This window comes from Roseofilum sp. SBFL, assembly GCF_017746885.1.
Lineage (GTDB): Bacteria > Cyanobacteriota > Cyanobacteriia > Cyanobacteriales > Desertifilaceae > Roseofilum.
The window spans coordinates 1-57,671 of sequence record NZ_JAGHZH010000016.1 but is presented as its reverse complement, the minus strand read 5'-3'; the positions used below and the strand labels follow the sequence as shown (position 1 = coordinate 57,671).

The 57,671-nt window shown below is 44.5% G+C and carries 56 protein-coding genes, 2 pseudogenes and 1 CRISPR repeat array; of the genes and pseudogenes, 29 read left to right on the top strand and 29 right to left on the bottom strand.

All coding sequences use genetic code 11. From position 1 onward, the window contains the following. Positions 1-199 precede the first annotated feature (199 nt). The 3 genes from J7545_RS01440 to J7545_RS01430 all read right to left on the bottom strand — a co-directional run bounded on the left by J7545_RS01440 (position 200) and on the right by J7545_RS01430 (position 1,149). Complete coding sequence (locus J7545_RS01440; protein WP_318719022.1) at positions 200-439, bottom strand: hypothetical protein; 240 nt, start codon at positions 437-439, stop codon at positions 200-202. Positions 440-589: 150 nt separating this feature from the next. Further along, on the bottom strand, positions 590-922 hold the full coding sequence (locus J7545_RS01435; RefSeq protein ID WP_318701759.1) for a DUF5615 family PIN-like protein: 333 nt from the start codon (positions 920-922) through the stop codon (positions 590-592). Further along, positions 919-1,149 carry a DUF433 domain-containing protein gene (locus tag J7545_RS01430; RefSeq protein ID WP_318701760.1) on the bottom strand — a complete coding sequence of 77 codons (231 nt, stop codon included), beginning with the start codon at positions 1,147-1,149 and terminating at the stop codon, positions 919-921. The genes J7545_RS01435 and J7545_RS01430 overlap by 4 nt, the downstream gene beginning before the upstream one ends. A 41-nt stretch (positions 1,150-1,190) precedes the next feature. Here J7545_RS01430 and J7545_RS23860 point away from each other — a divergent pair. Together J7545_RS23860 and J7545_RS23855 are read left to right on the top strand one after the other, a co-directional pair. Further along, positions 1,191-1,373, top strand: a pseudogene (locus J7545_RS23860) (DNA-binding protein); the annotation flags it as partial. A 3-nt stretch (positions 1,374-1,376) separates the two neighbouring features. Then, positions 1,377-1,589 (top strand): hypothetical protein, encoded by a 213-nt coding sequence (locus J7545_RS23855; protein WP_413038673.1) that lies wholly within the window; start codon positions 1,377-1,379, stop codon positions 1,587-1,589. Here J7545_RS23855 and J7545_RS01425 read toward each other — a convergent pair. Next, positions 1,546-1,752: a DUF433 domain-containing protein gene (locus J7545_RS01425; RefSeq protein ID WP_413038674.1), complete on the bottom strand. Its 207-nt coding sequence runs from the start codon at positions 1,750-1,752 to the stop codon at positions 1,546-1,548. The genes J7545_RS23855 and J7545_RS01425 overlap by 44 nt on opposite strands. Positions 1,753-1,780: 28 nt before the next feature. On the opposite strand from J7545_RS01425, the pseudogene J7545_RS01420 reads away from it, so the two are divergent. Further along, a pseudogene (locus J7545_RS01420) lies at positions 1,781-2,004 on the top strand (hypothetical protein). A 78-nt stretch (positions 2,005-2,082) separates the two neighbouring features. Continuing rightward, entirely contained in the window at positions 2,083-2,751 is a 669-nt protein-coding gene (locus J7545_RS01415) for a Uma2 family endonuclease (RefSeq protein WP_318701763.1), read from the top strand. Between the two features lie 116 nt (positions 2,752-2,867). Here the strand turns inward: J7545_RS01415 and J7545_RS01410 are convergent, their stop codons facing one another. The 17 genes from J7545_RS01410 to J7545_RS01330 form a co-directional block, all read right to left on the bottom strand. Continuing rightward, positions 2,868-3,809 carry a glycosyltransferase family 2 protein gene (locus tag J7545_RS01410; protein ID WP_318701764.1) on the bottom strand — a complete coding sequence of 314 codons (942 nt, stop codon included), beginning with the start codon at positions 3,807-3,809 and terminating at the stop codon, positions 2,868-2,870. Between the two features lie 70 nt (positions 3,810-3,879). Further along, positions 3,880-5,736: a precorrin-3B C(17)-methyltransferase gene (cobJ, locus tag J7545_RS01405; RefSeq protein WP_318701765.1), complete on the bottom strand. Its 1,857-nt coding sequence runs from the start codon at positions 5,734-5,736 to the stop codon at positions 3,880-3,882. A 149-nt stretch (positions 5,737-5,885) separates the two neighbouring features. Further along, a complete protein-coding gene (locus J7545_RS01400) occupies positions 5,886-6,449 on the bottom strand; it encodes a DUF697 domain-containing protein (protein ID WP_318732912.1) in 564 nt (187 codons plus the stop codon). 269 nt (positions 6,450-6,718) lie between these two features. Then, positions 6,719-6,835: a photosystem II reaction center protein J gene (locus tag J7545_RS01395; RefSeq protein ID WP_271942770.1), complete on the bottom strand. Its 117-nt coding sequence runs from the start codon at positions 6,833-6,835 to the stop codon at positions 6,719-6,721. Between the two features lie 88 nt (positions 6,836-6,923). Next, positions 6,924-7,046, bottom strand: coding sequence for a photosystem II reaction center protein L (locus J7545_RS01390; RefSeq protein WP_271942773.1), 123 nt, complete (start codon positions 7,044-7,046; stop codon positions 6,924-6,926). Positions 7,047-7,054: 8 nt separating this feature from the next. Then, positions 7,055-7,189 carry a cytochrome b559 subunit beta gene (psbF, locus tag J7545_RS01385; protein WP_271942776.1) on the bottom strand — a complete coding sequence of 45 codons (135 nt, stop codon included), beginning with the start codon at positions 7,187-7,189 and terminating at the stop codon, positions 7,055-7,057. A 24-nt stretch (positions 7,190-7,213) separates the two neighbouring features. Beyond that, complete coding sequence (psbE, locus tag J7545_RS01380) at positions 7,214-7,465, bottom strand: cytochrome b559 subunit alpha (protein WP_271942779.1); 252 nt, start codon at positions 7,463-7,465, stop codon at positions 7,214-7,216. A 60-nt stretch (positions 7,466-7,525) separates the two neighbouring features. Continuing rightward, entirely contained in the window at positions 7,526-8,542 is a 1,017-nt protein-coding gene (locus J7545_RS01375; RefSeq protein ID WP_318701806.1) for a photosynthesis system II assembly factor Ycf48, read from the bottom strand. 29 nt (positions 8,543-8,571) lie between these two features. Continuing rightward, entirely contained in the window at positions 8,572-8,934 is a 363-nt protein-coding gene (locus J7545_RS01370; protein WP_318701767.1) for a rubredoxin, read from the bottom strand. Positions 8,935-9,212: 278 nt separating this feature from the next. After that, positions 9,213-10,355 (bottom strand): citrate synthase, encoded by a 1,143-nt coding sequence (locus tag J7545_RS01365; protein WP_318701768.1) that lies wholly within the window; start codon positions 10,353-10,355, stop codon positions 9,213-9,215. A 171-nt stretch (positions 10,356-10,526) separates the two neighbouring features. Next, complete coding sequence (locus J7545_RS01360) at positions 10,527-11,099, bottom strand: Tfp pilus assembly protein FimT/FimU (RefSeq protein WP_318701769.1); 573 nt, start codon at positions 11,097-11,099, stop codon at positions 10,527-10,529. A gap of 36 nt (positions 11,100-11,135) precedes the next feature. Then, positions 11,136-11,879 carry a Tfp pilus assembly protein FimT/FimU gene (locus tag J7545_RS01355; protein ID WP_318701770.1) on the bottom strand — a complete coding sequence of 248 codons (744 nt, stop codon included), beginning with the start codon at positions 11,877-11,879 and terminating at the stop codon, positions 11,136-11,138. A 36-nt stretch (positions 11,880-11,915) separates the two neighbouring features. Then, a complete protein-coding gene (hpsC, locus tag J7545_RS01350) occupies positions 11,916-13,085 on the bottom strand; it encodes a hormogonium polysaccharide secretion pseudopilin HpsC (RefSeq protein WP_318701771.1) in 1,170 nt (389 codons plus the stop codon). A gap of 80 nt (positions 13,086-13,165) precedes the next feature. Continuing rightward, positions 13,166-13,954 carry a hormogonium polysaccharide secretion pseudopilin HpsB gene (hpsB, locus tag J7545_RS01345; protein ID WP_318701772.1) on the bottom strand — a complete coding sequence of 263 codons (789 nt, stop codon included), beginning with the start codon at positions 13,952-13,954 and terminating at the stop codon, positions 13,166-13,168. A gap of 32 nt (positions 13,955-13,986) precedes the next feature. Then, positions 13,987-19,767, bottom strand: coding sequence for a hormogonium polysaccharide biosynthesis protein HpsA (gene hpsA, locus J7545_RS01340; RefSeq protein ID WP_318719021.1), 5,781 nt, complete (start codon positions 19,765-19,767; stop codon positions 13,987-13,989). 425 nt (positions 19,768-20,192) lie between these two features. Next, complete coding sequence (rpmB, locus tag J7545_RS01335) at positions 20,193-20,429, bottom strand: 50S ribosomal protein L28 (RefSeq protein ID WP_271942798.1); 237 nt, start codon at positions 20,427-20,429, stop codon at positions 20,193-20,195. A gap of 82 nt (positions 20,430-20,511) precedes the next feature. Next, positions 20,512-21,378 carry a tetratricopeptide repeat protein gene (locus tag J7545_RS01330; protein ID WP_318719020.1) on the bottom strand — a complete coding sequence of 289 codons (867 nt, stop codon included), beginning with the start codon at positions 21,376-21,378 and terminating at the stop codon, positions 20,512-20,514. A 202-nt stretch (positions 21,379-21,580) separates the two neighbouring features. Between J7545_RS01330 and J7545_RS01325 the strand changes: the two genes are divergently transcribed. Together J7545_RS01325 and J7545_RS01320 are read left to right on the top strand one after the other, a co-directional pair. Continuing rightward, the gene (locus J7545_RS01325) at positions 21,581-22,357 is read left to right on the top strand and encodes a hypothetical protein (protein ID WP_318701775.1); all 777 of its coding nucleotides are present in this window, start codon (positions 21,581-21,583) and stop codon (positions 22,355-22,357) included. A 4-nt stretch (positions 22,358-22,361) separates the two neighbouring features. Further along, on the top strand, positions 22,362-22,880 hold the full coding sequence (locus tag J7545_RS01320) for a hypothetical protein (protein ID WP_318701776.1): 519 nt from the start codon (positions 22,362-22,364) through the stop codon (positions 22,878-22,880). A gap of 111 nt (positions 22,881-22,991) precedes the next feature. On the opposite strand, the gene J7545_RS01315 is transcribed toward J7545_RS01320, so the two are convergent. Next, positions 22,992-23,366 (bottom strand): hypothetical protein, encoded by a 375-nt coding sequence (locus J7545_RS01315; RefSeq protein WP_318701777.1) that lies wholly within the window; start codon positions 23,364-23,366, stop codon positions 22,992-22,994. Between the two features lie 186 nt (positions 23,367-23,552). On the opposite strand from J7545_RS01315, the gene J7545_RS01310 reads away from it, so the two are divergent. Continuing rightward, positions 23,553-25,199 (top strand): glycosyltransferase family 39 protein, encoded by a 1,647-nt coding sequence (locus tag J7545_RS01310; protein ID WP_318701778.1) that lies wholly within the window; start codon positions 23,553-23,555, stop codon positions 25,197-25,199. Here the strand turns inward: J7545_RS01310 and J7545_RS01305 are convergent. Further along, positions 25,196-25,612 carry a hypothetical protein gene (locus J7545_RS01305; RefSeq protein WP_318701779.1) on the bottom strand — a complete coding sequence of 139 codons (417 nt, stop codon included), beginning with the start codon at positions 25,610-25,612 and terminating at the stop codon, positions 25,196-25,198. The genes J7545_RS01310 and J7545_RS01305 overlap by 4 nt on opposite strands. Positions 25,613-25,817: 205 nt before the next feature. Continuing rightward, positions 25,818-26,210, bottom strand: coding sequence for an AbrB family transcriptional regulator (locus tag J7545_RS01300; RefSeq protein WP_271942818.1), 393 nt, complete (start codon positions 26,208-26,210; stop codon positions 25,818-25,820). A 229-nt stretch (positions 26,211-26,439) separates the two neighbouring features. Here J7545_RS01300 and J7545_RS01295 point away from each other — a divergent pair, with 229 nt between their 5' ends. From J7545_RS01295 to pyrR, 3 genes are all read left to right on the top strand, one after another. Further along, the gene (locus tag J7545_RS01295) at positions 26,440-26,883 is read left to right on the top strand and encodes an Rrf2 family transcriptional regulator (protein WP_271942821.1); all 444 of its coding nucleotides are present in this window, start codon (positions 26,440-26,442) and stop codon (positions 26,881-26,883) included. An 11-nt stretch (positions 26,884-26,894) separates the two neighbouring features. Continuing rightward, positions 26,895-27,887, top strand: coding sequence for an adenosylcobinamide-phosphate synthase CbiB (gene cbiB, locus J7545_RS01290; RefSeq protein ID WP_318701780.1), 993 nt, complete (start codon positions 26,895-26,897; stop codon positions 27,885-27,887). Between the two features lie 102 nt (positions 27,888-27,989). Then, positions 27,990-28,532 carry a bifunctional pyr operon transcriptional regulator/uracil phosphoribosyltransferase PyrR gene (gene pyrR / locus J7545_RS01285; protein WP_318701781.1) on the top strand — a complete coding sequence of 181 codons (543 nt, stop codon included), beginning with the start codon at positions 27,990-27,992 and terminating at the stop codon, positions 28,530-28,532. Positions 28,533-28,571: 39 nt separating this feature from the next. Here pyrR and dapB read toward each other — a convergent pair whose 3' ends face one another. After that, positions 28,572-29,396 carry a 4-hydroxy-tetrahydrodipicolinate reductase gene (gene dapB / locus J7545_RS01280; protein WP_413038675.1) on the bottom strand — a complete coding sequence of 275 codons (825 nt, stop codon included), beginning with the start codon at positions 29,394-29,396 and terminating at the stop codon, positions 28,572-28,574. Between the two features lie 445 nt (positions 29,397-29,841). Here dapB and J7545_RS01275 point away from each other — a divergent pair, with 445 nt between their 5' ends. Both J7545_RS01275 and J7545_RS01270 read left to right on the top strand, forming a co-directional pair. Then, on the top strand, positions 29,842-32,439 hold the full coding sequence (locus J7545_RS01275) for an adenylate/guanylate cyclase domain-containing protein (RefSeq protein WP_318701783.1): 2,598 nt from the start codon (positions 29,842-29,844) through the stop codon (positions 32,437-32,439). Beyond that, positions 32,436-33,632: a DegT/DnrJ/EryC1/StrS family aminotransferase gene (locus tag J7545_RS01270; protein ID WP_318719019.1), complete on the top strand. Its 1,197-nt coding sequence runs from the start codon at positions 32,436-32,438 to the stop codon at positions 33,630-33,632. The genes J7545_RS01275 and J7545_RS01270 overlap by 4 nt, the downstream gene beginning before the upstream one ends. Positions 33,633-33,763: 131 nt before the next feature. On the opposite strand, the gene J7545_RS01265 is transcribed toward J7545_RS01270, so the two are convergent. The 3 genes from J7545_RS01265 to J7545_RS01255 form a co-directional block, all read right to left on the bottom strand. Further along, positions 33,764-33,955, bottom strand: coding sequence for a hypothetical protein (locus J7545_RS01265; RefSeq protein WP_318719018.1), 192 nt, complete (start codon positions 33,953-33,955; stop codon positions 33,764-33,766). Positions 33,956-34,162: 207 nt separating this feature from the next. Continuing rightward, the gene (locus J7545_RS01260; RefSeq protein ID WP_318701786.1) at positions 34,163-34,531 is read right to left on the bottom strand and encodes a YccF domain-containing protein; all 369 of its coding nucleotides are present in this window, start codon (positions 34,529-34,531) and stop codon (positions 34,163-34,165) included. A 91-nt stretch (positions 34,532-34,622) separates the two neighbouring features. Next, positions 34,623-35,504, bottom strand: coding sequence for a WYL domain-containing protein (locus tag J7545_RS01255; RefSeq protein WP_318701787.1), 882 nt, complete (start codon positions 35,502-35,504; stop codon positions 34,623-34,625). 217 nt (positions 35,505-35,721) lie between these two features. Between J7545_RS01255 and cas3 (J7545_RS01250) the strand changes: the two genes are divergently transcribed. The 7 genes from cas3 (J7545_RS01250) to cas5d (J7545_RS01220) all read left to right on the top strand — a co-directional run bounded on the left by cas3 (J7545_RS01250) (position 35,722) and on the right by cas5d (J7545_RS01220) (position 45,037). Further along, complete coding sequence (gene cas3 / locus J7545_RS01250; RefSeq protein WP_318719017.1) at positions 35,722-37,905, top strand: type I-D CRISPR-associated helicase Cas3'; 2,184 nt, start codon at positions 35,722-35,724, stop codon at positions 37,903-37,905. 281 nt (positions 37,906-38,186) lie between these two features. Next, positions 38,187-38,381, top strand: coding sequence for a hypothetical protein (locus J7545_RS01245; RefSeq protein WP_318701789.1), 195 nt, complete (start codon positions 38,187-38,189; stop codon positions 38,379-38,381). Between the two features lie 262 nt (positions 38,382-38,643). Continuing rightward, the gene (gene mntA / locus J7545_RS01240; RefSeq protein ID WP_318719016.1) at positions 38,644-39,099 is read left to right on the top strand and encodes a type VII toxin-antitoxin system MntA family adenylyltransferase antitoxin; all 456 of its coding nucleotides are present in this window, start codon (positions 38,644-38,646) and stop codon (positions 39,097-39,099) included. Then, a complete protein-coding gene (gene hepT / locus J7545_RS01235) occupies positions 39,096-39,482 on the top strand; it encodes a type VII toxin-antitoxin system HepT family RNase toxin (protein ID WP_318719015.1) in 387 nt (128 codons plus the stop codon). Before mntA ends, hepT begins: the two co-directional genes overlap by 4 nt. 46 nt (positions 39,483-39,528) lie before the next feature. Next, a complete protein-coding gene (gene cas10d / locus J7545_RS01230) occupies positions 39,529-42,924 on the top strand; it encodes a type I-D CRISPR-associated protein Cas10d/Csc3 (RefSeq protein ID WP_318701792.1) in 3,396 nt (1,131 codons plus the stop codon). A 197-nt stretch (positions 42,925-43,121) separates the two neighbouring features. Beyond that, complete coding sequence (gene cas7d, locus J7545_RS01225) at positions 43,122-44,132, top strand: type I-D CRISPR-associated protein Cas7/Csc2 (RefSeq protein WP_318701793.1); 1,011 nt, start codon at positions 43,122-43,124, stop codon at positions 44,130-44,132. 191 nt (positions 44,133-44,323) lie between these two features. Next, positions 44,324-45,037: a type I-D CRISPR-associated protein Cas5/Csc1 gene (gene cas5d / locus J7545_RS01220; RefSeq protein ID WP_318701794.1), complete on the top strand. Its 714-nt coding sequence runs from the start codon at positions 44,324-44,326 to the stop codon at positions 45,035-45,037. 36 nt (positions 45,038-45,073) lie between these two features. Here the strand turns inward: cas5d (J7545_RS01220) and J7545_RS01215 are convergent, their stop codons facing one another. Continuing rightward, a complete protein-coding gene (locus J7545_RS01215) occupies positions 45,074-45,940 on the bottom strand; it encodes a helix-turn-helix transcriptional regulator (RefSeq protein WP_318701795.1) in 867 nt (288 codons plus the stop codon). 84 nt (positions 45,941-46,024) lie between these two features. Between J7545_RS01215 and J7545_RS01210 the strand changes: the two genes are divergently transcribed. From J7545_RS01210 to cas2, 10 genes are all read left to right on the top strand, one after another. Continuing rightward, positions 46,025-46,213 (top strand): hypothetical protein, encoded by a 189-nt coding sequence (locus tag J7545_RS01210; RefSeq protein WP_318701796.1) that lies wholly within the window; start codon positions 46,025-46,027, stop codon positions 46,211-46,213. A 54-nt stretch (positions 46,214-46,267) separates the two neighbouring features. Continuing rightward, the gene (gene cas10d / locus J7545_RS01205; protein ID WP_318719014.1) at positions 46,268-49,432 is read left to right on the top strand and encodes a type I-D CRISPR-associated protein Cas10d/Csc3; all 3,165 of its coding nucleotides are present in this window, start codon (positions 46,268-46,270) and stop codon (positions 49,430-49,432) included. 42 nt (positions 49,433-49,474) lie between these two features. Beyond that, positions 49,475-50,566 carry a type I-D CRISPR-associated protein Cas7/Csc2 gene (gene cas7d / locus J7545_RS01200; RefSeq protein ID WP_318701798.1) on the top strand — a complete coding sequence of 364 codons (1,092 nt, stop codon included), beginning with the start codon at positions 49,475-49,477 and terminating at the stop codon, positions 50,564-50,566. Positions 50,567-50,573: 7 nt separating this feature from the next. Continuing rightward, positions 50,574-51,338, top strand: a complete 765-nt coding sequence (gene cas5d / locus J7545_RS01195) for a type I-D CRISPR-associated protein Cas5/Csc1 (protein WP_318701799.1) — start codon at positions 50,574-50,576, stop codon at positions 51,336-51,338. Continuing rightward, entirely contained in the window at positions 51,335-53,431 is a 2,097-nt protein-coding gene (gene cas3 / locus J7545_RS01190; protein ID WP_318719013.1) for a type I-D CRISPR-associated helicase Cas3', read from the top strand. Before cas5d (J7545_RS01195) ends, cas3 (J7545_RS01190) begins: the two co-directional genes overlap by 4 nt. A gap of 89 nt (positions 53,432-53,520) precedes the next feature. Further along, positions 53,521-54,126 carry a hypothetical protein gene (locus J7545_RS01185; protein ID WP_318701801.1) on the top strand — a complete coding sequence of 202 codons (606 nt, stop codon included), beginning with the start codon at positions 53,521-53,523 and terminating at the stop codon, positions 54,124-54,126. A gap of 19 nt (positions 54,127-54,145) precedes the next feature. Continuing rightward, complete coding sequence (gene cas6 / locus J7545_RS01180; protein ID WP_318701802.1) at positions 54,146-54,967, top strand: CRISPR-associated endoribonuclease Cas6; 822 nt, start codon at positions 54,146-54,148, stop codon at positions 54,965-54,967. Between the two features lie 53 nt (positions 54,968-55,020). Next, positions 55,021-55,608, top strand: coding sequence for a CRISPR-associated protein Cas4 (gene cas4, locus J7545_RS01175; RefSeq protein ID WP_318701803.1), 588 nt, complete (start codon positions 55,021-55,023; stop codon positions 55,606-55,608). Positions 55,609-55,748: 140 nt separating this feature from the next. Continuing rightward, positions 55,749-56,750, top strand: a complete 1,002-nt coding sequence (cas1d, locus tag J7545_RS01170) for a type I-D CRISPR-associated endonuclease Cas1d (protein ID WP_318701804.1) — start codon at positions 55,749-55,751, stop codon at positions 56,748-56,750. 8 nt (positions 56,751-56,758) lie between these two features. Beyond that, entirely contained in the window at positions 56,759-57,031 is a 273-nt protein-coding gene (cas2, locus tag J7545_RS01165; RefSeq protein WP_318701805.1) for a CRISPR-associated endonuclease Cas2, read from the top strand. A gap of 228 nt (positions 57,032-57,259) precedes the next feature. Next, a CRISPR array of direct repeats spans positions 57,260-57,663; the repeat unit is 38 nt; unit sequence GTTGAAACCAACATAAATCCCTATGAGGGATTGAAACT. Positions 57,664-57,671: the final 8 nt, after the last annotated feature.

The window sequence follows — 57,671 nt, the reverse complement described above, 5'->3', positions numbered from 1 at the left end:
GGTTAAGATGTCCTCGATAATGGTATCAAATTTTTCTAAGTTTAAGTCAATCCAGCGCTTGACGAGGGTTGTTTTACCAATCCCGGCGATGCCAACTACGGAAATGAGGGGAATGTTTTGGTTACAGAGCCAATGAGAGAGTGTGCTGAGTTCGGTGGCGCGATCGCAGAATGTCCTGATTTTTGGAGCAAGGTTTAAATCATGATTGGATTGGGGGGCAGTGGGTTTGGGTGCTTCGGTGCTGGTTGTTTGGCGATCGGGATGAGGACACCAAGGGGGAATTAACCGCTCGCTCTAACGTCCAGCAAAAATTGGCTTTCTTAACTTCGTCACCTAACGCATCAGATAAGACCTTGAATAGCTTGCGGCTCTCGTCTCCGATATAGTTTTCACTGTAGCGACCGGGAATGTCTTCAGCCACCTGCGGCCTTAATTGCAAAAGAAATAGTTGGCATTCTGCCGAGCTTTATCCCAGTCGTTAATTCCTATGTTCACTTAATATCTAATGTGGCAAGGAAGTCTCTACCAGGTCGTTAAGCCCTTATGTCTTCTATTCCTAGATTTATGTCCTGGCTAATTCCTATTGAGCTTAGTGAAGTTCCAAGCAGTGAAGAGCAGGATTTGCTAAAAGTTCTTCAATGGCTTCTTGCCCAGAGCGAATGAGAGTTTCAACCTGTTGAGTGGGTGCATTTCCACATCTTAGCCATACCACTTTTGGCGGAGAACTGTATAGTCGGCTTCTTTCGGCAAAATCTGCATCTTGAGTCACAATGCAGAAATCGTTGAGCTTGGCAAATTCCCAAATCTCTGTATCTGTCTTCTCTGCTAACCCATGAAATTGTATATGGCTAGAATTGGGAAAAATATCAGCCAAGCGAGGGATAAGTTTTCGGCTCAGGTTTTGATCGAAAAGGAGTTTCAAGCGACACTCACCGAAGCAACTAAACGATGTTCGCGATCGGCTGCAAATTCTAAGCAAGCTCTAATATCTGTCTCTGTTAGCTCCGGGAAATCCTCAATAATTTCAGCCATAGATATTCCAGCAGCAAGCCAGCCAAGAACGTCGTAAACCGTAATTCGCATCTGACGAATACAGGGTTTGCCTCCCCGTTTATCCGGCTCAATGGTAATGATGTCGCGATAGCTCATAACAATACAGAGAATGCTTCCATCTACACTTATACCACAGCAAAGCTGCTGGCGATGCCTTGCGTATGGCGATCGCTACAATCTATGGCTTAGACTATTTACTAACATGGAACTGTAAACATATTGCCAACGCTCAAATTCAGAAAAAGCTGGTTCAGATTAGTTGTGATGTTGGGTATGAGCTACCCCCAATTTGTACACCCTACGAGTTAATGGGAATTTAAACAATGTGGAGAGATGAAATTTTAGAAGAAATCTATAGAATTCGGGAGGAACACGCTAGAGCATTCAATTATGACTTGAAAGCGATTTGTGATGACTTGAGGAAATGGCAAGCAACCAGGGACAGAACAATTATTTCTAAACCTCTTCGAGAACCTCGATCGCGAAAGCAACTCAACGATGTTCGCGATCGCCCGCAAACTCTAAGCAAGCCGTAACATCTGTCTCTGTCAGCTCCGGGAAATCCTCAATAATCTCAGCCATAGACATGCCAGCAGCAAACCAGCCAAGAACGTCGTAAACTGTAATTCGCATCCGACGAATACAGGGTTTACCTCCCCGTTTATCCGGCTCATCAGATCCACTGAACCGCCTTACAATGCCCAGATCCCAAGTGAACAGTGATACTATGCCAGTCAACCTTCAAGAACAGCTTTCTCGTGCTGATGCTGAAATCATTTTAGGAAAATTGCCCGATCGCATTCGTGCAGCATTAGTCGCTCGTGCGGTGGAAATGGCGATAATGCTCCGCATCGCTGGCGCGATAAAACTCCGTTTCGCTTCGCGATCGCCAGTTTCCTCGATAGTGAAGCATTAGGCTTTGTCGATTGTCAACCAGGGCGCGGGCAGTAAGATGAGATCAACTGTCAAGTCCTGGCGATCGCCCCAGTCTATGCTACAGTGATGCGTAACCGATACATTGCCCTCCCTATGCGATTACCCACAATTACAGAAGATATCATTGCTCTTGAACCTGGAGATGAATTAATTCTACGCTTTCGGACTTGGCAAGATTATGAGGAGTTACTCGCTCGTCGGGAAGATAAGGCTGGACTAAGAATCCGCTATAACAGCAACACTCAAGAAATTAGAATGATGTCACCCTTGCCCAGACATGGTAAAGATGTTGATTTACTTGCAGACTTTGTTAAAATTTTATTAAGACAGCAAGGTAAAGACTGGGATTCATTTCAACCCATCACCTTAAAACGGATCAGCCAACAGGGTATTGAACCGGATCATTGTTTTTATATTGATAATCGATTAGCGGTTTTGGGTAAAGAACGAATTGATTTAGAAACCGATCCGGCTCCCGATTTAGCGATCGAGGTTGATTTAACGTCCATGACGCAACCGGAGAATTATCAGGCGATCGCCCCCTCAGAACTGTGGATTTATAGAGGACAGAAGCTAAATTTGTATCACTTTAGTGCTGAAGGTTATCAAGAAGTGTCAAACAGTCGCTGGTTTCCCGATCTCGACCTGAACGCTCTGATTCCCCGGTATATTGAGCGCGGCTGGGAAATGGGTTCGAGTGTGGCAATGCGAGAATTTGAAGATGCCGTGCGATCGCTCTTTAAACCTGGAGGTAGTGGTTGATATCAAGTCTGATTAAACTGCTATGATTGCAAATCATCGTAGAGGGGCAGGAGGAGATGAAATCCTTAGATGTTTGCTCCAGATGATTAACACAGAGACACGGAGAATCCTAATCATTAAGCGGTTTCTGTAACCGCTTCTGCATAAGCGGTATAAACTCCCTGGACATTGTACCAATTGAGAAAAATACGGGCAAATTCCAAGGCTAATTGGGGTTTTCCGCGATCGATTAGCCATTGCAAAAGCGGAGCCATTGTCCGTTCATTCAACCTTCCACCTAACGACAAAACGCCCCATAAAATCCGATGTATCCAGGTCATTTGAATCATCATTCGCACGTCCCAAGTGGGATGTTTTTGATAGAATAAAACGCCCATTCGTCCGCGCTGGATTTCTTGGTCAATCATGCGGGGAATTTGCTCTAGGCTAAAGGGAGGATGCCAATGGTAACCCACTGCTTGGGGACATTTAATTAACTTCAATCCTAGGTTTTTTAGGCGGACTCCTAATTCTAAATCTTCCCAACCATAGAGTTGAAATTGGGTATCAAAAAGTCCCGCTTCTTCTAACCAATGGCGGGCGATCGCCACATTCCCCGTCGCAAAATAAGCCGCAGAGAAGTCTGTGAGCTTATAGGGTTCTGCTGTTGGCTCGTCAAAATTGCAGGTATTAATCACTGCACCATAGGTAAACAGGCGATCGCTCCCTAACTGTTCTTCTCCTTCCCGCAACACCTGAGCATGGCAGCTTAAGAAGGTTTCTGTCACCACCAGATCGCTGTCGATAAAGATAATGGTATCGCCCTGAGCCTCCTTGACCCCCAAATTCCGGGCAGCAGCCGGTCCTTGATGCTCTTGCTCAAACCACCGTACATGGGGCACTTGCGCCCGTTCTGCGGCTAACCAGGCTAACGTTCCATCCGTAGAACCATCATCAACCACCACCACCTCATAACCTTCGATGTCTGGATCGCTTAACTGCTGCTTCTCCAGCGCTCTCAGGCACTTTTGCAGAATCGGTAAACGGTTGTAGGTGGGAATCACAACACTGAAGAACATAGGCAATTAAGAATTAACAATTAACAATTTTCAGGTTGGCAATAATAGCCGAAACCATTAACACGAACCGCTAGGGAAAATAACCTCTGGGGGTAATCATCCATTGGCCTTGAGTTCGGGTAGTGGGATTACCAATTAAGACGGTCGTTAACATATCAATATCGAGTTGGGCAAATTCGGCTAATGTGGTTAGGGTAATTTCCTCATTTTCTCGATAAGCGCAGCGCACCAGGGCGACGGGGGTTTGGGGATGACGATATTGCAGGAAAATTTCTTGCGATCGCCGAATTCCTTCTGTACGCTTCTGAGATTTTGGGTTATAGATCGCAGTCACGAAATCCCCCTGAGCAGCAGCAACTAGGCGCTTTTCGATCGTTGGCCAAGGGGTTAACAAGTCGCTTAAACTAATGGCACAAAAGTCATGCATTAAGGGCGCTCCCACCCGTGCAGCCGCCGCTTGTAGGGCAGTAATTCCGGGGAACACTTGTACACCAGGACTCTTGCCATCCCAACCTTGGTTTTGCAACTCTTCTAAGACTAATCCAGCCATGCCATAAATGCCACAATCTCCGGAAGAAATCATCGCTACGGTTAACCCCCATTGGGCTAATTCTATGGCCCGTTCGGCCCGTTGGCGCTCTTGGGTGAGGGGAAAACTCTCAATGATTTGACCGGGACGACGCAGGGGCACGATCAGGTCTAAATACAACCCATAGCCCAGCACTGCATCGGTCTGAGTGACCGCTGTTTGTGCCGCTGGGGTCATCTGTTGTAGCTCTCCGGGTCCCATCCCGACTAACCAGAGTTGACCGGTTCTAGCGGTGTATTCTTGAGGGGATTGGGCGATCGCCACGGTAACCGCTCCGGATAAGTCGGGAAAGCGATAGATTTGTTTGCTCACCAACAGTTGAGAGACTCCAGCCGCTGTTAAGGCTGCCGCTTCTGCGACGCTGGGTGTGCCCACGGTTTCGGCAACCAGCGCCGAGGGATTGGGCACAGAAACCTCCTGTAACGCCTGGGATGTATAGGGGATCAGGGGCCAGCCCTTGGTCTCGCACAGAGCCAATAAACCGAGCTCATCGGCTTTGCGGTCGAGGGTGGCGATACCGGCGATCGCCCCTTCTGCCAGATGTGCAGCCGCTAAAACCTGCTCCAGCGCTTGGGAAATCACCCGTTCATCGGTTCCCCGTTCGCACCCGATCCCCACCCACAGTACTCTAGGATGCCATTGCACCTTGGGGAATGTGCCCTTGGCGGTAAACTGGCGTTGGGTGGCGCTAATCCAAACCCGTGCTTGGGCGCTGCTAGAGTCTAATTCAAATTCAAAGGGATGATCGTTGGGAAGATGCTGTTGCCACAGGGTTGAGCCAGCATCTTGAATGACTTGTATCGAATGCTGTTGGGCGATCGCCGCGCTCACGCCTGTCCAATCTCCACTTCCTCTGTTCCATCCGAAGGGCAATCCCAACGTATCAATAGCGGGTAAGTTCAGGCTATCGCAAGCCCCGGTAACGATCGGTACTGCTGCCAATTGAGTCGCGATTAAGCGCGTCAGGCGATCGGCTCCTCCCTGATGTCCTCCACAGACACTGATCGCATGATTTCCGGTTTCATCGACCACCACAACCGCCGGATCGGTAGTTTTGTCGTTCAATAGGGGAGCAATGAGGCGTACCACTGCACCAAGTGCTAACCCAAAAATCAAGCCTTGATGCTTCGACCACAAGGTGGGTAAGAATTCCGATAACGTTCCCGGATAGACTGTATAGACGAGGGAGCTATCCCCGGATAAGGCTTGAGCGCAAGAGGGAGAAATGACTAGCTCCACTCCTAGGGACTCCGTGAGGGGAAACAGACGATAGGCACAGCGGGGTGTCGTGGCGATCGCAACTAAAGACCCTACCTGAAAATTCCCGGATTGAACCATCGTTTTTTCTCCTATCCCTGCACCCTGTAGGGGCAAGTTCACTCAGATCCTCGCGGGAAAAAGAAAAGATTCGTGAACTTGCCCCTACTTTAGAACGATTCAAATGTACTATATCCTGTCTCCGCAGGGTGCGTTTACATCCTACTAGACTAGAGTCGAGAGAGCAGTTCCTGTTTTTTCGTTTCAAACTCTGCTTCAGTGAGAATACCCTTATCTCTTAAGTTTCCTAATTCCTGTAGGGACTGATAGATGTTGGCTGCATCATCTCCTTTATCCTTTTCTAAGTCAGAAACGTAACTTTTGCCCCGCTCAAAGGCTTCATCATAGGCCGATTTTACCTGGTCTTCGACAAAGTTACTCAGAGAACCACCGCTCGAAAAATGGTTAATGGCAACCTGTCCGACAGCATAGGTAGAAGCCCCAGAAGTCAAGGCCATTGAAGCACCACCAAGGGCCGTTCCCACACCCGGAATCGCTTTGAGAAAACTGGCTCCCAAACGGGCGATCGTTGTTCCTGTCAAAGCGGAAACAAAGGTTTTCCCTGTACTGCGGGAATAGTCAACCTTGTACACTTGGGCGAGTTGTTGCAGCATTTCCAGTTGAATCGCCGTTACAGCAGCGAAATCAACCAGTGGAATAGGAATTAGCCCACCCCCTATAGCCCACAGAACATGGGAACGGACAATAGCATTAGCTTCAGTTCTTTGGCTCATCATTTGCACCAAATGCTCTATCCTTTAATTATAGCAAAATACAACTGTGTCGAAGTAAAGTTAGGTACACCAAGTTGGCGATAATGCTGGGTCGCACTGAGGCGATCGCCACTGAAAAACAATTAACCCACACCTCCTGATGTTCAGTCCAGCGTGGGTTAAGTATGGATAGGTCACTCTAGCAATACATTAGCTAGAAATGAGCAGACTCGGATGATGGGCTTGTTAACCTCCCATTACCCATTACCAGCGCATAGCGCTCAAATGGGTTACATAGAAGACCCAAGACCAGCATAGGCTCCATAAAAGAATAAGCCAACCACAACTAATACACCAGTTCCGGCTACAGTTGCGACAATCCAAAGGGGAATTCTAAAATCTGACATTGATGTTTCTTCCTGATTTAAACAACACAACAATTAAGCAGTTCTCCACCCTAAATGAGCGGGTAGAGAACTGTTCAGAGCAACCCAATTAATTAAAGAAGTAACTGGAAAATAAGATCCCCAATACAAAAATCAGCAACAAGCCCAAATAAAGGGATGTCCGATTGAGTTCAACAGGTTGCTTATTTGGATTTTGATTACGGGTGGGCATTTTTTTTCCTATCTCTGAATGAATTGCATTGCTGTGATCGCACCTAAAAAGAAGACAGAAGGCACTGCCAAAGTATGAACGGCCAACCATCTAACGGTAAAAATGGGATAAGAAACAGGTTGATTTTGGTTACTGCTTGTCATAATTTCAGATCGCTCGCTTCAAAACTACTTACCGATAAATTCCTCGATTTGTTTATTCCCTTCATAACGATCGGTTACGATAGGAATCTCCTGACGCTCCTGAGTAAAATACTCATTCGGACGGGGAGTACCGAAGGCATCATAAGCCAAGCCGGTACTGACAAAAAACCAACCCGAAATAAACAACATGGGAATTGTGAGGGCATGGATTAACCAATAGCGAACACTGGTAATAATATCCCCAAAGGGACGTTCTCCGGTGGAACCACCTGCCATGATTTTTTCTCCTCTTTAGAACACGACAATTGGAATCATTAGTTTATATCATACGCAAAATCAGGCCGATTGCGTGGAGTTGTCATATTTTAAAAGCGTGCCTCCATTGCCAATCACAAATCCGATTTCGGGGGATTCAAAATCAATCTGGTAGAAGTTAGAGGGCACATTTTCCACGCTTTGGTCTTTTTGCCAAGTTTCTCCTCCATCAAAGCTGACAATCAGATTTCCACTACCACCAGATACCCAGATTTCTTCTGGAGTACGATAGGCTAAATCCAGGAAGCCAATGCTACTGGCAAACTCTGGATTTTGGGTTTCTTGCCAATCTTCAGGGGTTTCTGGAACTTCCACATTACTAAACTGGAGAGCGCCTCCCCGAGCCAGTAGCCACAACCGATTGTCGGTGGTGAAGCCCATTTTTTGCAAGCGTTTGGAGTTATTGCGGTTATGCTGAACCCAGGCAGAATCCCCCGGTTCCCAGGTAGAATAGAAGTTACCATTAGCGGAAACTGTGACATACTTCCCATCCGGTGATCGCGAAATATTGCGATACACCCCTACCGCAGACTCAACCAAACCCTTCCAGGTTTTACCCCCATCTTCAGTCCGATAAATCGCCCCTAAATCTGTGGTCATTTCGGCAGAGTTTGGCCCTAAAGCCAAAATCGTTTTTGTGGTTCCTGGCAACTTAGCACTGAGGGGAATCGTAGACCAAGAAGCCCCCCCATCAGTAGAATGAATTAGAATGGAAGGCATTCCTACAATCCATCCTTCATCCCCACTGAAACTGACCGAGGTCAACCGAGTCCTCGTATCGAGATCTAAAGGTTTCGGTTGCCAAGTTTCCCCACCATCGTTGGTTTCTAATAAGGTTGCATTACTGCCGACTAGCCACCCATGGCTGGGATCGCCTGTAAATCCAACATCCTGAATCGTTTCTTCAGTCGGTAACTGAATCACGTGCCAAGGACTAGACTCTACAGAAGGTAAATAAGCATTTTTACAACTAGCGCACAGCAGAACAACCGCGATTAATGTTACAACTCGTTGCAGAATTTTCACAATTGATTGCATCACTCCGGATTTTACCGCCAGTTCGGGTTTTACTGTAAACCGTAAAGACTCAGAAGAAACAATAATCCCAGTCCTAACCCCCCAAAAATCAGGAGATTCTTTTGGCTGGGGGTTAAGGCATTGACCCCAAACCCATAACCCATATTTTCAGCAAAGCCTGATGTTCCAACGCCTGCACCGATGTTTTCAAACTTACGGCGTTGCGCCCCACAAATGGGACAGCGCCAGCCTTCAGGTAATTCCTCAAAAGGGGTTCCTGGGGGAACTTGGCGTTTTCCATCCCCTTTGCTTGGCTCATAGACATAGCCACACGCTCGACACTCATAGCGATCGCTTGCCGTCTCTGGAGTTGACTTAGATGTTTCTGGGGTCTCAGACGATCCGGTACTCATTGCCCTACAAGAACTTTGGGAGTTTTTATCGAAATCTTAAAATTTCTGTTAAATATTATGACATATAGCGCTACGCCCTGGTAATAGGTCATTGGTAATTGGTAATGGATACACTCAGTTTTTCCTATGCCCTATTCTCTAAGCCCCTATTCCCCAGCCTGTAGTGCTATGACACAAAAATCGGGTTAACCCGCCGAATCTGGAAAGGCCAGATCCAAGTCAACCCGCGCCGATAGAGAGGATAGAAAGAACGTCCAATGACTGGATTACCCTGTAAATTACCGTTGATCTATGGGCATAAACTGAGTCTCGTGATTCCCCACATAGACTTGTGTGGGTCGGAAAATCCGGTTTTCTCCCAATTGTTCTTTCCAATGAGCCAACCAACCCGCCACCCGCGCCATGGCAAAAATGGGGGTGAATAGATCGGTAGGGATACCCAGTTTGCGATACACTAGTCCGGAATAGAAGTCTACATTGGCATAAATGCCTTTATGGGCTAATTTATCTTCTACGACTTTTTCCACTTCAACAGCGATATCGTAATAGCGATCGCGACCTCTTTGCTTAAATAGCTGCTGGGCTGCATCTTGCAAAATATTGGCTCTGGGGTCTTTGACTTTATAAACGCGGTGTCCAAAGCCCATGATTTTTTTCTTGTTGGTAATACAGTCTTCAATGTAAGGCACTACATTTTCCACTGTCCCGATCTCCTCCAACATGACCAAGACTTCCTCATTTGCTCCCCCATGGAGCGGTCCAGCCAAAGTTCCGACTGCCGAAGCAACCACCGCATAGGGATCGGTGAGCGTCGAAGCAGTGACTCGCGCTGAAAATGTTGAGGCATTCATCGTATGTTCCGCATGAAGGATCATACTGGCATCAAATACCCTGGCGGCGATCGGATCGGGCACCTCTTCCGTCAACATATATAAGAAGTTGGTCGCATAATCAAAATCATCACGCGGTTGAATCGGATCGTGACCCTTACGCATCAACTTAAATGCCGCTACCATAGTCGGGACTTTCGCAATTAAGCGAATCACCGCATCCCGGATATATTTAGGGTCATCCAAAGCACGACGGGAATAAAATAAGCCTAATGCTGCTGCTGAAGCTTGCAGAGCATCCATCGGATGTCCCGTTTCGGGAAAGCACTTCATCATATCCCGAATCCGATATTTAATGCGTCGATGATGACGAATTTCAGCTTCAAACTCTGCCAATTCATCTTTGGTGGGTAGTTTTCCCCAGATTAGGAGATAGGCCGTTTCGATAAAGTTGCTTTTCTCGGCTAGTTCGGTAATGGAAATACCTCGATATTCCAAAAGCCCTTTTTCCCCATCAACATAGCTAATGCTTGATTGACTAGCGGGAATGCCTTCTAAGCCTGGCTTATACTCACAAGCGATTGTCGCCATAGTTTTCTTACCATGCCTGTGAAATGTACCGTCCCAGATTACCAGAAGCATTTAGAAAATGTATGCCCATTTACACAAAATTCCAATTCTGGAAAAAATTATGATCGCACAACCCCACATAGGAATAGAAGCTTACGAGCTGGAACCCTTGTAGCTCAAGACTATTTTTGGCTAATAACAATATTTCCCATTCTGCTGGGTTGGTTGTTCACTGGACGTTCGCATCCCTCCCAACAACGTAGATACAATCACACACCGTAAAGGCCGATTATCATCCTGTGGGTCGCTATCTTTCAACCCAACAGTAATTCTACCTAACTGCCCATTGGGATGACCATGATGATTAAACTGTTTCCGCCAAATCCCCTGATTGACTCCACGAGTGTACTGATAGAATGTAGTTTCATTTTGATTTGCCCCATCAATAATCAGGATATTGCTATTTAAATTTTGCCAATTTAAACCCGTCAAATCGGAGCCACTCGGTAACTCTTTATGCACTACATATTGCGGATGGGGGTTATTCCGAAAACTGGCTTGCCAAACCGATTTATCCCGTTTAGCATTGCTCTGAGCCTCTCTGAGGGCGAGGTGAAGCTCTTCCCTTCCTAACTTCAACTCTTGCCGCCGCAAAAACCCAAGATAACCAGGCAGAGCAATAACTATTAAAATACCCATCAGGGCAATAACCCCCAACAACTCAGTTAGGGTAAAGCCCCCTTCTCTTCCCCGATAGTTCAGCATTTGCCCCCGTAATAAACAAACTAATTTTTACCTCAATCAACTTTGCCAAGGCTGACAATTGTTGCCAGACTCCAGTTTCATCGATCCTAACAACGTTCTCACAATTATACAGCGTCGCGTATTATCCACAGGCAGTGCTGGATTACTCCCACGAGGAGCAGCCACACCAATAATTAACCCTTTATCTTCCTGATTAGGAGGAGAACCAATCGTTAGCTTAGGAGCAGTTAAAGGATCTAAGTTCCCCTCTCGGTCAAAAATAATTGTAACTGGGCCTTGATTCCCCTTGGGTTGAGGATAAGTATCTTGAGCTATGCTGTCATCGAGCTTATTCTTATTATTTTTGTTATTAGCCGGATCGTTAACCAAAAGATTCGTAAATAAAATCACCTGGTCTCCAGAAACTCCCCGATCTGACCCCAAATTTTCCCAAATATTGCCATTATCCAACGTGTCCACACCAACCGTCTTTGGATGAATAGCAACTTGGGGAATACCCTCATTCGTCACCCGCACCGTCACACTCTGGGCAAGTTTGGTACTTCTGGCCTTCTGTTGGGCTTCCTGGAGCGCCAAAGATACATCATCATTGACTGCACTCACCCGTTGTTGTTGCAAAAAACCCAGCCAACTGGGTGCTGCAATAGCACTTAAAATTCCCATTATGGCTACCACAACCATCAACTCAATTAACGTAAACCCTTCTTCATCTCTAAAGGCATTTGTCGCCCTGCTGAAGGATCTCCAGTTTCGTTGATTTTGTAGAATGTTGCTCTTCATATCCCTTCCCCTTAAAATTCTTTAATAACCCGTAACTTACTGAACTCTTCCCCTAATTTTTGTCTGAATACTTGTTGTGGGGAAAAAGAGTGCTGTCCGATTATTATCAGGATCGTATTTATCAGGATTCGCTGGATTAATCCTCGCTAAAGCATTCCCGCGAATATAAACCTGAGCCACCCCCGCCTCCGAATCGACACAAGTAAAAAAGCTATCTGTCTTAAACGCATTAAATGCAGCCGGAAAACCACTCGCTCCATAATTCGGACTTTGCCAAGGTTCATCAGTACCTGTAGGAGCTGGACTAGGAGTATCTTTATTGGGGAAAGCATCCTGACAATTGACTGCATTCGGAAAAGATTGACCCGAAGCCAGATCGCTTAATGCAGTATGATCAATATTATCGACTAATACTTGTATAGGTGTTTCACTCAAATTATAGGCTTTAGATGCTTTCTGCCATTTATTCATCTTCTCTTGCACGCTATCCCCCGATATCGACAGGTCAAAATTGGCATACCCATCACTAGGATCGAGATCGTATTTGACCCCACTAATCGTATTATCTTGAGGATTGTTACCCGTATCCACAATCCCATCCTGAATTTCAACTCGCCTAATCTGCATTGCATTTGACCAAGTGCCACTATTAGCATTGGTAAGATAATAAACCACTAAAGCATACACTTGATAATCTTGGTCATTACAGGGATTACCACTAACAGGCAACTTCACCAAGCATCCAACTGTTGTATCGCCTGACCTAGGCTTAACGTTCAAATCTTTATCTAAAAACTTGCGTTTCCAAAATGCCAATACAGGAATTCCTTCTCCACTTGCACTGTCCATAACTGGAATTTGGCTACAACTTGCTGGAGGGGTATAGGAACCTGGAGACACCGGACTACTACATTCTGTTGTACTATAATTACCAGAAATCGCCCTTAGTCCCTCTCCATCATAGATATACACCGCCGTCTCCAAATCTCGGCGGATATAATCGGCTGCTGCTTGAATATCCTGCTGAGTTGCCGATTGCACTTGTTCATTGCGGTCTTTTCTTAGGATATCCACCATAAAGCCTAGCAGGCTACTAATTATAATCGAGGCAACCACTAAAGCCACCAACAATTCAATCAATGTAAATCCCTGGTTTTTTTGTCTCTTATGGTAGCTTTTTAAGAAAGCCTTCAGTAACATAAACATCAATATTACCCCTAAACCTATTTAACCCTTGCTATTGCATCTGGTAGGGGCGAAAAAATTTTCGCCCCTACTTGATATTATTAACCTCCTTTAAAGCGATTATTAAAGTTAGTGATATTATCATTCTTTCCTTGGATTTCTGTCGTCATCTCCAATAAGGGGGCTTTCACATTTAAGGTTGCTCCAGAAGAGCGTTGTTGGACACCATCAGCGTGCAGGGTTAACAGTGTGCCTGTATCCTTGAAGGCATCCGCGCGGTAAACCCGAATCCCCAACAAATAACCTTGATCGAGTTGCCCTTGGGCTGTAGCTTGGGCTGTAGCTTTAGTCTTATCCGTCACGCTACGATAAGCTTGGACAATAAAATCATTGGGACTACTTGCTTGACATCCTGACTGATCATCTCCATCAAAGCAATATAAACTGACATCTGTTGCTGAAGCTTCTTTTGCACTAGCAAGGGTTTGATTTTTACAATACCCCCCCTTCTCGTAGTCATTGGGACTAGCTGGAGGACAAGTGGCGGGCAAAGAAGATTGTGCAGGCGCAACTGTTTTCGCAAAATCTTCCCGTTTAGATATAAATTTCCGAGTTGCTGGATCGACTTTTTCTTTCAGTTCAACCACGGAATTAGGAGCCGGTAAACTGCCTGCTCGGACTCCATCGATGTAGAATCGAGCGGCTTGCGTTGCCAGCTCCACCCGCCGAGCTTGAATGCGGGTAGCGGTTGCCAGCACAATCACTGGCGCTATCCCCACCAACATAATCGTCAGGATAACCACTGCTACGAGCGATTCAATCAAGGTAAAGCCAGACTCACCTTTAGGTGGGAAGGAATGATTCTTCGGTTCTCGGAATATGGGTTTCATAGGTTTGCCTTGTAAGGATTAGGGTGAGTGAACTATTGACATGTACTAGGGCGTTGATCTTTAGAGATAGCGTATTGATAGGAGACACTAGCGTTGTTAGCAATCTTGACATCTTTATCATACGGATCTCCAGCGTTGTCATACCCACCTTGTTGTGCAACGGTTTTAGTTGAATCTGCCAGATCGAGGCGCTTGTCCGGTTGACCAGCACAGAGCAAGGTTTCCACCCATTGATCATCTCGCCTCACTTCTCGATAGAATTCATTGGGAGGAGTATCATCTTTGATGGCAAATCGTTGGGCAAACAAGTCAGGCGCTTGGGTTAACAGCCCCACATCAAACCCCCAAGGGCGACCGGGTGCATTATAGAAGGGCAGAATCCCATTTGCGTTACCCGTAGCATAGAACTGATCTTCACCAAATAGACCAATTTGTTCGCCATATATTCCCTTGGTCACAGTTGACTTAGAGTTCAGAACTGAATCTGTCGGACCTGTGGCATAGACACTCCGTCCTTTTTGAATAAACGAACCGGTAATGTTGACATTAACCCCATTCCAGTCTTCTAAAAATCGAGGGAAGTTACCTAAGCTTCGGTTTAACTCGTCCGGTCGTCCAGCAGTATCTCCTGACACAAAGACCAGATTAAAAGTTGTTCCACCGGTCTTGGCATGTTGTACCCAATCTGTATCAAGGCTGTCGTTATTGGAGTTTTTATCAATCGTAAAAGTCCCATTAGCAGCAATGCTGCCATCAACCTCCATTGGTCTCCCAGCATCACCACTGGTTGTTCCAGGAGCTGAATCTGTTGCATGGATTTGCAGGATAGGAATTAATAGGGGTTGCACTGTTGGATCAGTAGTCAGGTCATCGTTCAGATAAGATAAAAACCGCTGACTGTGATATCTCCATCCAGTGGTGTCTGTAGGATCAGTAGGAGTTGTTGTTGTCCTAAACCACAGGGTGTTATCTTGGTTGGTAATATCCCGATCGACTTGACCAGCAATACTGTTTAAGTCTAAGAGTAAATTGTTAGGAGTGAGCTTTTTGCTTGCTTCCAAAACAGATACGGTTCTATTGAGTTTTGTATCTGGGAATAATCGAACGTTGCTACCAAAGTCAACGCTACTTAGAGGCTGATTATCCACATAGGGTAAGTAGGTAACTTTATCCGTCTTAATTCCTAAAGCAATAGGAGTGTTATTGGTTGCTTCTAAGACTAACTTGTAGTTTTGATCTCGCAAAAATGCAACACGGCGAGGGAAAGCAGCAAATTTGTTGTCTAGATTGTCTTGAGCTGTGGTGAGTAAAGGACGTGGCATTCCCTGTAAAACCCAGTCAGAGCTACCCAGTCTTACCTCTTTTTCAGGAATACCCGTGTCTGTGGTATCCCCATCGCCATTGAGATCGAGAGTTAGACCTGATTCTCTAAGGCGGATTTCAATTGCTGTTTCTGCAATACTATCGCTAGTATCCCCATCTCCATTTAAGTCAAGAACAATATCAGATTCACTTACAGAGTCAGTAGTATCTCCATCTCCATTGAGGTCAATACCGGAATACTCAAAAGAATCATCAGTATCTCCATCTCCATTTAAGTCTATAGCAAGACTGGATTCATCAACAGAGTCAGCAGTATCTCCATCTCCATTGAAATCTATATCAACGCTATTCTCACTAAAAGAGTCAGCAGTATCTCCATCTCCATTTAAGTCAATTGTAATCGTCCGGTTAAACGTATCGGCAGTATCGCCATCTCCATTGAAATCGATGGAAATATTAGACTCGTCAAACGTATCATTGGTATTGCCATTGCCATTCAAATCTATACCAATGATATGCCAATCTTTGGGTTCGCACTCGGAGATCGGAAGTTTTTCGCAGATTTCCATCACGTATTCTGGAAAGTTTACCCGACGCTGAACTGGGGTAACAAAGTTAGTGAAGTAGGAGCTGGGGGTGTCTCCAGGTCCTTTTGCTTTATACTCGGCATCGGTAAAGTTAAGACTGGCTGCAAAGTCATTGGTGTAGAAGCCATTGTGCCGACGCTTGGTGATGGAGCGAGCATCACCTTGGTTATTGTTAAGGTCATAGTTACCATCGCTGCGATATCCGAATTTAAAATCATCGGATAGGAGGGTTAAAGCATCGGCGAAAACAGTGGCACTACGCCAAGTATCTCCATCTCCATTACAACCGGGTTGTCCTTTACGACAGGCAAATTTGGAGTCAAGGGTTGAGCGAGTGTAGAAGTTAGCATAAGTCGTTTTATTCAACTTCTGAGTGAATTCTTCAACTTCGTCAGCACCTGAAAGATGTCTGTTAAAGTCCCCTTGTATATAAACGGGTAGATCGGTTGCTAGGATGAACCCTTTTTCTTCTGGACGGTAATCATTGGTCGTTCCTCGGTTTAGTTTTTCTCCGTTGATCAGGAGAATGGCATTCGGGCGACGAGTGGGATCGAGTTTGAAGTCAGTACTACTTTGGGGTAGATCGGCTTCTGCGTCACCTGTACGTTTGAAGGTAGTTCTTCCATTCTCAACCCAAACGGTTTGATCGGGAAGTGAATCTTCGCGAGTTGCGTAGATAATTCCACTGTTGGGTATAAGATATTCTTGAGGATCTGTTGAAGTGCCAATGGTTTTCTGTTTGAGCTTCTCGAGATCGATTTGGGTGGCGCGAATTTCTAGGGGATACCGTTCTTCGATGGGGAGATCGTAGCGACTACTTAAGCTTTCAGTAATCCATCCGGTTCCATCTGAACTAATTGAAGGATCAGAAGCGGCATAAACCGATCCATTAATAGTGGTAGACACTGTAATGTTATTACCACTTATGGCGGTAATTTGTCCGCGAACAATCTTGGGAATATTCTTATCTACTGGAGGGGTTGTTGTAGGAGTGCGTTGGTATTCTTCAATGGTCACCAGATCTCCCACTTCAAATGCTGGATCGGGCATTCCATTTGTTAATGTATAGGTGCCACCCGCTCCACCGGTTACTTGTAAGCTATGGACATCATTCGCTTTAATCTGCCTTGCATCAAGGAAGGCTACTTCTTTAATGGCATTGTCATCAATTGTGCTACTGGCTGTTGCACTCCCATTGAGAATATCTAAAGCACAAATTGCGGCTTCAACTGCGCTTTGTTCGGCAATAGTGCGATCGGTAACGGAACTTTTGTTTAATGCAGAAGCCAGTAAGGGATTCACTCGTCGGTCTCCCACCAGATCTGCTGTAGGGTGATCGTGAATGACTTCAGGATAGCGAAGGGCAGCCTGATACTTCAACATATTGGTATAGGTTCCTTCTGAAGTGTTTCTCCAAGAGTAGACCTTGCCATTATTAGAGTTAGTGGTATCGCTATTGGTATCTGTGGGATCGTAATAGTTCGCGATACAAGCGATAGGTCTCTGGTGAGTTTGATCGCCATCTTTATAACCATTCTCAGCAAAGGGTTTTGACGGTTCAGTATGGTGATAAACAACAGTTGCTCGCATCCTCAGATAAGGACGAGTTGTGTTAGCGGCTGAGTCTACTGATACCGGTTCAGTTGTTGGGTTATTATCCTGATCGAACACCACTTCAGGATGCTTCTGAGCCACGGGATAATAATCGGGCCAGATGATGATATTTTTATCATTTTTATCATCACCTGTTTCGTCTAGAGTGGGTTGAGTTCTTGTTGTATTCGCTCCAGGTAAGTAAATCCCTGCACCCGTGACAAGTCTCAAGCCACCGACATTATCAAACTTATCTTTAGGAGCTGTTGCTGCATCAATTTCCCATTGTCCACCTCGCGATAGGTCGCCTAAGTTGGGTAAACTAACGACTTGAGACTGTCGGGTGCGATCGACTGTTGAGTCTGTGGCTGAACCGGATTGTCGCCACTTTACTCCGGTAACCTGTTGCTGTGTTTGTATCCCTGAGAGCAATCTTGATTCAGCTTCTATACTGCTATCATCAATGTAGATGGTTTCTGGTAGGTTATTACCGACTAAAACTCTATCTCCAATCCGCTCTTCTTTACCATCAAGTTCTTCTGGATTCGTCGCTGGAATTCGGGTTAGTGCCAACTCTAGCTTGTTGGCACTACTGGTTTTCGATTGCATGTAGGTTGTCGCATTATTGCCTGGATCGACGGGGAACATCCATTGATGGGGGGGGCGCAGGGGATCTAGTCCAGTCTGATCTGCTGTCTCGGAACCGTGAGAGAGCTTAAAGAAGTCTTTTGCTTTGGCTTCTGAGTCAACTGATACTAAAAACCCATTGGCTGCTATCCCGGTTCCCGTTGTTATTGTGGGAATAAATAGGGCATTATCGCCAGGCTCAACTTCGATGTAGGGGATTTGGCGAGTGAGTTGTTTGAAGTATTTGGTATAGTAATCTTTTGCTTCTTGCTCGGACACGTTGGCTGGAGGTCTCCCAGCGAGAAGTTCATTGGGATAAGCACCTATCCCTAACCAAAAAGCAGCATTGACTAAATAGGAAATTCGTTGATTGTAAGCATTGTTATTGTATAGAGATTCTTTTGCACTTACGGTTGTAGTGGTAACGCTGTCTACTTTCCCAAAGTTAGTGTTGAATGTAGGATCGTTTCCTTCTCCCTGAAATAGATGAAGTTCATCTACATGGACGGTGCCATTGGCAAAGGCAAAATCGTCATAACGGTTATTCCCAACATTTCCGCCTACAAGGATTTTGCTGCTTTCTGGATCGTAAAAACAGGAGGATTTACTACTAACTAGGAAAAATTTGGTTGTGAAGCTCCTGACGTTTTTCCCTTTGCCTACCATAAGGTTAGCGTTGGTTATAATGCGGCCATTGAAGAACTGATTGCTACCGGCAAAGGTGAGGAGGTCATCTTGGTAAACTACGGCATTATTGGCTAGGGGAATTCGACTCCAGTCTTGTTGATATTCCAGGGCCGAAAATCCTTTGGTTCCTCCTGGATATAACTCATATTGATTGGCATCTAGACCAGTGGGCAGAGCGCCACTCGTATTTGGGCCAATGGGTACGGTGGCTGCATAAACAAAGAATGCTTTTTTCAGTTTTTGCTCATTGGGCAACTGAAACCAGTCGGAGTCACCGACTAAACTGGCTCCTCCTCCTGTGTTGTTGGCACATGCGGAGCCACTAGCCCCTTCCATTGGTAGGTTTCGGGCTTCTAGGGGGTTTCGGGCACGGGTGAATTCGCCACCTGAAGTGGTGGGGTTGCGGAAGAGAATGGTATAGAGGGTATAACTATCAAATTTCCCGTTATTGTCGGTATCAACTGGGAATTTCCAGGCGGTGTTTACGGTTTCATCATTCTTGGTATTTTTAGTGGCACCACTATCTTCTTCTCCTGTGTTGCTATCCCCATCAATATCAAAGACTAATTTTAGGGGGACTTCATCCCCAAAGGTATAGTTTTCAATTCCACTGCCTAGATCTCCAAATGCACCCATAAATGCGGTGTCGGATGGAGTTCCTCTGGGAATGTTAGGGTCTTCAAAAATAGCGGCGATCTTGGCTTTTGCTCTATCCAATGCTGGGGCTGTGGCGTTTAAGGTTGCTTCATTGACCCGGAAGTTGTGGGCGTTTTTGGCGCGGTCTGTGGAGCGAAGCAACATGGCTAGGCTGAGTAGCGAGACGACGAGGATCACCATGGTGACGGTGGGAAGAACAAACCCGGCTTGTCGCTGACGACTGATCTGGAAGAGTGAGCGCAATCCTCGTTGGATAAAATGGGAGAGCGATCGCGTTAGAGTTTTCCCTAGGTTAAGGAAACTGTTCCGGAGCTGTCTGAGTAGGCGTTGGATAGACATAGAAGCTGTCCTAGACGTGGAAGGGGATAGATGCAAGAGGGAGAATAAACCTAGATACACCCTATTAAAGGGTCATCCCTAAACGTTATGGAATCCGACTGAGCGATCGCAATTCTGACCATAGGTGAAGCAATGTCCAAGCCTGTTGAAATTGCTTGGTTTCACTTGCTATGAGCGATCGCAACCAGTGACCTAGATTCCATATGAGTCTGGCCCTGTTTTAGATAGTATTCCCTTCTGTCTTAACAAAATTTCTTCTTTATCATCAACCGTGATTTTACATGACCTTTGCAGGGGCTTTATAAATGCGATCCGTGTAAAGACGGTTGGGGTAGGCTGGGGATATCCTTCGAGTTGGCTGAGGGGATATTTGCTTAGGTGTAGAGGAGGGGGTTGGGAGGCCAAACCCCTATGGGTTACGGAGATTAATAGTGGTTGAGATTAATTCCAGCTTCTTTGGCCATAGCTTGAATGCCTTTGGTTTCTAAGGTTTTGATGGCTTTGGTGGACAGTTTAAGTTTAACCCAGCGGTTGCCTTCAGACCACCAGACGCGCTTAGTCTGAAGGTTGACTTCTTGGCGTTTTTTGGTTCGTCTGTGGGAGTGGGAGATGGCAAAGCCGTTGTTGGCTTTTTTGCGGGTGAGTTGACAGGTACGGGACATAGGGAACCTCTTGTTCTTTTGCTGCAATCTCCTATTGTAGCGCTACGCGCTGGTAATAGGGAATAGGTCATGGGCAATCCCCCTATCCTTCGTTCATGAGGCGATCGATTTCATCTTTGTATTCGGAGGGGGCAAGGATGGTGGCGCTGGTGAAGAGGGGTTTGGCTTCGTCTGGTTTACCTTGGCGTTGGAGAACGATCGCTTTTCCCAGCAGAGGACGAAAGTCCGTTTCATTGTCTTCTATGGCTCGATCGTAGACGGCGATCGCCTCTTCATACCGTTCTAAGTCGGCATACACGCGCCCTAATAGGAGTTTAACGGAGGCAGTATCGATGGTTCCAGGCTTAATTTCATTGGTTTGGGGGGCTTTTGTGAGCGTTTCTTCTAATACCCCGATCGCCGCTTGGGGATTGTTTTGTTGGAGTTGAAGGTCAACCAACCCTTGTAAGACGGTCATTTCTCCAGGGTTTTGGGTTAACACTTGGCGATAGATATCAGCAGCGCTGTCGGGGTCTCCAGTATAGTTCTTAGTTTCAGCCAAGAGGACTTGATACTGGACATCTTGGGGGTTGAGTTCGACTAACCGTTCTAAAGGGGCGATCGCGCCTGCAATATTCCGTAATTCTAACCGTACATCCAATAATCCCCTCAACACACTTTGGTTTTCCGGTTCTCGCTCCAAAACCAACTCATATCCCCGTTCCTGAGCTTCTAATTTCGCTTGTCGAGACTCCACTACTGGAGTTGGAGAAGCGTTGGATGTTGCCGCAGTGGAAGCACGAAAGGCTTCAGTGAGGGGAGGGATGGTGGAAACCCCCAACAGGGCAACCACAGCTAAAATCAAAATGGCATTGAGAACCCAACTCTTACGCTTAATCGTCACACCAAATCCCTTGAACGCTTCTAGCCATTGTAAGGGAATCGGGACAAGGCAAGAGGCAAGAGGCAAAAGACAAAAGGCCAAGTTAGATTTTACCCCTTCAAAACCTATTCAAAAGAGTACGGATTTACGGTGTAGCCACTTGCATAGAAGAATGGGAAATCAAACCCTTGTTATAATAAGCTTTTCCGTAGAAATAACCCTAAGGCTTTATGCCAGGGTTCTTCGTTCAAGCACCTATCTCCTATCTAGCCCTCGCCATTCATCAAGCATGTTTTCTTCTATCCTGGCATCTTCTTCCTTATCTTCAGAGCAGCAATGTCAACCCATTCCCGCTCCCTCTGAACCCTTACAGTACCGAGCGATCGGTTTAATTCGAGGCCGGTATTATGCCGGAGATCGCTTAACTCAAGGCACCCTTGTCACTTCAGATGGTACAGAAATTGATGCGGTTTTGCTCGGAAGAATGATGAGTTTGATCAAAAAACATTTAGATTTGGATGTCGAGCATCTCTGGGTTGTTTATCCGCGCACCCGAGAAAAAGAGGACAATTTACATACGCAAATATTGGGGGTTTGGGAACCAGAAACCCTCGATTCACCTGAACTTTCTGGACAAAATCTGCATCCATTGATGGGTGATAATTATTTCTCAATTCGGGGAGAAGTGGTGTTTCATTCTCTACAAACAGGAGAGGTGAAGATTAAGATCAATCAAGCTCCACGCAAAAAAGGGGAAAAACCGCGATCGTTTAAGCTCACGCTCAAGGGAGCTTTGATGGGTAGAATACTTCATCATTTTTGGGAATTCCATGTCACCCGAGAAGGAACGGATTTGGTCATTCAAGAGGCATTATGTATAGGACCACTGCCTAGATCGACAAAACCGCGATCGCCTCGCGCTACGGGTCGCCCCAGAATAGGCGGTCAGTTTAAGCACCGAAGCGTCGGTACTCCTAAACCGATTTTGTCGGGTTCTGGCTCACCTCGTCCCCAGATTATGCCTCCGAATCGAATGGAGCGCCGAAAATCCACCTCAGAATCTTGAAGTTGTGGCGATCGCGATTTGTCCAGGATTTCATCCTCCTTCCTTAACTGATGAGTTTCTGGAAGTGGTGGATCTGCCTGCTCCAAGTATCCGATCCACGGGGTGTCCGCTCGATGGAAGGAGCTTGTTTAAGGAGTGGGTGGAAGCCTTCGGAGATCCCAGAGGCTGTGAGAATAAAATCACGGTAATTAGCTATAGCGCTGGAGGAGTAGGGGCGATCGCCGCTTGTTGGCTCTGGCATCAAGCAGGGGGCAATATTCAGTCCTTAATTGCTCTAGATGCCTGGGGAGTCGTGTTAATGGGAGACTTTCCTATTTATCGCCTCAGTCATGATTATTTTACCCATTGTAGTTCTAGTCTTTTGGGTTTAGGAGATGGGGGATTTTATGCCGATCCAGGAGTAGATCACTGGCAGTTATGGCGATCGCCCCATACTGCGATCGGTTATGGTCAAATATACGGCAAAACATGGGGATTAAAAATGACTGCTGCTGAGTTTATCCAATCAGTTTGTAAGAGATAGGGAGATAGGGAAGAGGAGAGTTAGTATGCTTTCTATTGCCTATTGCTAGAGTACCTATTGCCTGAAACCATAACCTAACCATCCTAACTTAAGAGTTCACTGCTATATCAACTACCACAGGGGCAAAATGGGGGTAATACTTTCCTGATTGGATTCCGATACATTACTCCAATGGTGGGAATTGATAGCCTCAGAATCCACAGTTTTTACTAAGGTTGTCTGTTGAGGATCGATAATTTCAGACGATCCATCCCAGTCATTTTCCTGTTTTCCAGAGGAGATCGCTGGACTAAACCAAACTAACGCGGTACTGCCACTCGCTCCTAAAATAATCGCTAAGGGCACAAACTCACTCTTCACCACTTTTACAATCGGAATACAAAGAGCTAACATGACTACCGCACAGGGCCAAATAATCGCAGTAGCTGCAATTTTTGCCCCTCGACCTCCTGAATGACGCTCTACTCGATGCACTTGTTTAACCATTAACTGAGCCTCCAATTTAGAGAATTAGGGAATGAGTGGGCTGTTTGGTTGCCCAACAGAAAATCTTTCTACTGAAGACGTATACTATAGCAGTTGATAGCCCATACTTGACTATCAACTGTAATAAGGGTAAAACCCGTTTTTCTTGGATTATCTTTTGCCTAGCGCGAAGCGCTGTAATCTTCCATGTACCGTAATTTTTGGTCTCTTTGCTCACCTAACCGTTTGCTGAGAGTTGATCGCCGCATAGATCGATTCTGGGCGTTGGGATTCCTGGTAGCAGCTCTGGTACTATTTTTGATTAATCTAGGAGGAGTGGCCTTAAGAGATTGGGATGAAGGAACCATTGCCCAAGTTGCCCGCAATATTAGCCTCTCTTCTAGTTGGCAAGGTTGGTTGTTTCCCACGTTATCCGGATTACCCTATTTTAATAAACCCCCCCTAGTGCATTGGTTAATTGCTCTGATGTATCAATTGGTGGGGGTCAATGAATGGGCGACTCGTTTTCCTTCTGCGTTGCTTACCGCTACCTCTGTTCCTATTTTTTATAGCTTAGGTTTGGAAGTGTTTCGACAACGACTGCCAGTTATTTTTTCTACCTTAATTTATTTAACCTTATTACCTGTGGTTCGCCACGGCCGGTTAGCGATGCTAGATGGGCCAGTTTTATGTTTTTTGCTGTTGATGATGCTATTTGCTGTGAAGGGACGGCGTAATGTTCGCGATAGTCTCGGTTTGGGGTTAGGATTGGGTCTAATTGCGCTGACAAAAAGTATTTTAGCACTGTTATTGGGGGCGATCGCACTCCTGTTTTTAGCTTGGGATACTCCCCGTCTACTCAAGTCCGTTTATCTTTGGACTGGGATCATCTTAGGTCTCATTCCAGTTGCACTCTGGTACGGTCTACAACTGTTCCATTATGGAGACCCGTTTTTAGAAACCGGATTAGTGCATCAATCGTTTAGTCGCATTTGGCAGTCTGTAGAAAATCGTTCTGGCCCCCCATGGTATTATCTGCTAGAAATTCTGAAATTATCCCTTCCATGGTTGTTGATGGTTATTCCCGGTTTAGGATTAGCTTGGCAACACCGGAGTCTGAGTTGGGGAAAATTGGTTTTAGTCTGGGGAGGGGTTTATTTTACAGCGATTTCTATCATGAGTACCAAATTACCTTGGTATGTTCTGCCTTTATATCCCGCCTTAGCATTAGCTGGAGGTGCGCAACTGACAGAATTTTGGCGGGCCTATTCCCAAGGCGTTCCGCGATTGAAATCGAGGTTGATCAAAAGCTTAACTGGAAGTTTTTGGGGATTAGCGATCGCCTCTTGGGGTGCTACCCTATATGTGATGATCGCTCAACCGGTTTCTAGTTGGATAATTCCTGCGCTCTTTGGGTCCATTGCCCTTACTTTGACCGTCGCTAGCCTTTTATTTCAACAGGGTGATTATCAGTTTATTGGTATTTTAGGATGGGGATTGTATGTGTCGTTGATTCTATTGATGGCTTCTCCAATTTGGGTTTGGGAACTTGAAGAAGGATTTGCTGTTAAACCCGTGGCTGAAGTGCTGATTGCCTATACTCCGGTGCAACAACCGATTATGACCAATTATCCCCATGGTCGTCCTTCTCTAGATTTTTACAGCGATCGCCGCCTCATTCCCGCCAATTTTGAGCAAATTCTCCACACTTGGTCTCAATACCCCCAACCCTATCTCCTTTTAGACGAAGCAGGATTAGAGGAACTCGAAGCTCGTTTTCCCCAGGGAGTCCAACGCTTAGGATCAGCAGAAGGTTGGACATTAGTTACCAAATCTTCAGCTTTTTTGGGTTAGGGTTCGAGTTCTAGTTGTGGATGTAGCGATCGCATAATTTGACTGCCTTGTTGCATCCAATGGGGCATAGGATTGTCTAACTCTTTTAACCGTTCAGTGGCAGCTAAGGCAAAACTAAACAGTACAATGCTAGCCATAACCGCGATCCAACAGGGGGGTTTAGCACTACCAAAATCTCTCATCACCCTCGCTAGGGGATGACTTTGGCGGCGCAATAATTGACTGGAAATGAAGGGTTTCAACTTGAATGGATCGCGGACATAATGGCCACTCTTGCTGACCACTAATCGTTGATGACAATAGGGACAGATATACAATCCACTCTGCAACTGTCCCAACGGTAAGACCTGGACTTGATGACAAATGGGACAAGTCGAGGAGTGACTCTCAAAATTAAATGTATCTGCATTCATTGCACTTATGCGTTGAAAACCCTTTTTATTTTACCCCAGACCTAGGGAGAAATCAGGTTAAGAATCCTTACTCTTTTGAGGCGGTCTCCAGATTCACTCTGTTCTGGAGTCTTCTTCCTGCATTTCTCCCCTGAACCCGAATTCACAGGCGTGGATTCAGAGAGGTTAGATTGCCCACTGGTTGCTCGAAAGAGAGAGCAAATACTTATTCTTCGGCGTTATCTTCACCTCCGATTTGCTTCAGATGAATATGTTTGCGACCTAAAGAGATTTCAAACTCATCACCCTGTTGCAGATTCATCTGCTTAGTGTAGGCTGCTCCAATGAGTAAGTTGCCATTCGATTGAACCGTAATCCGATAGCTGGCACTGCGTCCACCTCGTCCATTCGATGAGCTTTTCCCATCCAGCTCAATTCCTTCTGCATCGATCAATGCATTGAGGAATTTCATCATATTCACCCGTTCTACTCCACCTTTAGTGAAGGTACAGTAGCCACATGCTTTCGCTTTCTCTTCTTTGCTCAGGTGGTCTAGCTCTTTAACCTTGTCAACTAACTCTTGACCGACTAGAGGTTTTGTTTTCTCTGCTTTACTCATTACTTAATGGCTCAATTTAGAACTGTTTTCAGTTTAACGGATATTTGCCGAAAAAAAAAAGGTTTTTCTTTCCAACGGCTAGTAACAATATATTACAACACCTGGCACAAAAGTTGGCCCATGTCAGAATAAAATCGTGACCTCAGACAACCGGATGCTAAGTAAGCGATTGTGAGGGTTTCCATAAAGGTCATAAGTCACCCCATCCCATTAATAGATTGCCCTAGAGATGAAGTTGACAACCCGGGGTCATTATAGTGTTAAGGCCCTGTTAGATTTAACCTTACAACCCGGCTATGGCCCGTCATCTGTGCAGGCGATCGCCACTCGTCAAGATATCTCGGCTGCCTATTTAGAAAAACTCTTAATTCAACTGCGAGAAGCAGGCTTAGTTTATTCGGTTCGAGGGGCACAAGGAGGCTATGGTTTAGCCCATCAACCTGCCCATATTTCTCTGGGGCAAATCCTCGAAGCAGTCGGTGAAAGCTTACCTTCTCTAGCCAATCGTCCTCCCGATAGCAATCAAGTAGAAGACTGGGTAACCTATAGTTTATGGAATCGCCTCCATCAAAAACTTAAAGAATCCCTGTATACTATTTCCCTAGAAGATCTCTACTTCGATGCTCGTAGTTGGCAAGCCTCCCAAGGGGAAGCCAGTAATTTTGTGGTTTAGGGCAAAAACTTATGGTATTCTTCTGGCCCCAGATCTCTTTAGCGATCGCCTCAATTCTGGATTTTGCGATCGGCGATCCTTGGCATTGGCCTCACCCCGTTCAACTCATGGGAAAACTGATCGCTCAGGGCACAGAGTTTATCCTTAAATCTTTCCACTCTCCCCAGAGCCAACGGTGGGCAGGAGTTATCCTAGGGCTTACCCTCATAGGCATGGCGGCCCTAGTTAGTGATAGAATCGTCTGGCTGGCTAACAAGGGTCATCCTCTCCTAGGAATCGGTATTGAAAGCATACTTTTAGCCAGTTGTTTTGCGGGCAGAAGTTTACACCATGCTGCCCTGGATGTCCTCAATCCTCTACAAGCTGGAGATCTCCCCAGCGCTCGCCAAAAGCTCAGTTTGTATGTAGGTCGAGATACCCAAACCCTCGATGAACCAGAAATTCTTCGGGCCGTCCTAGAAACGATCGCTGAAAATGCCATTGATGGTGTGACAGCGCCCCTCTTTTATGCTATTTTGGGCAGTCTAATTCCTGGTTTGGGTGGACTCCCTCTGGCGATGTGTTATAAGGCTGCCAGTACCTTAGATTCAATGATTGGTTATCGAGAATCCCCCTACTTATATATCGGTTGGTTTAGTGCCAAGCTGGAAGACTTACTAACTTGGCTTCCCTGTCGCTTAACAGTGATTACTCTGGGTCTATTATCCGGTCAATTAAAAAAAGTTTGGGTTCTGTGCAAACGGGATGCAGTCCATGACCCTAGCCCTAATTCTGGATGGAGTGAATGTGTCTATGCAGCCATTTTAGGAGTGCAATTAGGAGGGGTCAATCGCTACGGCACAACGATCAAAATCAAACCCCTTTTAGGCGATCGTATCCACCCCATTACCCCCACTTCTATCAGCCAAGCCCTAAGCCTAACTCGCCATTGTTTTCTCATTTGGTTAGGGTTAGGGATTAGCCTGGGATTCCGCCTCTCGGATTGGGGCTTAGACCTCTTCTGAGCTACCCTGTCGATCGCCCTCGCTTTTTTCCGGTGAATCGACGATAATCAAAAGAGAGCTTCCCCGAAACTTGTCCGAAGTCCTCCCTATCTCAGTGCAATTATGGCCACTCAAATTGTTGAAATTCTTGATGCTGACGAAATTCGTCGAACCTTAACTCGGTTAGCTTCCCAAATTATTGAAAAATCAGGGGAATTATCCCAAATCGTGCTATTGGGTATCCATACCCGTGGAGTTCCTTTGGCCCATTTAATTGCTGAACAAATCACGTTGCTCGAACAAACTCCGATTGCGGTGGGAGCATTAGATGTGACATTTTATCGGGATGACTTGGAGCAAATTGGCGTGAGAACGCCGGCAAAAACCGAAATTCCCTTAGATTTATCGGGGAAGACCGTCGTTTTAGTTGATGATGTCATCTATAAAGGACGAACGATTCGAGCTGCTCTGAATGCAGTCAGTGATTATGGAAGACCGGCAGAAATTTGGTTGGTGGTGTTGGTGGATAGGGGCCATCGCGAACTGCCTATTCACCCCGATTTTGCGGGGAAACAGTTGCCCACCTCTAGGGAAGAAAAGGTGAAAGTTTACTTAAAAGAGGTGGATGGCCGGGATGCTGTAGAATTACAGCGCTTCGAGCTGTAATGTCATCAGTTAAAGAAACTAAACTCTATAAATTATAAATTACAGAATCTTCTCCAGACCATAGACCAGAGTTTTCAGTTCTAAGACTTTACGAATAGCTAACAGAACGCCAGGCATATAGCAAAGGCGATCGCTGGTATCGTGGCGTAAGGTATATAATTCTCCAGGGGAACCGAATAAGACTTCCTGATGGGCAATTAACCCTGGAAGGCGCACGCTATGAATCCGAATATTCTCATCCGCTAAACCTCCCCTCGCTCCCGCTATATTTTCCTTCTCCTTGACCTTGGGAGGATTATAAGATTTACCTAACTCACCTAACAATTGGGCCGTTTTTATCGCTGTTCCACTGGGAGCATCCGCTTTCTGGTCATGATGGAGTTCAATAATCTCTACATGGTCAAAATATTTTGACGCTTGGATGGCCGCCTGTTGTAATAGAACCATGCCAATAGAAAAATTCGGAATTACTAAACACCCCGTACTGGCTTTATCGGCAAATTCTGCCAATTCTTGGAGTTGTTGGGGACTCAGACCGGTTGTCCCAACCACAGGACGAATACCGTAGGCGATCGCACTGCGGACATTTTCATAGACCGAATCCGGGTGCGTAAAATCTACCATCACCCCCAACTGACTCTCTTGAGTCCCATAGGCTAGCATCGACTCCAACTGATTCAGAACGGGGACTTCTAGAGGGCCACATCCAGCTACTTCTCCTACATCCTTGCCCTTATGATCCGGATTGAGATCCACCCCCCCAATCAACTTCATATCCTCAGCTTGGGAAACAGCCTTAATGACCTCTCGGCCCATTTTCCCGGCTGCACCATTGACAATTACTGGAATCGGCCCATCGCTCATTATCAACTCCTGAATCATAAAACAAACAAGCATAATTGGCAGATCGTCCCTTGGCGTTAAGTCCTCTAGAAAGACACAATAGAACAGTTAGGCGATCAGAGGCTTATCCTATCATGACCCTTGACATTCCAACATAGATCGACTGTCTTCTTCAGATGATCCGGTTCCGTTAGCAATCTCCTTGGAGAGAGGATAATAACAATCTTTTATCTTTGACTAAAACTTAAATGGACTTAGAGATCTATGACCCTCAGCCATCATAAAATCTATTATCATAGCTCAATATTAGAACAAATCTCAGTCCTAATCTGAGCGGATGTAACGATACTTCCTCGCCAAGTAAGTTTCTCCATCTAAATCTAATTGCTAAAACTCCAGATGTGACAGGGTGCGATAAGCAGCAAGACAGTTTGCCGCTGATGCCAACCATACCAACCATAAAAACATGATGCACCGTTCCTTACAGGTACCTGTTCATGTCGGACTCAGTCCGAAACACCAGCCGATGAGAGACAAGGATAAAACGAAAGAAGAATTGGTACAGGAATTAGTCAGCCTGCGCCAGCAAGTGATTAACTTGCAACATCAACTGCGGTCAACTCAGGCTGACTGGGAAAGCCGATGGGAAAAAACAGAAGCTGAACTTAAGTCTGAGGTAGAGGCTCGCACGGCAGCGCTCAAGGAGTCTAACGATCAGTTTGTGGCAGAGATTGCTGAACGCTATCAAGCCCTTCATGCCTTGCGCACGGCTAAAGATCAATTAGAAGCCATTTTAGAAGCGGTACCAGGAACGGTCTCTTGGATTAGTCACGATCTGCGCTACCTGGGAGTTAATCGTCATTTAGCAGAGATCTTTAATTTGCCCCCAGAAGAATTTGCTGGCAAACCCTTGGGCTTTTTAGGGAGTAGTGATGGATTCGATCGATTTGTGCAAGATTTCTTTGCCAGTGATACTCTGGAAGCCTTTCGGGAAGTGGCGATGCGTATTAAGGGAAAACATCGAATATTCTTGATTGTGGCCCAAAAATATGATAGGAATAAGGCGGCTTTTACAGTCGGAATTGATATTACCGAACGCAAAGAAGCAGAAGAAGCTCTACGCGAAGCAGAAAATAAGTATCGGACGATTTTTGAAAATGCAGTGGAGGGCATTTTTCAGACGACTCCCGACGGGCGCTATTTAAGTGCTAATCCGGCTTTAGCTCGAATTTATGGATATGGCTCCCCAGAAGACTTGAAAAGTATGCTTATTGATGTTGAGTCTCAGCTTTATCTCGATCCTCAACGACGACAAGAATTTATTAATTTGCTAGAGCAGTACGATTCTATTGTGGGGTTTGAGTCCCAGATTCGCCGGTTGGATGGCAAATTAACGTGGATTTCCGAGAATGGGCGATCGGTGCGGGATAAGGCGGGTAATTTGCTCTATTACGAGGGAACAGTTGAGGATATTACCGAGCGCAAGCAAGCAGAGGAGCAACTCCGACGGCTGAATGAGGAGTTAGAACAGCGGGTTGAGGAGAGAACGGTTGAGTTAAAGCAGGCAGTGGATCAGTTAACCGTGGAGGTGGCAGAACGGGAACGGGTGGAAGCAGCACTGCGGGTGTCTGAGGCAGAATTGCGGGCATTGTTTGCGGCAATGACAGATATTATTACGGTGTTTGATGCTGACGGTCGGTTTATGAAGGTGGTTTCGACTAATTCGGAGACCTTGTTTAGTCCCACAACCGATCGCGTGGGAAAAACGGTTTATGATGTTTTTCCTCCCGAACAAGCAGAGCTTTTTGCCCGGCAAATTCAGGCGGTTGTGGAAACGGGGCAAACCATGAACTTAGAGTATTCTTTGCCCGTTTGTCTGATGCCAGGAATGGTGGAGGAAAATCAGGATTTTCTATCTCAGGATACGCAGGGAAATGAGGTGTGGTTTGCTGCTAGTGTTTCTCCGATGCCAGATAATTGCGTGATTTGGGTAGCTCGGAATATCACGGAACGCAAGCGAGTTGTGGATGCTATGCGGGCGGCAGAAGAAAAATATCGAAGTATTTTTGAGAATGCAGCCGAAGGTATTTTTCAACTGACTCCAGATGGATGCTATTTGAGTGCCAATCCAGCTTTGGCTCGGATGTATGGTTATTCGTCTCCAGAGGAGTTAATGGAGCGCTTGCGAAATGTGGGGACTCATCTTTATGTCGATCCAGGTCGTCGAGAAGAGTTTATGAGGTTGATTGAGCGGGAAAATGGGGTCTCTAATTTTGATTCTCAGGTGTATCGCCAGGATCGCAGTATTATTTGGACTTCTGAGAAGGCTAGAGCCGTTCGCGATGAGCAAGGAAATTTATTGTTTTGTGAGGGAACAGTAGAGGATATTACAAAGCGGAAGGAGGCGGAAGCCGCCTTAAGGGCAGAGCAGGAGAAGTCGGAAGATTTGCTCTTAAATATATTGCCCGGGGCGATCGCCCAACGGCTGAAACAGGAAGAGAAAAATTTGATCGCCGATCGCTTTGATGAGGTGACCATTTTGTTTGCTGATATCGTGGGCTTTACCCGCATGTCTTCAGGAATTTCGGCAACGGAGTTGGTCAATTTGCTCAATGAAATCTTTTCTCAATTTGACAAATTGGCGAAAAAACATCAAGTGGAAAAGATTAAAACGATTGGGGATTCTTATATGGTGGTCAGTGGGATTCCGATGCCCCGTGAGGATCATGCGGAGGCGATCGCCCAAATGGCGCTGGATATGCAACGGGCAATTCCTCGCTTTCGTCAACCGAATGGTCAACCGCTTCAATTGCGAATTGGCATGAGTACAGGTCCTGTGGTGGCTGGGGTAATTGGGATGGCGAAGTTTATTTATGATTTGTGGGGAGATGCGGTGAATGTGGCTTCGCGTATGGAATCTATGGGCATTCCGGGTAAAATTCAGGTGACTGAAGCGGCCTATGAACGGCTTAAACATCGCTATTCATTTGAAAAGCGGGGTGAAATTGAGGTGAAGGGGAAAGGGATGATGACGACCTATTGGTTGATAGGAACTGAGCTTTGAAAACCTATCCACGCTTGGGATTGGATGTGCAATGGCCAGATCTGATCGGTGGATTCGTTGGGGGTTCACAGTCGAGATTAGAATTAGAAGGGGCGATCGCTTCCCATTGGCCCCCTTCCCGTTCTCTTCAAGTCACCCTCTCCGTTAGAACAGCGTTCGATTTGCTCTTGCAAGCACTGGATTTTCCTCCAGGGACCGGGGTGCTCATGAGTGGGGTGAATGTACGCCACATGGTTGAGATTGTTGAATTTCATGGTCTGGTTCCCATTCCTGTCGATCTAGACTTAGATACCTTAGCTCCTAATTTAGACCATTTCCGCCGCCTCATTTCGCCTCAGACCCGTCTATTTGTCATGGCCCATTTGTTTGGATCAATTATTCCTCTCGCGCCGTATATTGACCTCTGTCGCCAACATCAGATTATTTTGGTAGAAGATTGTGCCCAAGCTTTTGCTCAGTCTTATTACTTGGGGGATGAACAAGTAGAGGTGAGTTTATTTAGTTTCGGCCCGATCAAGACTTGTACGGCATTGGGGGGTGGTGTGGCGATTGTTCGTGATTACGCTCTGGCCAATAAAATGAGAGAAATTGGCGATCGCTATCCCCTCAAAGGCGATCGCTGGTATAGACAACGCCTGATCAAATATTTAGCTATTAAAGCGATCTGTGACCCTTATCTGTATAATGCTCTGGTGCGATCGATACAGCTCCTAGGTAAAGATGTAGATCGGGAGATCGGATCGAGCGCCAGAGGGTTCAGAGCTGGAGAACTCATCCCCCAACTGAGGCAAAAACCCCCTCAACTGTTATTGCAATTTTTGGCTCATCGGCTGCAAACTTGTCCGAGTTATGGCGATCGTATCCTTAGAGCAAAAAGGCTTTTAAGTCAACTCGATAGTTCGGTTATCTGGCCCGGATATCGTGCTACTCAACACTCGTTTTGGGTCGTTCCGATTCAAACTCCATCGCCTAAGCTTTGGATGAAAACACTGCGCGATTCTGGCTTTGATGCTACTCAAGGAAATACGAGCTTAATTGCCATTCGGACACCGGAAGGAAGCCCGTTACCACACGCTCAAGAACTAATACAAACCCTACTATATTTACCCATTTCTCCTGCATTACCGGCTAGTGAGGAACAGCGATTAATTCAACTGATTAACTCCCTGATAGCAATAGGCAATAGGCAATAGCTTGTATGGTTTGGGATCTAAGATTTCAGGCTGTACTCTATAGAAGAGAGGAGTTCTATAGCAGAGAAAGAGAGTGCTAGGACATTTTCTATTGCTAGAGTACCTATTGCTAGAGTACCTCAAACCATAACCTAGCGAAGTTGACACACTCTTTGTAGGCGATCTCCTTCAACCACAAACACATTACACTGCACTTGATCTTGCTCAAGCTGCTCTAGTAAGGACATTTTCGACTGGTTGGATAAAACGCGATCGGATACCAGAGGATTAAACACGGCAGCCATCAGGGTTGAAAAGGTCAAAAGAACAAAACTCACATTCATCAGGTCAAATCTCCGTTCGCTGCTTTAGCTAACTGTCTCCTAAATTCATCTGGGATTACCCGGATACTATTGGCTACCTCTTAGCTGTTATAATCCAATTCTGGAAAAAAAACAAGCGGAAACACGAATAGACTGTTCCAGAATTGTAACCGTCTACTCTTAGGCGATCGGGGGGTTGGCTTCGGTATTTTCTTAGAAGCACCCCAGCTAATGAAGTTCCCGTCCGAAGGGAAACAAGGCTAAAGGAATTAACTTAAAGTGCTGTTGAGCAAAAGGAATACCAATAATGGTAATAAATAAAAGCGCCCCATGGAGGAGGTGAGAAAGGGCAATTTCCCAACCAAAGCAAACCACCCAAATGATATTCAAGATCATAGGAATTACGCCAGATGCACCGGGACTCACTTCGATCTCTTTACCAAATGGGGTAAAGGTGGCAAAACCAATTTTCATGGTTTGTAAACCGAACGGAATTCCGATAATGGTGATACACATACCCAGACCACCGATAATATAGCCCAATCCAGAGATGAAGCCACCAAAAATCAACCAGATCAGGTTACCGAAGAGTGTCATAACTGGTTTATCTCCCGTTGAAAGACTAAATGGGTTGATTGTATCAAACCTAGAGTTCGATATTTAATAATGTCAAGAAGGTTTGAGAGGATTAGGAGCGATCGCCCTCTTCTGGGATACTGATGCCATATTGCTGACATTGCTGGAGGAGTTCTTGAATATAGCGATCGCGCAGATTCTGCGGTGCGATAATCTCGCAGTTTTTCCCGTAGGGGCGAATATCGCGCATGAACCAGAAGCTACTATAGATTTGGCGGATTACTTGTCGAGTGGGGGGATCGCCTTCCAGATTACCAACAAATCGATCGCCGGGTTTGCTGCGGTATCCAAAGGCTAATCCTCCAGATAGGCGCAATTCTACGGTGATGTATTCTAAGTCGGGTTGCCATTTTTGGTTAACAGAAACTACGGCTGCTTCTTGGATGCGCTCTAGCAGCAGGCTCCAATTGTGGCAGAGTTCTTTGATATCGTAATTCCCTTCCGTTTCTTGGCAACGACAGAGCAGATATTCTCGTTTTTCAATGGGGATAATGCGAGCATAAAGAACTGTGTAATGAAACAGGCGATCGGCGGCATCTCGGTACGAGAGGCGGAAGGGTTGTTGACGATGGATGAAGGTTTCAATTTGTTCTCTCCATGCGGGAATGGGAGTGTTGAGAAAGGCTTCGATTTCTTGTCTTAGGGGAAGCGAGAGTTCGCCGCGATCGCACAATATTTGGGCAATTTCCTTGGCTTCTGTGACTTCTCCATGATCGACTAGCAGATTTCTAACGCGGTTGAGCAGTGCGATCCGCTCTGGTAACCAGTCGTTATTGGGAGCGATGCGGAGTTGTTGCCGGGCGATCGCCGTAATTAATTTGGAGATATTCGGCTTTTCTCCCCATGTCATGCCGAATTCTCTCGCTAGTTCCTCTAAATGGGCTTTATCTCGTTCGGATACGGATAGAGTTATGGATTGACCTTTACGACTCATATTTATACGGACACTTTTTTGGTGTAGTTGTTGATTTTCTCTATTTTCAGAACTATTATGGGAGATATCAAGCAGTTACGGACACAAAAATAGGGAAATTAAGGAAACGTTAGGCGATCGCGCCTAGGAAAAGTCCTTTTCCAGTGACTTGTAGAATAGTGAGTGTGATGAGTGAAGAAGCGATGAAAAAACTATTTTTACTCAAGGCAATTAACCCATGAATGAGTATGCCATTACCCTAAAATCTGTTTATTCTTGTCCAGCAACCGAATCAATTGACAAGATTAAACTCCCAGAAAAATGGCGATTATCTTGGCATCAATTGGAGACGTGGAAAGCGCTACAAAATCCGGACATTGATGTGGTGTTTAATACGGCAATGACCGGAGATGGCAAGAGTTTAGCCGCTTATTTATCCAGTTTGCAAAGTAAAGAATATTGTATCGCCCTTTACCCCACCAATGAATTAGCGCGAGATCAAGAGAAGCAAGTTCAAGACTATATCGCCACATTCCAACCGCGCAACGATCTGCGGGTGGTGCGGTTAAGTGGGGCAGAGTTAGAAATGTATGCCGAACAAGAGGGTTTGAAGAAAGCTGGGGCGATCGCCACTCGCATCATGCAATCTGATATTATTTTAACCAACCCAGATATCTTTCACTATCTCCATCGAGGCGCATATCTCACCCCGAAAGACAGTCCCGATCGATTATGGCAAAGACTCGATAAAAACTTTGACTTATTTATCTTTGATGAATTCCATGTCTTTGCCGCTCCCCAAATTGCCAGCGTCATCAATACTCTGCTTTTAATTCGCTGTACCAACCGGCGTAAAAAGTTTTTATTTCTCTCCGCTACACCGAATTCAGAGTTCAAAGAAAAATTAAAAGATGCTGGATTTCGTTGCTGTGAAATCAATCCAATCGACGAGCAGAAGTATCAATTTCCAGAGACTCCAGAGGAAGCGCAAGCCTTGTCAGAACAAGATTGGCGCAGAGTTACAGGAGAAATAGTGCTAAACTTCATCCCGTTGGAATCATCAGGGAATTCTTCAGAACAGTGGCTAAAAGACAACAGCGAGTTGATGGTCAAACAGTTTCAGGAAAAGCCAGGCAGTAAAGGCGCAATTATTCTGAATTCTATTGCCGCAGTCAAGCGACTCACTCCATTTTTTAGTAACTTACTCTCTCCCTATGGCTTAGAGGTTGGCGAAAATACCGGATTATCCGGAAAACAAGTTAAAGCTCAGTCTCTCTCGGCAGATTTGGTGATTGGAACCAGCACCATTGATGTGGGGGTTGACTTTAAGATTAACTTCCTATTCTTTGAAGCGGCAGATGGGGGTAATTTTATTCAGCGATTAGGACGATTGGGACGACATGAGGGCTACCATCGGGAGGGAAAATATATCCCGTTTGATGGCTTCACGGCTTATGCTTTGGTTCCCCAGTTTTTGGTTGAACGCCTGTTTAGTGGAGAAACTGCACCCTTAGAACTAGGAAGCCGTTGCGATCGCCCCTTTTTCCACAATCAGATTACGACATACTATCGCGAAATTAATGATTTTCACGGTTACTATCCCCGGTGGGGAGCGGTGCAGTCGATGGTTTTGTGCAGTCAGTTGAAGCATCATAAGACGATTAAAGCCGTTTACAAAGAGAGTGCGGAAGCCTTTGAATCGATATCAGAAGGGATTTTCAAGACTCGTCTAGTCAAGTTATATGGTTTAAGTAAAAAATGGGGAAGAGAATGGCAAGAGCTATCGGGAAATAAGATAGGAAATCCAATTTTAGAAGATGCGGCAAGTTTCCGGGGTTCGAGTAGCTTGCAATACGGTTTATACGATCTGACGGAAACCCATGAGGCAGATCGGTTCAAAACCTATAAGTTACCGGGGATTTTGGGAAATTTGGATGTGGAAGTGATGACGGAGAAGGCGTTTATGTATTCGCTTCGGGAAACTGGCGATCGCCTGAATACCGTGATTCCCAAGGGACAATTTCAGTATTGCTTGGGATTTATGAAACTGCACGCTTATCGAGAAGAGCGCCTCAACTGGCGGTTTATTTATCCCGCAGAACTGCAACCGGTGGCAGATGCATGGAAGGTTCAGGTATTGGTGGGTTTGGAAGTTTGGCAACCGGAAAATCCTTGGATCGATGGCATTAATAAGCGTCTGAAGCGTCAGGGGTTGGTGAGCTATGTGTTGCGGTTTCCAGTGGGTGAAGTGCGATCGCGCCTACGGTTACCGATGCATTTCCAGATTTATCCCATCAGCGATGCCAACAGTCTGCTCGATCCTAGCGCACCTTATTCTATTGCCTTCGGACAATCGGCACTGCTGATCGATACTCTCGCGTACACCTTAAAGAGCAAAGGAGATGAAGAGTGGATAGTTTAGAGTTTCAATCCCTAATAGGGATTAGTAGGGAGCTTACGGCAATAAGCCTAGACTTATTCATTTCAATCCCTGATAGGGATTTAGAGGTGGATAATTCACCAGCGCTCCCCAGATTCCAAGGTTATCACATCCCAATCCGGCTCATGATGTTGAATAGGTCATAAGCTAAAAACTGTTGAATAAGTCTAAGAGCTTAATGCCATGATTTTCTTGACGAGAGCTATCGCAATCGGTAAGTTGAAAGAGAAGATACTTGAAACCCTTACTACTAAAGGAGAAATATGAAAAAAATGACCAATCTCAAGAAACTGCTTGGGGTGCTGTGCGATTATCTGTGGCACTCCAGTGATGAACTTGTTGACAAAGTAAGCTGGCGCTTTGGACATACTATTCACGAAGCACGTAAAAAAGGCTACTCTATCGAAACACGGAAGATTGGACATAATGAATACGAATACCGGATGTTGAAAAATTAGCATATCCGATAGCTTCCGTGCGTAGATTATCTATATTTTCCCAATGATGATCTACTCAGAAGGAAGAGAAAAATTTGGGTAGCTTGCGACAGTAAGTTTAGGCGTATGTCATCTTCACCCCCAAAAGCAAAATTTGCATGGCTGGTTAAGTGTCAATTTCTTTCTTCGGAAAGAGCCAATTTATCTGAAGCAATTAAAAACCTAATTCTCTTCCTTCTGAAGTCCGATCAAAGCCGTTCTAAGTAATTCGGTATATCTTAAAATGCAATCCTCACAACTTTCTATCATCCAAAGATTGACTGAAAAATCAGAGCAAGTATTAGCGAAAATCCCTTATCTCAAAATACTGGTTTTGTTTGGTTCTCGCGCCAGGGGAGACAATCAAGAAAATAGTGATTGGGATTTTGCCATCCTCTACGATGAAGAACTCAGAGAACCCATCCTAAAACAAAATGCCTGGAGATGGTTAGAAGCCTTTCACATTCTTGGAGAAATCTTTGGATTAAACGACGATAATATAGATATTGTCGAACTCAATAGCTGTTCTCGCTTAATTGCTCATTATGTGGCACGAGATGGAAAAGTCATTTATGAGCAAACCCCAGGAGAGTTTGAAAAATTCCAGCGCCATCATCTGATGACTGATGCAGAATTAAAGGAGATGTGCCGTCAAATTCAGCAAGAGATTGAGCTAGATTTGCAAAGGAGGGGAGTATGACAGAAATCAAACCCATTGTGTTAGGGAAAATGAAATTCTTGAATCGTTATCTGAGAGAGCTTGATTCTTTTGCATTAATTTCATTGCAAGATTATCTAGATGACACTCAGGGGCAATTTACTGTCGAACGATTATTACAGCTTTCCTTTCAAGTCGCGATCGATGTTAATCGATATTTGCTCAAGACTCTCAACTTACCCCAACCAGAGAAAAATTTTGATACGTTTATTGAAATGAGTCGCTGCGGCATTCTTACTCCAGAGTTAGCGAAAATATTAGCGCCATCCGGTAGCTTAAGAAATCGATTAGTTCATATGTACGATGAAATAGATCAGGTAAAAATCCACGAGTGTATTCAACTCGCTCTACAGGAATATCCCTAGTATCAAAGACAAATTATTCAATATTTAGATACCCTAGAGGACGATTGTGGCTAAAAAACGTAAATCCGACTCAAAAACACAACAACTATCCTTATTTGATACTGTCTCTGAACCTGAAACAGAGGAAGATCTAGAAGAGGGATGGGATTCAGAAGAAATCGATCTCGGCTTAGACAAAACAACTCGCGAAATTGCCTCACAACCGGCTGAAATGCTGACGCTGAAGCTACTCAAGCAAGCCATTACCGCAGAAAATCCAGGCGATCGCATTATGGCTAATTTTGTCGAGTATGTGCTTCCCAATTTACTCACATATACCATTGGAGTTACAGCAAAAGGTGGCAAATATTTCGATCGCCTAGATGAAGAGCGCGAAGAAGGGTATAATCGCCGCAATGCCGCCGATCAATCCTTAAACACCCATCTACTCAACGGCTTATTCCCAGCCAACTTAGTCGAGCGAGAACTGCAAAAACTGAATACCACCGTGCGCCAGCAAATTGATGAGCCAGAACGCCGCTTACTTATTGCTGGCTTTATTCTTCACGACTTTGAGAAATTTGCCGATGTGCCGGAAGATTGCCGGAATCTGCAAAAGGAAGAGCATCGGAAAATCATTGCCCAGAAAATCGTCCAATTGGGATTAGATCGCTTTTTAGATCCTGAAAATCCCCAGGGTTATCAAGACTATATTGATGATTTACTTTGTGTTGCCTATAATGCTCAGAAGCGATGGGGAACGAACTGGAATTTTTCCGAATTTGGGCTTAATCCGAGTTTACGCGATCGCACTCTCATTTGCCTAGCCGAACTTGCCTGTTTAGCTGACTCCCTTTCCTCCATTATCAAACATCCCCAAGATGCAGAAACTCCGCGCCTGCAACAACTCATTCATAGCCTCAGCGACGGACAACTAAAATTTACCTATCACAGCATTTCTGAAAACCGAGGCGTGCTAACCAATGTCGTCAATAACGCCTTAATGGAAGCTCATACTTCTCTAAATGCCCCCTCTCCCACGGAAGACGGGGTTGGGGGAGAGGGTAACTATTACAAACCCTTACTCTATCTTCCCACAGGCGTAATTTACCTCGCTCGTCGAGATGCTCCCCCCATTTCCAGGGAAAACTTACCTAACCGAGTCGTAGACAAAATTAAAGCCTTATGTCGAAATCAATTAGTTCTGCGACAAACGGGATTTAGTCGCGATGGTAAAGGCATGAAATATGCTGATTATTACGAACAGTTTTTCGATATTGTGGGCTTAATGCAAGTCGCATTACAGGCAACCTTGCGGATTTTACACGATAAAAAGCCTTCTGTTGCCAAAAGCCGCAGCGAGAACCTAGTTAAGTTTCAGCAAAAACAGGTACTCTCAGCCGATTATGACTTTAGCTTCAGCGATGATATCAGATGCGATCGCCTCGCGGAATTCGGAGATGCGCTCACCCGCAAGATTTGGGGAGAGCAAGTCCACAAAATTGAAGCCGCTCGCAAAAAAGATAAGACATTACCCCCATTACCCAATCTCGATTTAGTGCATGAAGTCGCCAAATTTTGGCAACTGGAACAATACTTACCCCAAATTCGCGAAATTCAGCAGATTAATCAGAGCTTAAAAGCCTTAAAACTCAAAGGAAATACCGGAGGTCTTCCCTATGAATGGTACTTTCTTGCAGCTAAATATCTCCAACATCATCCCGGTATCGAAGACGTGCGCGAAACCTGTGAAGCTCTGATTGCCCATATTGCCGAACTGATTAATCCCATTTTAGAGCAATATTCCTTAGCCGATGGTTGGGAGGATGTGCGCTTATGGGTGGAACAAGTGGTGATGTTACCCGATAATCAACCGCAAGAATTGGCAAAAGCTGACATCTTTTTCAAAGAATTAGAACATTACCAACTGGCGAAAAAACCAGGACGGGGAAAACAGCTCATTTGCTCCATTTCCCATTCCCCCTATAGCGTCAGCGAACAAATGGAATCAGCCGTTTTATTCACGCCCCAAGTCTACACCAATAAACAGATGTTAGGCGGCTCTAATGCCAAGCGCAATATCTCCAGTATTTCGGGCACAGAGATGATGCTACGGCAAATTTTGATGAATCAAACCCAAGCCGTTGGCAAACGCTTTGAGGATGGCAAATATCGCTATCTCTACTTCTATCCCACCTACTACTTCACCCCAGAAACCAACCAGTTTCTCCATCAAGCTTACCGAAATATTGCTCAAACTCGGTTTAATACGAGCCTGCGTAACCATTTTATCAACGATGACTTACAAGCCGATTTTAGCCGGGACAACTATCAAAGCGCCGATGTTTTTCTCATGGAAGAAGATTTAGCAACGAAAAAAGCCTTACCCGAAGACGATCCCAACCGCAAATTTGACCGCACCTTCAAGCTCTCGTATCCCGAAAATCAGCCTCTCACGTTCTACTTTATGGCACTCCCTCCAGGGCGAGATCCAACCGATACCGAATCCTGGGTAATGCCGACTTGGTTAGCCTTCGCCTTTCCCCTAATTTTAGATGTGAAAACCGTTGTTTCTGAATCTCCCATTCCCCCATTCAAAGATGGCGCAGAATTCGAGCAAACTGTTTTTCTCGATAGCGCCCCCCAAGCCTTCCAATCCTTAGTTCAAGCCGATTATTTTCGCCTCGACTATATCCTCGAAGGCTGGAAAGAAAAGCACGGCACCAAACTTTATCCTGCACCGCTTAAAGTCCTCACTGCTGCCTATGCCATTCACCTCGATGTTAACGCCAAACAAGGCAAAGGAAAATATGATGCTAATTGGGGCAAACTCTCGGAGCTGGCGCGAGATTTACAAACCAGTCCTCTGACGGTTTTTAGTGCCCTCAATGTCTGGATACGCCGTCAAAGTATAGAGAATATTCCCCTGAAAAAAGTCCGTCTCTATGCCTATGCCTTTTATCCCTGTTTCGATCCCTATTGTACCTATGAAAATCAGGAGTTAATTGTGTCTGAAGAATCTCCCTTAAACCATCCCAAAAAACTGACCGAACTCTATCGCCAATTTTATCGCGCCAGTAAGCGATACAATCCCAAAGCCAACGCAGTTTTGAAACCCATTGATATTGCTTCTGATACCATTCTCAAAGCTGAATCTACTGTTTTCCAAGGAGAAACTCTCGTTGCTGCTGTTGCGGCTGAGATTTGTAAACTGATGGATCGGGTGCATAATTCCACGGCTGAAGGGCGTTGGGTTTTCAAGAATAGAGAAGAAGAACGACAGAAAATATTGGAGTTTGCCCAATATTTTGTTGTGGAAGTTTTCGAGAAATCTTTTTCTGGCGATCGCGCCCGTTTAGCGGGACGACAAATTAACTTGATTCGCGATACCTGCGAATTCCTTTATCGTCTCGAAGATGACCAAGAAAATCAACACTATCAGGAAAACAAAGAGTCCTCGTAGGGGCGGGTTTTACGATCGACTTTGAGATCCAAAAGAAACCTTTTCACCATTTCTATTTAAGATGGCTACTCATCGATCTTGGGGAGGCAAGGGGCTTAAGCCCCTTGTTAAGCGGACATCATAGAGAAATGGTATTGCAAACCCGCCCAAACCCGCCCAAACCGACCCATTTTCACTATATTTAGGAGACCAAAACCATGTCTTTTCTAACCACTGTCGATGCTAAATTTTTCCATGATGCGATTCCCTATAAACCCATGGGAAAATATGCCCACTTCCTCACCCTCCGCGTGACTGAATCCTATCCTCTCTTTCAAACGGATGGCGAGTTAAATAAATCACGAGTCCGTGCCGGGATTCAAGACAAAACTCCGATTAGTCGCCTCGCCATGTTTAAGCGCAAACAGTCTACCCCAGAGCGTTTGGTGGGACGGGAACTGCTGCGGAACTACGGATTGATGACGGCTGAGGAGTGCGAATACAATGTTAAATTTGCTATGGATAACCCGGATTGTATTATCTATGGATTTGCGATCGGAGATTCTGGTTCAGAGAAATCAAAAGTTGTGGTTGATACGGCCTTTTCTATCACAGATTTTGCCGAATCTCATGAATCTTTTACTCTAAACGCTCCCTTTGAAAACGGAACCATGGCTTCTAAGGGAGAAAATAAGAGTGAAGTTGGAAAAATTACCAGTCGAATCAACCAACAAGATCACATTAAACCTCAAGTCTTTTTCCCTAGTATCGTCACCCTAAAAGATCCTACAGAAGCCGGTTTTCTCTATGTCTTCAACAACATTTTACGCACCCGCCATTATGGAGCGCAAACCACTCGCACGGGACGGGTTCGGAATCACTGTATTGGTGTGGTTTTTGCCGATGGAGAAATTACCAGCAATCTGCGCTGGACTCAAGCCATTTATGATATTTTGAAACAAGGGGATAAACTGGGAGGATATGACCCCTTGAATGAAGATGATGTCATTGAAGCAGCGCAAACTACCATGGTGGATTTGATGAGAGATGAATATCTGGTACATCAGGATTATATTGGCGATACCTTTGTCCCCTTGTTAACTGAAGTCAAGGAGATAATCGGTAATGAAGAGAAGTTGAAAGAGTTGTTGACAACCGCAGATGGTGAAGCAAAAACCTATGCTTCAGCTCATATTAAACAACCGAAGAAACCTGCTACTGCCAAATAATATCAAATCCGTTTAAACCGTTGTCATTGCGACCGCAGGGAAGCATTCGCGCTTTCATGTCCGCGAAGCGGAAACGCGCAAGCTTCGCTAACACCAAGATTAGCAAGATTGTAGAGATTGCTTCATTCCACTGCGTTCCATTCGCAATGACTTACCATCACTTATTTTCCAGATTTGATAGAACAACAACTATGGCTTTTATTTATCACCTACAACTGGAACTTCATGATAGTCTCTATTTCGCTACTCGTGAAATTGGAAGACTGTATGAAACTGAACCGATTATTCACAATTATGCCCTTTGTTATGCTTTGGGATTGGTGGATAATTCTCAATATGCAACAACGGTTAATGAAACCGAGTCTTATCGCTACTTTTGCCGCAATCAAGTCCCCCAATATGAGGAACATCTTACCCCTTTGAATCAACAGGGAATTTATGTGACTCCTGCTAGGGCAGTGCATTATCAAACTGTTCTAACGACTTGGAAATATGCTAATAATCACTATCATGTGGAGATGGAAAAAACAGCGAAAAATTGGCCCAGTTTTGGACGCAATAAGGAGGTTGCCCCAGAGAGTAAATTTGAGTGCTTTGCGATCGCCCCCCAAAAGATTCGTTTTCCGAAGTGGATTCGTTTGGGGAAATGGCTCAGTAAGGCAGAAGTCACCTGTACGAGTGTGCAAGAGGTGAAAGCTTCAGCTTCGGAACAAGAGTTTGTTTATCGCGATGCACTCAATCCTTTGGATGTGATGTTTTCCCATCAAGTGATTGGCTATGATGTGATTAATATGCCTCCAGTGAGTTTGATTCGCAATGTTCGCTTGCGGGGTTCGTATTATCAGCTTGATACTGAGAATATTAAGCTCCCTGCTGGTATGGCATACCAATTTGCTCCCAGTTGAAGTCAGGCGCGATCGCCTTTTCGATCGCGCCTATCCCTACTCCCGTTCTGGCATCTCCATCCCATATCGCTGACATTGCTTTCGCAGTTCGTCGATATAGCGATCGCGCAATTTCTGCGGTGCGATAATCTCACAGTCTTCACCATAGCGCCGCACTTCCCGCAATAACCAGAAGGGATTGGATACTTGCCGCACAACCTGTCTTACCTCTCCAATAGTTAGATCTTGGATTTCATCTCCTTTGGGTTCATAGGCTCTGACCATTCCCCTGTAAAAGTGCAAGTACACTTCTAGGGTTTGCAAACCTTCCGGCTGCCAATATCCTGGAGTATCTTCAATAGACTGAATACGATTGAAACGCAAACAACGATTGTGGATCAGTTCGGGGAACTCTGTATTGATCAGATCTTCGGTCTCATCGCACCAAATCTCCAGGTAGGAGCGCTTTTCATGAAAGGAGACTTGAGCATGTCGCACAGTAAAGATGAGCCTGCTGTTTTGAGCATTTTCGTACCACAGGCGAAAGGGTTGTTGGCGATCGATATAGCGATCGACCCGAATACGCCATGCTTGACTCAGTTGTTTGTCTAGTTGCTCAAAGGATTGTCTTAGGGGTGGGGTTAGATTTCCATGTTTGAGCAACAGATCCAGAATTGTCCGAGCTTCTCCAATGTAGCCCTCATCATCAAGGAGATTGAGCGCTTGACGCAATGCCTGGACTTGACTGCTGTTGAGGGTAAAGAGCTTTTGGGTTTCTGGTGCTTGTTCGGCGATCGCCACCAGTAAACCGGAGATACTGGGTTTGCTTCCCCAGAGAATTTCCAGACGAGCTGCGATCGCCTCCAGCTTTGCCTTCGTTCCTGGCGGGATTGACAGTGTAATCGTTTCTTTTTTCCGAGCCATCTAAATTTATATTTGCACTTTTGTGATTTTTATGCCATACTGCTAATTGTAATTGAAAATATCCCGAACTTGAGGGAAAGAGCAATGAAGGCAACGCTAGGAGAACGTCTCTTGCATCTAATGTCTGACGGCAACTGGCACTCCACCGAAGAACTGGTAGAGAAAATCAGCCATCGATTTTCAGCCACCATGCATACCTTGAAGAAACGCGGGTATCAGTTCGATAAGCGTCATGTGGAAAAGAATCAGTACGAATATCGGCTAATCCAGTAGGAAAAAGGCTCTTCCAGTAGCTTGTACAATAGTTAGTGTGATAACCAATAAGTGATGAATATGAGACAATTAGAACTAGAAAAGACTATTCAAGATTACATAGATATCGTTATTCCAGCTATGTATCACAAAAATTATCATCTGCTCCTGGCGAAAGGAGGGCCAGATTATCCCCATTTAGCTGAACAATCAATGCTCGGACATATTCTTAATGGAGCTTTTGGTTTATTTGAGATTCTTAAGTTTATTGAATCTGAAAAAATATGCTGTTACGGCTTAAATCATTCAAGTATTCGTAAAGCTCTAGCTTTGTATAGTATTCACGATATCCATAAGTTTAACGACTTTCAAAAAATCGGCAATTCCGAATTTTCGATTCCTCTAGAAAGACTAGAGAAAGAATATGAAAATCTTAATTTAGTTGATTTTGCTGGTGAAGTAGACGCACATTTGATGCGATCTGGAAATGTTAGTAAAAGAAGTACACATCATGGAGATTTATTGCTTTCAAATGATGAGAATGGTAACTTGCTTTGGATTTTAGTCAGAATTGCTGATACTATTGCATCGGTTACATCACCATCTGACTTGGTTTTTTCATTAGAAAACTATTTGAAAGATTTGGCTCCAGAATTTAGGACAAAATACAAACTTTATAGTCACGAATTAAAAGATATTAGAGGAGTCTTGACAAATTCAATACATACTGCTGTAAAAAATCATTTATGTCAAGAACTAGGTTTTCAAGATATAGCCTATTTTTCAACAGGAACCTTATATATTGGAGAAAAAAAGATCGATGTTTTTTACAGGAAAAATTTAATAAAGAAAGTAGTTTTTGATGTTTTAAATAGTTTACAACCCTCACCAGAAATAGTTAAGTCAGCAGCGAAAGAAGGACTACGAGAAAAACAGTATGACTTTCAAGATTATGTTTATACATTTTCAACAATTAAAAATCTACTACAAATCATTTTGGAAACAACCCAAAATGTATCCAAGCCTGATGCTAAAACCATTATCCAAGACATTGAAGATATTTCAAAAAGATCCCCTCAAGGGTGGCTAGATTCTTTTGAACCAAGGTTTGATGTGTCTCTTGATGAATCAAAAGATTTTAACCAACGATGGTTTTTAGTTAGACGCTATTTGCTTTATGTCGATGGGATTATGAAAGGAATAGCACCAGATTTAGAACGAGTAAATTGGTTTTGTGACACTTTTAAAGTTCCATCAGAAATAAAATCAAATCTTCAGGAAGACCGAAAATTATTTTCTAGTGGTGGATCCGGTAAATACATTATAGTTCCAGGCTACTATTTTCTTAGAGGAATAGACTTTGATAAAAGGTTGGCTGAATCATTAGATTATGCTACTGTCATACAGCTTCTTCACGATCGCACTCTAAGTGCTTTTGAAAAAATTGACACTAAGCCAGGAAAGCAAGCTATTGTCGATAAACTTGGTTTTCAACCCGATTTGGTAAATTATATTGACGAACAAGTAAATTTATCCTTTAGCTCCCAAATTAAGGTTAATGAAGATGGGCTAGATGTTTATGCGTTTTCCAAGAAAAAGGGACATTCAAAGGTTATATGCTCTATTTGCAATCGTCAAAGTCAATATACAAAACCATTAAGAACTGGCATTTTAGGAGATTCTGGTCGAGTTTTTTCAAATAGGGTTTTGCCAGCTAAGAAAGTACCTAATGATTTACGTCCTTGGTGTCCTATTTGTCATTTAGAATTTATTATGCGTAAATTGATAGGTTTAGCTTTACCAAGCGGTAGCGGTGCTGATTACAATAGTTCTCGTCGTATTCATCTGTATGTATTGCCGACATTTTCCTTTACACCAGAATATGCAAAATTCTTGGATCGGATGTTACGTCCACTACGAGAAATTACTGCTTTACCAATACGAGACTATGGAGAATCAGCACCGGGTTTTCCTAGAATATGGTTGGAGCAAAGCAAACTTGATTCAGACTGGATCGATAGAGCGATCGATGTTTTCAATCGCGAAGCAGAACGAATTGCTCAAAAAAAGGGATATGTGGGCGAACGACTATTAATGGCAAAAAGCACTCTAGAATTTAAGGGTGAAGATGATGAAAACAATGACAGCATTCAAGAAAAAACAAAATTAAAGCTTCAACCAAACTATTATTTAATTCCTTGGGAACATTCCGTAGGAGAAAGAGATGAAAATCCTCCCACTCGCACTGAAGCATGGGCAAAAGCAACATTCGCTGCAACAGTAATTTTTAGTCTTACTAGCAGTCGGGTTTATGTTACCGAACTTCCTTACTTACCTGTTGCTAATCCTAACGAACTGAAAGCGACTATCACCCTAGACTCACCCCCTGCAATTATTGCCAAATTACTCGGAAATGAACAAGATCCTAAATTAGCAAGTCGAGCGGATACAGTCAGTTTGTATGGAACAGAGTCAGGACACAAAAATGGTTTAGAACGTGCTTTAGATTTATGTGCAGCTTTGTGGATGATTACCAGTTGCGTACATCGTCCTAAGTCTCAAAGCAAAGATAAGCAAATTGCTGAACGATTAGGAGATGTGGTAGTTAATCAATTAGCAGGAGCGCATTTTTACAAAGAATATGGTCGTTTGAATGAGGATAAATCTCCGTTTCCTGTTCTGACAAAATCTTGTGAAATTTTACTAGAATATTTCGGAGGTGAACTTATGAATTTAGTCACAAAAATTGCTGAAAAATCATTAGAAATTCGTTTACCATATCGTGATTATGGACGAGGAAAAGCACATAACTATGAGTTAGTTTTTCGGGAAGTTGTAGATGCAATGCGTTCTGCTTTTCGTTTAATTCCTGAATTGCGTCAAATGGCTTTAACTGGGGCGAAACCTTCCCCACAGGCAATTACTGAATTGAAGCAACAAGCTTCGGGAACTGTGCTTAAAGCGATGGAACGACGACAAACAACTAAACGTGGCGATGGCTTTATTAATCCTTATCGTAATGATTTAGGAAAATTGGTAAGCGAATTGATCGATCTGGTGGTTGATGAAGTATTTCTGAGTAGAGCAGATAGTTCATTTGCTGAATTTTTGAAGCTCGAAAACAGTCTGGCTGATGGAATTTACTATTACACAGATAGACATATCAACGAAAAACGGGAAGAATACAAGGCGACTAAGCAGAAAGACAAAAATAATCCCGATATCGCAGAAATTGTTTAAGCCATTGTCCAGAATTCACAAATTTTACTAGGAGACAGACCCATGACTAACAACAATATTGCACAAATTGATTCTTTACAAGAGTATTCCAAATCCTTTGTCAGCAGCATTCCGAAAACACCAATGGGTAAATATGCAAGTATTATCATGCTGCGAGAAACAAAATCCTATGCAATTTTCACAACTGAAGGAGGACAACAACAAGATATTGAACGCACTCAAGCAGGATTAACGCATTCTGATCCTATGGATCGACTGGTGATGTTTAAACGGAAACAGGTTGCACCAGAACGACGGACGGGAAAAGCTTTGATGCGGCAATATGGAGTGTTTCCTTATGCAATGATTAATGACCGCGTAGTATATGGAGAAGAAGCCAAAAAGAAAGACAAGACTAAACGCAAAGATGACTGTTACCTTACAGCAGGATTATGCGGGCATTGTACTGATTGCATGACCTATGGTTACGCTGCAATTGAAGGAGAAGGTTCCCGCAGAAGTCGCGTGATGACTGACTCTTGCTTCAGCGTTCGTCCCTACGCTTTGATCCAAAAAGGCTTAAAATTTAATGTCATTGATGAAAAAAAACAAACTTCTAGCACAATCACAGAATATGATTACACTTCTCCTCAAGTCTTTCTTCCTGCGGTTGTCACAACTGTAGATTTAACAATGGATGAGTTTGTGTACATTCTGATTAACCTGATGCGGACAACTCGTTATGGGAAAGAGTCATCGCGACAGGGGTTTATGCGTAACCATATTCTGGCCGTTGCTTTTTCCGATATGGAATTATTTTCAAATTTAGAGTTCAGTCAATGTTTTTATGACGCTTTTGAAAGCGACACCAATATTGACTTACTCAAAGTATTTCTGTCCAAGAAAAATTTTGATGAACACGCTCCAGCAGTTATTCAAAATCTTACAGAAGATTTTAACGGTCGCTTGCAAATTGTCACCAATAGTGACTATTTGGCAAAGTTTGGCAACAGTCAACCGACTAATTGGACAGATGGTCTTGATGTAATACTGAGTCAAACCCGCAATTTAAGTAAAGATGAATCATCTCTGACAGAATTTCTGCGCCAACTGAATACTCAGTCTGTCACTTTCGCTCGTTCAATTAGTAAGTAGTAGAAATATGGATATTTACCGAGTAAAATTAGAGGCAATGGATTATATTTTCTTCGCCACTACTGAGCGAGGAAAAGTTTATGAAACGGGAGCATATATCCATAATTATGCGTTGTCTTATGCTATGGGATTAGCAAGGTCGTCCTATTTTCATCAACGCCAAGAACCAGAATATCAACAAGACTTAGAACCTCTCAATCAATTGGGAATTTACTTAACCCCTGCACGACCATTAGAAATCTCCTATCGCCTAATTCAATGGAATACAATTCAGGAAGCTTATGGTTTCCCGAAAAAAGAACGCAATATTGGTTATCCTGACTGGGGTTTTGCTCGTGTAATTAGGCCAGGTAGCACTTTTGAGTTTTATGTGGCGATCGCCGAGCCAACTCCTCTTGAGAAGTTTCCTAATCTTGATAATTTCTTAACCAATAAAGGTTACATTCGTTTAGGAAAATTTATGGGTAAAGCGTGTCTGAAATTTCAAAAAGCTGCAAAAGTTGAAGAAAAACAGGGTAATTTTGATGCTCGAATTACTAAAGAGCGAGGTCGTATAGAACCGTTATTACTCAATTGGCGGGATATTTCAATCGATCCAGTTGTCTGTGATATTTACCCATCAACACTACCAACTCGCCTGATTGCCAATCCTAGATATGAGAATAGTAAGCACTATTTAGTTGAATTTGCAGAAGAGGATAAAATAGTGCTTCCTGGTAATATGAGTTTTATTGCGCGATCGCTAACCCCTAAAAAAGGCAGAAAGAAATGATTAATGTTAATATTTTACCGGTTGCATTAGACCAAGTAAAAACTGATGAATGGTTAGCAGGTAAGCATCCATACCACTATCAGTGGAATGCTTACAAGTTAATATCTGAAGCATTCAAATCAAACCAAACATTATGTTTATTTCTGATTACTCCCACAGGTAGCGGAAAAACATTAACATCTTATGCTTACAGCATGAACACGGGAAAACCAATGTTTGGCGTTTATCCTACGAATGAGCTATTAGCAGATCAGGAAAGAACTCTAATCGAGGAATATGAAAAATTTGGTAGTAATAGAGTCATCCGAGTAGATAGCAAGGCACTCGATCAATGGCAAATCGATCTAGAACTAAAACGTCATAGTCAGACGCTGGAAACTCTGTTAAATTACAAACCAGTTTTACTAACTAATCCAGACATTTTATTTTATGTTGTGTTTGGACTATATCCTAAAATTCACAGCTTACGGCAAAGACTTTGGGAATTGGTGGGTAGTTACCGTTTGTTTGCCTTTGATGAATTTCATCTCTACAATGTCAAACAACAAGCAGATACAGCATATTTTGTTGGAGCTTCAAATGCAATTAATTCTAATGTTGGACGAGTGTTCATTTTTGCTTCAGCAACTCCCAACTTAGAAATGGTAAATTTGCTTCGCGACAAATTAGGGTTGTGGGTAGAAGTCGTTGAGTCTCATCCATCAGATAGTTCTAACGCTAGAATTATCGCTCATCCCGTCAATCTGAAATTAGTCCCTGCCGAATTAAGTCGTTGGCAAGGATTACAAGCATTAGATGAATCATTTGACCAAATTGAATCGTTTCACAAACAATATTCTGATGCTCGTTACGTTGCAATTTTTGATTCGGTAGCAGCAGCTATTGGTGCAGCCAAACGTTTTAGAAATGCCTTTGATTTTGACTTGGTTGGAGAAGTTCATGGTTTAAGTTCTACTACGATGCGTCAGGAAGCATTAGTTAAAAAAGTGACTGTCGGCACATCAACTATAGAAGTAGGAGTGGATTTTAAAAATAAATTTGAAAAAGATTTTCTAACTTTAGAGGCTCGAACTAGCAGTCAATTTATTCAACGATTTGGACGTATTGCTAGGCATCATAAATCATTATCTATTCCTAATGAAGTTTTGGCATTAGTCCCTAGATATGTCTATAGTTTTTTAGCTGAAAAAAACCAATTTAATACTACTCTTACACGAGATAAGTTGCGAGAACTCATTGAAGAAGCTTATCGTAAACCTCAAGATTTTAAAGGTTACTTAGCTAAACACGCTTGTATAGAAATGATTGAAGCGACTAACTTAGTATTAGGAATGTTTCAACCAGATACTCAACCTCGAATTAAAGAAGAAATCACTAAAGTTATTGAGAACTTAACGGGAAAAAATTACTCTGAAGCACAAACAGAGCGAAGCAAATACGAAGATGAATTTATTTTGAAGCCATTGCTAACATTTCGAGGTAATGGTTTTGAAGCAGCAATCATTGACAATCGACATGAAGATATAGGTTTTCCTGTCAAGCGATATAATTTAATTTTTCTATTACGTCGTGGTATTTTTCAAGAATTAGAAGAAAAAACTTTTATGGCAACTTTAGACAATATTGAAACAGAAAAATCAGAGTGGTCTTATGATGTAGAAAGAGAAAAGCTATTTGCCAAACTTATTAAATCATCACCACAAGAATTACTTGGCGTTTATAGTTTTTTCAAGTTAACTGGATTAATAGATGATAGTGAAAAAACCAGACAAGTATGGTTTGAAATTCCAGAAGAAAATATTACTGGAAAAGTTGGCAAGGTTACTACCTTCAAAGATTTAGAAATCAAAACTAATCCCCGAATACCAACGCGGTTACTTCAACGAACCATAAATCGGAAAAACTTTGTCGCATGGATAATAGATAGTCATCCACAAGCTATTAAGTTAGGTCGTGCATTACCACCTTTATTTGAGATTTATGAATTAAAAATTATTCAACCAGGGGGTAGACCGAGGTCTCAATCATGGAGTATTGCTTTTAATCAAGATGCTTTCTTTTTAGATAGCTTATATTGGAATCTAAAAAAATGAAATATTAATATGCTAGTCTACAAATCTTGATTAAAATTCATACAAAACACAAAAATACACTTGTATTTTCTAAGGCATGTATATAAAAAATGAAAATCCTAGATCCCAATCAATCTTACACTTTTAGCCAGATCGTTGACCTAAACATTGACCCCCAAGATTTAGCAGAAGAATTTGGTTATTCTTTAGAAAGATTGCGCCTAGATCTCCGGCAATACTCAGGAGAACTGAATCTTCTGGAACAAACGCGATCGCGCATTGAGCGAGTTCTACCCCATGTCAGCTTAATCACCGAAACCTCCCGTCGGGAAGTCCTGATTTCCCACATAGTTTTAGACTTGGTTGAGTATACCCAAGCGTCGTTACGCATTGAATATCCGTTAAAAGTTGACCCACTGCAAGGGATTCTAGATTATTTGCTGAGAACCGAAAGTCAGTTATTAGTCATTGAAGCGAAAAAAGAAGATTTAACCTATGGTTTCACGCAACTGGTGGCGGAAATGATTGCCCTCGATCGCTGGGAAAAGACACCCAACCAGCCGATCTTGATCGGTGCGGTTACAACGGGATTCATCTGGAAGTTTGGGCGCTTAGATCGAGAGCAAAAATACTTCCAGGAAGGGTTAGACAGTTATCGCGTTCTGGAAGATATAGAACCGCTCTTACGCATCCTCATTCACACCCTCATCCCCTAATTTTTAATTTTTAATTGACATGCCCTACAGCCTTGTTCTCAACCTTGTTCCCCTCTCCCCCATTCCCCTCGGATACCTGAGCGGACGGCATCTGCACGCCCTCTTTCTCAACCTTGTTAGCTCCGTCGATCGCACCCTTGGCGATCGCCTCCACAACTCCCAAGCCGACAAAGCCTTCACCCTCTCCCCCCTGCAAACCCGTCGCCACTTCAAAACCCTATGCTGCGAACATCAACACGCCATCCCTGCTGAAACTGCCTGCTGGTGGCGGATCTCCCTGCTCGATGACGCGCTCTTCGGAGAACTCACCCAACTGTGGCTCCATCTCAACCCCGATAAACCTTGGCATTTAGGCCCTGCGGATCTGACAATTACCAGTATCCTCGCCTCTCCCCAGTCTACCCATCCCTGGGCAAACTCCTGTCCTTATGCCCAACTCTATGACGAAGCCTCAGAGCGCGATCGCACCTTTCGCTTCTGCCTCGCCACGCCTACCGCTTTCCGCCAAGGCAAATATGATACCGCACTGCCCAGTGGCGATCGCGTATTTGCCAGTCTGCGCCAACGGTGGAATAAATATAGCGGTATTGAGATTCCCGAACTGGCTCTAGACACCGTATTTCCTAGTTTTTTCAGTCTTGAAACGGCGATCGTTGCCGATAAACGCAGTAAATTTATCGGCTCTATCGGCGAAATTACCTTCCGACTTCTCGGCGATGCCACCCCTACCACCCTCAAACACCTCAACACCCTCGCTAACTATGCCCTCTACTGCGGAATTGGACGCAAAACCACCATGGGAATGGGCATGGCAAGACGGATCGCTCGGGTGGGGGGATAGGGGGATGGGGGAATGGGGGAGAGCCAATTACCAATTACCAATTACCCATTACCATGAACACCGAAATTCCCATTTCTGCACTCAATCAATACGCCTATTGTCCCCATCGATGTTGGCGCATGTTTTGTACTGGAGAATTTGAAGATAATGCCTACACCATTGAAGGGACAACCATTCACGATCGCGTCCACACCCTCAGTCAAGAAATGCGCGATGACACCTGGCAAGTTCGATCCATTTGGCTCAGATCGGAACAGTACAACCTGATTGGCAAATCGGATTTAATTGAAGCCCAAAATGGACAACTTTATCCCGTTGAGTATAAGCGCGGGAAACTTGGAGACCATGAAAACGATGCCCTGCAAGTCTGCGCTCAAGCACTCTGCCTCGAAGAAATGACCGGCACTCCAGTCACTCAAGGCTTCGTCTATTATGCCCAATCTCACCAACGACATCCCATTCGTATTGATGAGAAATTGCGGCAAGGGGCGATCGCCACCATCCAAGCCATTCAAACTCTCTTTTCAGGAGACCATATACCCCCACCCAAATACAGTCCCAAATGCCGTGGATGTAGCCTCTACGCCGCCTGTTTGCCCCAAGCAGTCAAAAAACTCAAAACCTATCAAGAAGCCAGCTAATAGGGCATAGGGAATAGGCAAACCCCCCCTGTGTCCCCCCAAGGGGGGAAGGCAAGAGGCGATCCCCCTATCTCCCTATCCCCCTATCTCCCCATCTCTATCTCATCTCAAACCAACATAAATAACACGGAGAAACAACCATGGGAACCCTTTATGTCACCCAAGAAAACGCCTTCATCGGGAAAGTAGATGAACGCATTCATGTCAAAGTTGAAAAACAAAAAATTGCCGACGTTCCTCTGATTAAAGTTGACGGAGTAGTGGCTTTTGGAGCAGTCAACTTTTCCCCTGACCTAGCTGAAGAATTACTCAACCGTCGCATTCCCTTTTCCTTGGTCACCTCTACTGGAAGATATCGAGGAACTCTAGAACCGGAACTGAGGAAAAATATCTTTCTGCGCCAACATCAATGGGCGGCTGATGGCAATACCCCCCAAGCCATTCACCTGGTGCAAGCCTTTGTGCGGGGAAAACTGAAAAACTACCGCACTACTTTACAGCGCAGAGGGCGACGGGCGGGCATCGATCTGAGCGAAGAGATCGAACAGTTGAAACGTATTATAGGGGCGATCGCCACCACCGACAGCATCAACTCCCTCCGCGGACTCGAAGGAGCCGGAAGTGCCGCCTACTTCCGGTGCTTCCAGCAACTCATCCAAAACCCAGACTTCACCTTCACCACCCGCAACCGTCGTCCTCCCACCGACCCCGTAAACTCCCTACTCAGCCTCGGTTACGCCCTCCTGCGCCACGACATTCAAAGCGCCGTCAACATCGTCGGCTTCGACCCCTACCTCGGCTATCTCCACGTCAAACACTACGGTCGTCCCGCTCTAGCCCTCGACCTCATGGAAGAATTTCGCCCCCTAGTCGTCGATAGCATGGTTCTCGAAGCCCTCAACCGAGAAGTTCTCAGTCCCAGCGACTTCACCCAACAACCCATCAGCAAAGAAACCGCCCTCACCCGCGAAGCCCTGAAAACATTCCTCAGCCTGTATAAAGACAAAAAACAAGCCTCCTTCAAGCATCCCGTCATGAAAACCAAATGCACCTACCAAGAAGCCTTTGAAATTCAAGCCCGTCTTCTGGGCAAATACCTCATGGGCGAAACCGAACAATATCCTCCCCTAGTCCTGCAATAACCCCACCCATGTTCATTGTCATCAGCTACGACATCCCGGAAGACAAGCGCCGCACTCGCATCCACAAGATTCTCAAATCCTACGGACAATGGATGCAATATTCGGTCTTCGAGTGCGATCTCAATGCAACTCAGTACGCCAAACTGCGCCAGCGACTAAGCAAAGTCATTAAACCCGACACCGATAGTATTCGGTTCTACTTCCTCTGCGGTTGTTGCCAAGGTAAAGTAGAACGCATCGGCGGCGAACAACCCCGCGACGAGTCCATCTTTTTCGCCTAAAATCCGACGCTAGGGGGGTGTGGAAATCGCCCTTGAGTGCAAAATCGCTGTATCGCTCACCCAGTTTGCCTTACAGCGATTTTTCGTTTCAAGGTAGCGTCGGACGAGACAGGGCAAGGGTTTCAGCGATTTCCACTTGCATTTTGACCACTAGAGATCTATCATTAGAGGTGTCTGTCGGAAATGTACCTTGAAAACCTAATATAGTAAGGGTCTCAGAAGTCAGCGGTTGAAACCAACATAAATCCCTATGAGGGATTGAAACGGTCTTTTGGCGGCAAGCGCTACTCATTGACTATTGTTGAAACCAACATAAATCCCTATGAGGGATTGAAACTATCCTTATCCTGAGAATGGCCAAAATTTTAATCACTTGCGTTGAAACCAACATAAATCCCTATGAGGGATTGAAACTTATTGAAAGGTTAAAGCTTCGTGAGGCTAAGAATTGTTGAAACCAACATAAATCCCTATGAGGGATTGAAACTGATTATTATTGATGAAGCATCTAACTATTTTCCTGTTGAAACCAACATAAATCCCTATGAGGGATTGAAACTCCCTCCTCCCATTGATAGGAAATCTTTGATTACTGTTGAAACCAACATAAATCCCTATGAGGGATTGAAACCGATTGTGG

Bases quoted from the DNA above. Each gene is read 5' to 3' on its own strand.
- hpsB (WP_318701772.1), bottom strand. From the start codon at position 13,954: ATGAAACCCATATTCCGAGAACCGAAGAATCATTCCTTCCCACCTAAA.
- J7545_RS01275 (WP_318701783.1), top strand. From the start codon at position 29,842: ATGATGCACCGTTCCTTACAGGTACCTGTTCATGTCGGACTCAGTCCG.
- cas1d (WP_318701804.1), top strand. From the start codon at position 55,749: ATGGGAACCCTTTATGTCACCCAAGAAAACGCCTTCATCGGGAAAGTA.
- J7545_RS01215 (WP_318701795.1), bottom strand. From the start codon at position 45,940: ATGGCTCGGAAAAAAGAAACGATTACACTGTCAATCCCGCCAGGAACG.
- J7545_RS01265 (WP_318719018.1), bottom strand. From the start codon at position 33,955: ATGAATGTGAGTTTTGTTCTTTTGACCTTTTCAACCCTGATGGCTGCC.
- J7545_RS01360 (WP_318701769.1), bottom strand. From the start codon at position 11,099: ATGCTGAACTATCGGGGAAGAGAAGGGGGCTTTACCCTAACTGAGTTG.
- cas4 (WP_318701803.1), top strand. From the start codon at position 55,021: ATGAACACCGAAATTCCCATTTCTGCACTCAATCAATACGCCTATTGT.
- J7545_RS23855 (WP_413038673.1), top strand. From the start codon at position 1,377: ATGTGGAGAGATGAAATTTTAGAAGAAATCTATAGAATTCGGGAGGAA.
- cas5d (WP_318701794.1), top strand. From the start codon at position 44,324: ATGGCTTTTATTTATCACCTACAACTGGAACTTCATGATAGTCTCTAT.
- psbE (WP_271942779.1), bottom strand. From the start codon at position 7,465: ATGGCAGGTGGTTCCACCGGAGAACGTCCCTTTGGGGATATTATTACC.
- cas6 (WP_318701802.1), top strand. From the start codon at position 54,146: ATGCCCTACAGCCTTGTTCTCAACCTTGTTCCCCTCTCCCCCATTCCC.
- cas7d (WP_318701793.1), top strand. From the start codon at position 43,122: ATGTCTTTTCTAACCACTGTCGATGCTAAATTTTTCCATGATGCGATT.
- cas3 (WP_318719013.1), top strand. From the start codon at position 51,335: ATGATTAATGTTAATATTTTACCGGTTGCATTAGACCAAGTAAAAACT.
- cas3 (WP_318719017.1), top strand. From the start codon at position 35,722: ATGAATGAGTATGCCATTACCCTAAAATCTGTTTATTCTTGTCCAGCA.
- J7545_RS01410 (WP_318701764.1), bottom strand. From the start codon at position 3,809: ATGTTCTTCAGTGTTGTGATTCCCACCTACAACCGTTTACCGATTCTG.
- cobJ (WP_318701765.1), bottom strand. From the start codon at position 5,736: ATGGTTCAATCCGGGAATTTTCAGGTAGGGTCTTTAGTTGCGATCGCC.
- cas10d (WP_318719014.1), top strand. From the start codon at position 46,268: ATGAATATGAGACAATTAGAACTAGAAAAGACTATTCAAGATTACATA.
- J7545_RS01255 (WP_318701787.1), bottom strand. From the start codon at position 35,504: ATGAGTCGTAAAGGTCAATCCATAACTCTATCCGTATCCGAACGAGAT.
- pyrR (WP_318701781.1), top strand. From the start codon at position 27,990: ATGGCCACTCAAATTGTTGAAATTCTTGATGCTGACGAAATTCGTCGA.
- J7545_RS01300 (WP_271942818.1), bottom strand. From the start codon at position 26,210: ATGAGTAAAGCAGAGAAAACAAAACCTCTAGTCGGTCAAGAGTTAGTT.
- J7545_RS01315 (WP_318701777.1), bottom strand. From the start codon at position 23,366: ATGGTTAAACAAGTGCATCGAGTAGAGCGTCATTCAGGAGGTCGAGGG.
- J7545_RS01310 (WP_318701778.1), top strand. From the start codon at position 23,553: ATGTACCGTAATTTTTGGTCTCTTTGCTCACCTAACCGTTTGCTGAGA.
- J7545_RS01355 (WP_318701770.1), bottom strand. From the start codon at position 11,879: ATGAAGAGCAACATTCTACAAAATCAACGAAACTGGAGATCCTTCAGC.
- J7545_RS01415 (WP_318701763.1), top strand. From the start codon at position 2,083: ATGCGATTACCCACAATTACAGAAGATATCATTGCTCTTGAACCTGGA.
- J7545_RS01375 (WP_318701806.1), bottom strand. From the start codon at position 8,542: ATGCAATCAATTGTGAAAATTCTGCAACGAGTTGTAACATTAATCGCG.
- J7545_RS01210 (WP_318701796.1), top strand. From the start codon at position 46,025: ATGAAGGCAACGCTAGGAGAACGTCTCTTGCATCTAATGTCTGACGGC.
- J7545_RS01260 (WP_318701786.1), bottom strand. From the start codon at position 34,531: ATGACACTCTTCGGTAACCTGATCTGGTTGATTTTTGGTGGCTTCATC.
- J7545_RS01245 (WP_318701789.1), top strand. From the start codon at position 38,187: ATGAAAAAAATGACCAATCTCAAGAAACTGCTTGGGGTGCTGTGCGAT.
- hpsA (WP_318719021.1), bottom strand. From the start codon at position 19,767: ATGTCTATCCAACGCCTACTCAGACAGCTCCGGAACAGTTTCCTTAAC.
- J7545_RS01395 (WP_271942770.1), bottom strand. From the start codon at position 6,835: ATGTCAGATTTTAGAATTCCCCTTTGGATTGTCGCAACTGTAGCCGGA.
- J7545_RS01370 (WP_318701767.1), bottom strand. From the start codon at position 8,934: ATGAGTACCGGATCGTCTGAGACCCCAGAAACATCTAAGTCAACTCCA.
- J7545_RS01390 (WP_271942773.1), bottom strand. From the start codon at position 7,046: ATGCCCACCCGTAATCAAAATCCAAATAAGCAACCTGTTGAACTCAAT.
- mntA (WP_318719016.1), top strand. From the start codon at position 38,644: ATGCAATCCTCACAACTTTCTATCATCCAAAGATTGACTGAAAAATCA.
- cas7d (WP_318701798.1), top strand. From the start codon at position 49,475: ATGACTAACAACAATATTGCACAAATTGATTCTTTACAAGAGTATTCC.
- hpsC (WP_318701771.1), bottom strand. From the start codon at position 13,085: ATGTTTATGTTACTGAAGGCTTTCTTAAAAAGCTACCATAAGAGACAA.
- J7545_RS01365 (WP_318701768.1), bottom strand. From the start codon at position 10,355: ATGGCGACAATCGCTTGTGAGTATAAGCCAGGCTTAGAAGGCATTCCC.
- hepT (WP_318719015.1), top strand. From the start codon at position 39,096: ATGACAGAAATCAAACCCATTGTGTTAGGGAAAATGAAATTCTTGAAT.
- J7545_RS01400 (WP_318732912.1), bottom strand. From the start codon at position 6,449: ATGAGCCAAAGAACTGAAGCTAATGCTATTGTCCGTTCCCATGTTCTG.
- rpmB (WP_271942798.1), bottom strand. From the start codon at position 20,429: ATGTCCCGTACCTGTCAACTCACCCGCAAAAAAGCCAACAACGGCTTT.
- J7545_RS01305 (WP_318701779.1), bottom strand. From the start codon at position 25,612: ATGAATGCAGATACATTTAATTTTGAGAGTCACTCCTCGACTTGTCCC.
- psbF (WP_271942776.1), bottom strand. From the start codon at position 7,189: ATGACAAGCAGTAACCAAAATCAACCTGTTTCTTATCCCATTTTTACC.
- dapB (WP_413038675.1), bottom strand. From the start codon at position 29,396: ATGAGCGATGGGCCGATTCCAGTAATTGTCAATGGTGCAGCCGGGAAA.
- J7545_RS01325 (WP_318701775.1), top strand. From the start codon at position 21,581: ATGTTTTCTTCTATCCTGGCATCTTCTTCCTTATCTTCAGAGCAGCAA.
- cas2 (WP_318701805.1), top strand. From the start codon at position 56,759: ATGTTCATTGTCATCAGCTACGACATCCCGGAAGACAAGCGCCGCACT.
- cbiB (WP_318701780.1), top strand. From the start codon at position 26,895: ATGGTATTCTTCTGGCCCCAGATCTCTTTAGCGATCGCCTCAATTCTG.
- J7545_RS01430 (WP_318701760.1), bottom strand. From the start codon at position 1,149: ATGAGCTATCGCGACATCATTACCATTGAGCCGGATAAACGGGGAGGC.
- J7545_RS01295 (WP_271942821.1), top strand. From the start codon at position 26,440: ATGAAGTTGACAACCCGGGGTCATTATAGTGTTAAGGCCCTGTTAGAT.
- cas5d (WP_318701799.1), top strand. From the start codon at position 50,574: ATGGATATTTACCGAGTAAAATTAGAGGCAATGGATTATATTTTCTTC.
- J7545_RS01185 (WP_318701801.1), top strand. From the start codon at position 53,521: ATGAAAATCCTAGATCCCAATCAATCTTACACTTTTAGCCAGATCGTT.